This is a genomic window from Saccharopolyspora soli, from assembly GCF_022678645.1.
Lineage (GTDB): Bacteria > Actinomycetota > Actinomycetes > Mycobacteriales > Pseudonocardiaceae > Saccharopolyspora > Saccharopolyspora soli.
Genome location: NZ_JALBWV010000002.1, coordinates 1 through 57,671 on the forward strand (window position 1 = coordinate 1; position 57,671 = coordinate 57,671).

The 57,671-nt window shown below is 68.6% G+C and carries 38 protein-coding genes and 1 riboswitch (1 of these 39 running past the window's edge); of the genes, 17 read left to right on the forward strand and 21 right to left on the reverse strand.

Annotation, left to right across the window (positions count from 1 at the left end):
• Positions 1 to 361: 361 nt before the first annotated feature.
• Positions 362 to 2,062, forward strand: coding sequence for a dihydroxy-acid dehydratase (gene ilvD, locus MOQ72_RS01590; RefSeq protein ID WP_308197819.1), 1,701 nt, complete (start codon positions 362 to 364; stop codon positions 2,060 to 2,062).
• Positions 2,063 to 2,163: 101 nt separating this feature from the next.
• Here the strand turns inward: ilvD and MOQ72_RS01595 are convergent, their stop codons facing one another.
• Together MOQ72_RS01595 and MOQ72_RS01600 are read right to left on the reverse strand one after the other, a co-directional pair.
• On the reverse strand, positions 2,164 to 3,237 hold the full coding sequence (locus MOQ72_RS01595; protein WP_242179966.1) for a ribonucleotide-diphosphate reductase subunit beta: 1,074 nt from the start codon (positions 3,235 to 3,237) through the stop codon (positions 2,164 to 2,166).
• Positions 3,238 to 3,371: 134 nt separating this feature from the next.
• Positions 3,372 to 5,762, reverse strand: coding sequence for a ribonucleoside-diphosphate reductase subunit alpha (locus tag MOQ72_RS01600; RefSeq protein ID WP_242179967.1), 2,391 nt, complete (start codon positions 5,760 to 5,762; stop codon positions 3,372 to 3,374).
• A 111-nt stretch (positions 5,763 to 5,873) separates the two neighbouring features.
• A riboswitch (cobalamin riboswitch) is annotated at positions 5,874 to 6,104 on the reverse strand.
• A gap of 118 nt (positions 6,105 to 6,222) precedes the next feature.
• Between MOQ72_RS01600 and MOQ72_RS01605 the strand changes: the two genes are divergently transcribed.
• Entirely contained in the window at positions 6,223 to 8,586 is a 2,364-nt protein-coding gene (locus MOQ72_RS01605) for a glycoside hydrolase family 3 protein (RefSeq protein WP_242179968.1), read from the forward strand.
• 18 nt (positions 8,587 to 8,604) lie between these two features.
• Here MOQ72_RS01605 and MOQ72_RS01610 read toward each other — a convergent pair whose 3' ends face one another.
• Complete coding sequence (locus MOQ72_RS01610; protein ID WP_242179969.1) at positions 8,605 to 9,546, reverse strand: ABC transporter substrate-binding protein; 942 nt, start codon at positions 9,544 to 9,546, stop codon at positions 8,605 to 8,607.
• A gap of 130 nt (positions 9,547 to 9,676) precedes the next feature.
• Here MOQ72_RS01610 and MOQ72_RS01615 point away from each other — a divergent pair, with 130 nt between their 5' ends.
• The gene (locus tag MOQ72_RS01615) at positions 9,677 to 10,324 is read left to right on the forward strand and encodes an alpha-ketoglutarate-dependent dioxygenase AlkB family protein (RefSeq protein ID WP_242179970.1); all 648 of its coding nucleotides are present in this window, start codon (positions 9,677 to 9,679) and stop codon (positions 10,322 to 10,324) included.
• Between the two features lie 69 nt (positions 10,325 to 10,393).
• On the opposite strand, the gene MOQ72_RS01620 is transcribed toward MOQ72_RS01615, so the two are convergent.
• The 5 genes from MOQ72_RS01620 to MOQ72_RS01640 form a co-directional block, all read right to left on the reverse strand.
• Entirely contained in the window at positions 10,394 to 10,984 is a 591-nt protein-coding gene (locus tag MOQ72_RS01620) for a DUF5134 domain-containing protein (protein ID WP_242179971.1), read from the reverse strand.
• Between the two features lie 183 nt (positions 10,985 to 11,167).
• Positions 11,168 to 12,670: a tripartite tricarboxylate transporter permease gene (locus MOQ72_RS01625; protein WP_242179972.1), complete on the reverse strand. Its 1,503-nt coding sequence runs from the start codon at positions 12,668 to 12,670 to the stop codon at positions 11,168 to 11,170.
• Between the two features lies 1 nt (position 12,671).
• Positions 12,672 to 13,175 (reverse strand): tripartite tricarboxylate transporter TctB family protein, encoded by a 504-nt coding sequence (locus MOQ72_RS01630; RefSeq protein WP_242179973.1) that lies wholly within the window; start codon positions 13,173 to 13,175, stop codon positions 12,672 to 12,674.
• A 148-nt stretch (positions 13,176 to 13,323) separates the two neighbouring features.
• Positions 13,324 to 14,304 carry a Bug family tripartite tricarboxylate transporter substrate binding protein gene (locus tag MOQ72_RS01635; protein ID WP_242179974.1) on the reverse strand — a complete coding sequence of 327 codons (981 nt, stop codon included), beginning with the start codon at positions 14,302 to 14,304 and terminating at the stop codon, positions 13,324 to 13,326.
• Positions 14,301 to 15,140, reverse strand: a complete 840-nt coding sequence (locus MOQ72_RS01640) for an alpha/beta hydrolase (RefSeq protein ID WP_242179975.1) — start codon at positions 15,138 to 15,140, stop codon at positions 14,301 to 14,303. Before MOQ72_RS01640 ends, MOQ72_RS01635 begins: the two co-directional genes overlap by 4 nt.
• A gap of 121 nt (positions 15,141 to 15,261) precedes the next feature.
• On the opposite strand from MOQ72_RS01640, the gene MOQ72_RS01645 reads away from it, so the two are divergent.
• Positions 15,262 to 16,335, forward strand: a complete 1,074-nt coding sequence (locus tag MOQ72_RS01645; RefSeq protein ID WP_242179977.1) for an ArsR/SmtB family transcription factor — start codon at positions 15,262 to 15,264, stop codon at positions 16,333 to 16,335.
• 17 nt (positions 16,336 to 16,352) lie between these two features.
• On the opposite strand, the gene MOQ72_RS01650 is transcribed toward MOQ72_RS01645, so the two are convergent.
• The 3 genes from MOQ72_RS01650 to MOQ72_RS01660 are packed head-to-tail and all read right to left on the reverse strand — an operon-like array spanning position 16,353 to position 18,188.
• Complete coding sequence (locus MOQ72_RS01650; protein ID WP_242179978.1) at positions 16,353 to 16,769, reverse strand: arsenate reductase ArsC; 417 nt, start codon at positions 16,767 to 16,769, stop codon at positions 16,353 to 16,355.
• A complete protein-coding gene (arsB, locus tag MOQ72_RS01655) occupies positions 16,753 to 17,841 on the reverse strand; it encodes an ACR3 family arsenite efflux transporter (RefSeq protein WP_242179980.1) in 1,089 nt (362 codons plus the stop codon). Before arsB ends, MOQ72_RS01650 begins: the two co-directional genes overlap by 17 nt.
• Complete coding sequence (locus MOQ72_RS01660; protein ID WP_242179981.1) at positions 17,838 to 18,188, reverse strand: ArsR/SmtB family transcription factor; 351 nt, start codon at positions 18,186 to 18,188, stop codon at positions 17,838 to 17,840. The genes arsB and MOQ72_RS01660 overlap by 4 nt, the downstream gene beginning before the upstream one ends.
• 84 nt (positions 18,189 to 18,272) lie before the next feature.
• Between MOQ72_RS01660 and MOQ72_RS01665 the strand changes: the two genes are divergently transcribed.
• Together MOQ72_RS01665 and MOQ72_RS44265 are read left to right on the forward strand one after the other, a co-directional pair.
• Positions 18,273 to 18,716, forward strand: coding sequence for an ArsI/CadI family heavy metal resistance metalloenzyme (locus MOQ72_RS01665; protein WP_242179982.1), 444 nt, complete (start codon positions 18,273 to 18,275; stop codon positions 18,714 to 18,716).
• Between the two features lie 314 nt (positions 18,717 to 19,030).
• On the forward strand, positions 19,031 to 22,126 hold the full coding sequence (locus tag MOQ72_RS44265; protein WP_308197822.1) for an MMPL/RND family transporter: 3,096 nt from the start codon (positions 19,031 to 19,033) through the stop codon (positions 22,124 to 22,126).
• Here MOQ72_RS44265 and MOQ72_RS01680 read toward each other — a convergent pair.
• The 3 genes from MOQ72_RS01680 to MOQ72_RS01690 form a co-directional block, all read right to left on the reverse strand.
• Positions 22,107 to 22,697, reverse strand: a complete 591-nt coding sequence (locus MOQ72_RS01680; protein WP_242179983.1) for a TetR/AcrR family transcriptional regulator — start codon at positions 22,695 to 22,697, stop codon at positions 22,107 to 22,109. The genes MOQ72_RS44265 and MOQ72_RS01680 overlap by 20 nt on opposite strands.
• Before the next feature lie 239 nt (positions 22,698 to 22,936).
• Entirely contained in the window at positions 22,937 to 23,572 is a 636-nt protein-coding gene (locus tag MOQ72_RS01685) for a response regulator transcription factor (RefSeq protein ID WP_242179985.1), read from the reverse strand.
• A 260-nt stretch (positions 23,573 to 23,832) separates the two neighbouring features.
• The gene (locus MOQ72_RS01690) at positions 23,833 to 24,114 is read right to left on the reverse strand and encodes a hypothetical protein (RefSeq protein WP_242179986.1); all 282 of its coding nucleotides are present in this window, start codon (positions 24,112 to 24,114) and stop codon (positions 23,833 to 23,835) included.
• 96 nt (positions 24,115 to 24,210) lie between these two features.
• Here MOQ72_RS01690 and MOQ72_RS01695 point away from each other — a divergent pair, with 96 nt between their 5' ends.
• The 10 genes from MOQ72_RS01695 (at position 24,211) to MOQ72_RS01740 (ending at position 43,836) form a co-directional block, all read left to right on the forward strand.
• A complete protein-coding gene (locus MOQ72_RS01695; RefSeq protein ID WP_242179988.1) occupies positions 24,211 to 25,512 on the forward strand; it encodes an FAD-dependent oxidoreductase in 1,302 nt (433 codons plus the stop codon).
• Positions 25,513 to 25,537: 25 nt separating this feature from the next.
• A complete protein-coding gene (locus MOQ72_RS01700; protein WP_242179989.1) occupies positions 25,538 to 25,828 on the forward strand; it encodes an acyl carrier protein in 291 nt (96 codons plus the stop codon).
• Entirely contained in the window at positions 25,815 to 26,702 is an 888-nt protein-coding gene (locus tag MOQ72_RS01705; protein WP_242179990.1) for a thioesterase domain-containing protein, read from the forward strand. The genes MOQ72_RS01700 and MOQ72_RS01705 overlap by 14 nt, the downstream gene beginning before the upstream one ends.
• 79 nt (positions 26,703 to 26,781) lie before the next feature.
• The gene (locus MOQ72_RS01710; RefSeq protein ID WP_242179991.1) at positions 26,782 to 30,453 is read left to right on the forward strand and encodes a type I polyketide synthase; all 3,672 of its coding nucleotides are present in this window, start codon (positions 26,782 to 26,784) and stop codon (positions 30,451 to 30,453) included.
• A gap of 80 nt (positions 30,454 to 30,533) precedes the next feature.
• Positions 30,534 to 31,910 carry a KR domain-containing protein gene (locus MOQ72_RS01715; RefSeq protein WP_242179993.1) on the forward strand — a complete coding sequence of 459 codons (1,377 nt, stop codon included), beginning with the start codon at positions 30,534 to 30,536 and terminating at the stop codon, positions 31,908 to 31,910.
• Positions 31,911 to 31,944: 34 nt separating this feature from the next.
• A complete protein-coding gene (locus tag MOQ72_RS01720) occupies positions 31,945 to 38,853 on the forward strand; it encodes a beta-ketoacyl synthase N-terminal-like domain-containing protein (RefSeq protein ID WP_242179994.1) in 6,909 nt (2,302 codons plus the stop codon).
• Entirely contained in the window at positions 38,853 to 40,427 is a 1,575-nt protein-coding gene (locus tag MOQ72_RS01725; RefSeq protein ID WP_242179997.1) for a PfaD family polyunsaturated fatty acid/polyketide biosynthesis protein, read from the forward strand. Before MOQ72_RS01720 ends, MOQ72_RS01725 begins: the two co-directional genes overlap by 1 nt.
• Positions 40,424 to 42,163: an acyl-CoA dehydrogenase family protein gene (locus tag MOQ72_RS01730; RefSeq protein ID WP_242179998.1), complete on the forward strand. Its 1,740-nt coding sequence runs from the start codon at positions 40,424 to 40,426 to the stop codon at positions 42,161 to 42,163. The genes MOQ72_RS01725 and MOQ72_RS01730 overlap by 4 nt, the downstream gene beginning before the upstream one ends.
• A 13-nt stretch (positions 42,164 to 42,176) precedes the next feature.
• A complete protein-coding gene (locus MOQ72_RS01735; protein ID WP_242179999.1) occupies positions 42,177 to 42,995 on the forward strand; it encodes an acyl-CoA thioesterase in 819 nt (272 codons plus the stop codon).
• Positions 42,970 to 43,836 (forward strand): class I SAM-dependent methyltransferase, encoded by an 867-nt coding sequence (locus tag MOQ72_RS01740; RefSeq protein ID WP_242180001.1) that lies wholly within the window; start codon positions 42,970 to 42,972, stop codon positions 43,834 to 43,836. Before MOQ72_RS01735 ends, MOQ72_RS01740 begins: the two co-directional genes overlap by 26 nt.
• Positions 43,837 to 43,930: 94 nt before the next feature.
• Here MOQ72_RS01740 and MOQ72_RS01745 read toward each other — a convergent pair whose 3' ends face one another.
• Together MOQ72_RS01745 and MOQ72_RS01750 are read right to left on the reverse strand one after the other, a co-directional pair.
• Positions 43,931 to 44,221, reverse strand: coding sequence for a DUF397 domain-containing protein (locus tag MOQ72_RS01745; protein WP_242180368.1), 291 nt, complete (start codon positions 44,219 to 44,221; stop codon positions 43,931 to 43,933).
• Positions 44,221 to 44,685, reverse strand: a complete 465-nt coding sequence (locus tag MOQ72_RS01750) for a DUF5753 domain-containing protein (protein WP_242180002.1) — start codon at positions 44,683 to 44,685, stop codon at positions 44,221 to 44,223. The genes MOQ72_RS01745 and MOQ72_RS01750 overlap by 1 nt, the downstream gene beginning before the upstream one ends.
• A gap of 85 nt (positions 44,686 to 44,770) precedes the next feature.
• Between MOQ72_RS01750 and MOQ72_RS44270 the strand changes: the two genes are divergently transcribed.
• Positions 44,771 to 44,899 carry a hypothetical protein gene (locus MOQ72_RS44270; protein ID WP_277953407.1) on the forward strand — a complete coding sequence of 43 codons (129 nt, stop codon included), beginning with the start codon at positions 44,771 to 44,773 and terminating at the stop codon, positions 44,897 to 44,899.
• Between the two features lie 157 nt (positions 44,900 to 45,056).
• Here MOQ72_RS44270 and MOQ72_RS01755 read toward each other — a convergent pair whose 3' ends face one another.
• From MOQ72_RS01755 to MOQ72_RS01775, 5 genes are all read right to left on the reverse strand, one after another.
• Positions 45,057 to 50,342 (reverse strand): ATP-binding protein, encoded by a 5,286-nt coding sequence (locus MOQ72_RS01755; protein ID WP_242180004.1) that lies wholly within the window; start codon positions 50,340 to 50,342, stop codon positions 45,057 to 45,059.
• Positions 50,343 to 50,410: 68 nt separating this feature from the next.
• Entirely contained in the window at positions 50,411 to 51,643 is a 1,233-nt protein-coding gene (locus MOQ72_RS01760) for a cytochrome P450 (protein WP_242180005.1), read from the reverse strand.
• Between the two features lie 2 nt (positions 51,644 to 51,645).
• A complete protein-coding gene (locus MOQ72_RS01765; protein ID WP_242180008.1) occupies positions 51,646 to 53,901 on the reverse strand; it encodes an SDR family NAD(P)-dependent oxidoreductase in 2,256 nt (751 codons plus the stop codon).
• On the reverse strand, positions 53,898 to 55,244 hold the full coding sequence (locus MOQ72_RS01770; protein WP_242180009.1) for a cytochrome P450: 1,347 nt from the start codon (positions 55,242 to 55,244) through the stop codon (positions 53,898 to 53,900). The genes MOQ72_RS01765 and MOQ72_RS01770 overlap by 4 nt, the downstream gene beginning before the upstream one ends.
• Positions 55,237 to 57,671 carry the end of an SDR family oxidoreductase gene (locus MOQ72_RS01775; RefSeq protein WP_242180011.1) on the reverse strand. It continues 3,277 nt past the right edge of the window, so 2,435 of the gene's 5,712 nt are visible here — the last part of the coding sequence; its start codon lies beyond the right edge, outside the window — the gene reads right to left on this strand; its stop codon occupies positions 55,237 to 55,239. Before MOQ72_RS01775 ends, MOQ72_RS01770 begins: the two co-directional genes overlap by 8 nt.

Consider the following 57,671-nt stretch of genomic DNA (forward strand, 5'->3'; position numbering starts at 1 on the left):
AACCCGGTAGCTAAGCTCCCCAGCGCTGATGGTACTGCACCCGCCAGGGTGTGGGAGAGTAAGACACCACCGACACACAACATGAAACCCCCCTTGTTGTTCCCGGTTAAGCCGGGATACGACAAGGGGGGTTTTCTTGCATGCCCACCCGCAACGCAAACACACGAACAGCCAGACCGAGGTGCATTTAGGGGTGGGCACGCCACACCCCGCGCGAGCAGGAAGATAGAAGAGATCTTTCTGGTTTTTCCTGATTTTCGGATTCCCTTTTCCTTTGTGGTTGGTAGGGAAAGGAGCCTATTGTTTTGCGTGGGGTGTGTTCGGCGGGCGTTGGTGTTGCGGTGGTGGTTACAGTCGTCGTGTGGATGCTTCGACGCTCACCGATGGCCAACGCAGGTTGAAACCTCGTAGCAGCGAGGTCACCGAAGGTATGGAACGGGCCGCAGCGCGGGGGATGCTGCGCGCCGTCGGCATGCAGGACGCCGACTTCGCGAAGCCGCAGATCGGAGTGGCTTCGTCCTGGAATGAGATCACCCCGTGCAACCTCTCGCTGCAACGATTGGCGCAGGCCGCCAAGGACGGTGTGCACGCGGCTGGTGGGTATCCGATGGAGTTCGGCACCATCTCGGTTTCCGATGGCATCTCGATGGGGCACGTCGGCATGCACTACTCGCTGGTGTCCCGGGAGATCATCGCGGATTCGGTCGAAACCGTGATGGAGGCCGAGCGGTTGGACGGCTCGGTGCTGCTGGCGGGCTGCGACAAGAGCCTGCCGGGCATGCTGATGGCTGCGGCCCGGCTCGACCTGGCCTCGGTGTTCGTCTACGCCGGTTCGATCCTGCCGGGCCGCGTCGACGATCGCGAGGTCACCATCATCGACGCCTTCGAGGCGGTCGGTGCTTGTGCGCGCGGGCTGATCAGCCGCGACGAGGTGGACCGCATCGAACGCGCGATCTGTCCTGGCGAGGGTGCCTGCGGCGGGATGTACACGGCGAACACCATGGCCTGCGCCGCGGAGGCGTTGGGGATGTCGGTTCCGGGGTCGGCGAGCCCACCTTCGGTGGACCGGCGGCGGGACGCGAACGCGCGTGAAGCGGGCCGCGCGGTGGTCGGCATGCTGGAGCGCGGGCTCACCGCCCGGCAGATCCTGACCAAAGAGGCGTTCGAGAACGCGATCGCAGTGGTGATGGCGTTCGGTGGGTCGACCAACGCGGTGTTGCACCTGCTGGCGATCGCGCGGGAGGCCGAGGTCGAACTGGACTTGACCGACTTCGACCGGATCGGTGACCGGGTGCCGCACCTCGCTGACGTCAAGCCGTTCGGTAGGTACGTGATGCCTGCGGTGGACCGGATCGGTGGCGTGCCGGTGGTGATGAAGGCCCTGCTGGACGCGGGCCTGCTGCACGGCGACTGCATGACCGTGACCGGCCGCACCGTGGCGGAGAACCTGGCCACGCTCGACCCGCCCGAACTGGACGGCGAAGTGCTGCACCAATTGTCGAACCCGATCCATCCCACCGGCGGGTTGACCATCCTGCGGGGCTCGCTGGCGCCGGATGGTGCGGTGGTCAAGAGCGCCGGTTTCGACTCGACCAGTTTTGACGGCACAGCAAGGGTTTTCGATGGTGAGCAGGGGGCCATGGACGCCGTCGAGGACGGCACGTTGCGGCCCGGCGACGTGGTCATCATCCGGTACGAGGGGCCGCGAGGCGGTCCGGGCATGCGGGAGATGCTCGCGGTGACCGGTGCGATCAAGGGTGCTGGCCTCGGCAAGGACGTGCTGCTGGTCACCGATGGCCGGTTTTCCGGTGGCACCACGGGTTTGTGCATCGGCCACGTGGCGCCGGAAGCGACCGAGGGCGGGCCGATCGCGCTGGTCCAGGACGGCGATCGGATTCGCCTCGACCTCACCAACCGCACCTTGGACCTGCTCGTTGACGGTGCTGAGCTGCAACGACGGCGCCGAACCTGGTCCGCGCCCGCGCCGCGCTTCCACCACGGTGTCCTCGGCAAGTACGCGAAGCTGGTCGGCTCGGCGGCCGAAGGCGCGGTCTGCTCCTGAAGTTCCAGGCGAGCGGAACTCTCGACCGCAACGGCAGGGCAGGAGTTCGCAATTTCGTGAGAAATTGCGAACCCACCCGTGGTGGGGTCAGCGGGCACTGCTCAGTCCCACTGCAGCGATGCGCCGGACTGGTACTCGATGACTCGCGTTTCGAAGAAGTTCTTCTCCTTCTTCAGGTCCATGGCCTCCGACATCCACGGGAACGGGTTGTCCGCTTCCGGGAACACCGGTGTCAGCCCGAGTTGGGCGCAACGCCGGTTGGTGATGAAGTGCATGTACTGCGCGCAGAGCTGCGCGTTGATGCCGAGCAGTCCGTGCGGCATGGTGTCGCGGCCGTAGGCGATCTCCAGGTCGCATGCCTCGGCCAGCATTCGCCGGATCTCGGTCTGGAACTCCGAGGTCCACAGGTGCGGGTTCTCCAGCTTGATCTGGTTGATGCAGTCGATGCCGAAGTTGAGGTGGATCGACTCGTCGCGCAGGATGTACTGGTACTGCTCGGCGATCCCGACCATCTTGTTCCGCCTGCCCAGCGCCAGGATTTGTGCGAACCCGGTGTAGAACCACATGCCTTCGAAGATCACGTAGAAGGCGACGAGGTCGCGCAGGAACGCCTGGTCGGCCACCGTGCTGCCGGTGGCGAAGTCGGGGTCTTCCAGGCTGCGCGTGTACCGCAGCGCCCAGGCGTCCTTGTCGGCGATCGAGGGGATCTCCCGGTACATGTTGAACAGTTCGCCCTCGTCGAGGCCGAGGCTTTCGCAGATGTACTGGAAGGTGTGGGTGTGCACGGCCTCTTCGAACGCCTGCCGCAGCAGGTACTGGCGGCACTCGGGATTGGTGATGTGCCGGTAGACGGCGAGCACGATGTTGTTGGCCACCAAGGATTCCGCGGTGGCGAAGAACCCGAGGTTGCGCTTGAGCAGCAGACGCTCTTCGGCGCTGAGGCCGTCGGCGGACTTCCACAGCGCGATGTCGGCCTGCATGGAGATTTCCGTCGGCATCCAATGGTTGTTGCAGCCCGCGAGGTACTTCTCCCAGGCCCAGCCGTACTTGAGCGGGAGCAACTGGTTGACATCGGCCCGAGCGTTGATCATCGCTTTGTCGCCGACGTCGACGCGTCCAGCGGCGCGGTCGATCTCGCCGAGCCCGGCGGCGGACTGGGACTGCACTGAGGTCATGCTTTGTGCTCCATGAAGGTGGTAAGCGCAGGCTCGTCGAGGACTGCGCGGAAACGAGACGAGGTGGGCGCCGCACGACACGCTGAAGAAGCCCAATTTCAGGGAAATTTGGAAACTTCACCCGCCTCGGTGCGTTATTGGCAGGCTTCGCAGTCGGGGTCTTCTACCGAGCAGGCCGCGTCGGTTGCCGCAACTGCTGGGACGGCGTTGAGCTTGCCGTCGGTGCCGTGCAGGGTGCTCTTCTCCACGTGGGTTGCGCTGGTGGAGCGCAGGTAGTACGTGGTCTTCAGGCCCTTTCGCCAGGCGAGGCGGTAGAGCTCGTCGAGCTTGCGGCCGCTGGGGCGCGTGACGTAGAGGTTCAGCGACTGCGCTTGGTCGATCCACTTCTGCCGCCGCGCCGCCGCCTCGACCAGCCAGTGCGGTTCGATCTCGAACGCCGTGGCGTAGAGCTCCTTGAGGTGCTGGGGGATCCGGTCGATCGGTAGGAGGCTGCCGTCCTGGAACTTCAGGTCCGCGACCATCGCCGCGTCCCACAGTCCGGCCTCCTTCAGCTCGGCTACCAGGTGCGGGTTGACCACGGTGAAGTCGCCGGACATGTTCGCCTTGACGTACAGGTTGCGGTAGACCGGCTCGATGGACTGGTTGACCCCGCAGATGTTGGAAATCGTGGCGGTCGGCGCGATGGCCATCACGTTGGAGTTGCGCATCCCGTCGCGCCGCACCCGGTCGCGCAGCGCCTCCCAGTCCATAGTGGACGAATTGTTCACATCGAGGTCGCCATCGCGGGCGTCGGCGAGCTGTCGTAGCGAGTCGATGGGCAGGATTCCCCGGCTCCACAGCGATCCGTCGAACGACTCGTACCGGCCGCGCTCGGCGGCGAGTTCGCTGGACGCGGCGATGGCGTGGTAGCTGATCTGCTCCATGCTGCGGTCGGCGAACTCGACCGCGGCCGTGGACGCCATCGGGATGCGCTGGACGAACAGCGCGTCGGCGAAGCCCATCAGGCCCAGCCCGATCGGCCGGTGCCGCAGGTTGGACCGGCGCGCCTCGGGAATCGTGTAGAAGTTGATGTCGATGGCGTTGTCCAGCATCCGCACCGCGGTGCGGATGGTGCGTTCCAGCCGCTCGGTGTCGATGCCGTCGGGTGTGACGTGCCGGGCCAGGTTGATCGATCCGAGGTTGCAGACGGCGACTTCGTCGCCGCTGGTGTTCAGGGTGATCTCGGTGCACAGGTTGGAGGAGTGCACCACACCGGTGTGCTGCTGCGGAGAACGCAGGTTGCACGGGTCCTTGAAGGCGATCCAGGGGTGCCCGGTTTCGAAGAGCATGGTCAGCATCCGCCGCCACAGCTCCACCGCGCGGACCCGGCGGAACACCCGGATCTCGCCGCGGTCGGCGGCCCGCTCGTAGGCCCGGTAGCGGTCGGCGAACGCCTGGCCGTAGCGGTCGTGCAGGTCGGGGACCTCGTCCGGGGAGAACAGCGTCCACTGCTCGTCCGCCTCGACGCGGCGCAGGAATTCGTCGGGCACCCAGTTCGCGGTGTTCATGTCGTGGGTGCGGCGGCGGTCGTCGCCGGTGTTCTTGCGCAGGTCGAGGAATTCCTCGACGTCGATGTGCCAGGTCTCCAGGTACGCGCACACCGCGCCCTTGCGGCGACCGCCCTGGTTGACCGCGACGGCGGTGTCGTTGGCGATCTTCAGGAACGGCACCACACCTTGGGACTTGCCGTTGGTGCCGTTGATGTGCGCGCCGATGCCGCGCACCGGAGTCCAGTCGTTGCCCAGCCCGCCCGCGTACTTCGACAGCAGCGCATTGTTGCTGATCGCGTGGAAGATGCCGGACAGGTCGTCGTGCACAGTGGTCAGGAAGCAGGACGACAGCTGCGGCCGGGTGGTGCCCGCGTTGAACAGCGTCGGCGTCGAGCACATGAAGTCGAACGACGACAGCAGGTGGTAGAACTCGATGGCGCGCTTCTCCCGGTCGTCCTCGCGCAGTGCGAGACCCATCGCGACCCGCATGAAGAACGCTTGCGGCAGCTCGAACCGGGTGCCTTCGTGGTGCAGGAAGTAGCGGTCGTAGAGGGTCTGCAGGCCGAGGAATCCGAAGGTCAGGTCGCGTTCCGGGAGCAGCGCGCGCCCCAGCCGGGCCAGGTCGAAGCTGCCCAGCTCCGGGTCCAGCCGCGCGAGTTCGATGCCGCGCCGCACGTAGTCGACGAAGTACTCCGGGTAGCGCGCCCGCATCTCGTCCTGGTCGGCTTCCTGCGATCCGCCCAGGAAGCTCAGCGCCTCGCGGCGCATCCGGTCCAGCAGGAGTCGGGCGGTGACCTGCGAATAGTTGGGTTCCGTCTCGATCAGCGTGCGCGCCGCCATGATCTGGGCGAGCGAGAGCTCGTCGTCGCTGATCCCGGCGTAACCGGTGCGCCGCACTTCGTCGAGCACGGCTTCGGCCGATGTGCCGGGCAATCCGGCGCAGGCATGGTGGACCACAGTGGACACGCGGGTCCAGTTGTCGAGTGTCGCCGTCATGGGCTCTCTCCCTCGCGAGCTCGGCGGACCACGATGGCGCGCGAGGAGATCGCAGCGGCGAAAACCGCTGGTCGTCCGCGCGGACCCGCCCTCGAAGTCCCGGACAGCACGCTTTCGCGTGCACCGGTGGCAGGTCTTCGGACTCACGGGCGGCCTACTGGTCGTGGCTTCCCAGGCATTCGCCCAGTGCTTTACCCGCTGCCCCGATTTCCGTTGGAAGCTCGGGGCAGTCGGGTCACGACGGTCGTTCCCGTTCACCGCTGCGGGGCAGTCCCGGATTCGCACCGGGTTCCCTCTTGCCTCACCGGATGCCTCCGGCGAACCACCAGCGAGCGACACACTACATGTTGGGTTCGAGGGCGGCGCGGATGGGCAGATACCGGCGTGTTGCGGTCTCGCTCGACACTGTCGGTCCGGTGACCGAGACTGGTCGGCCGGAGCGCGGCGAAAGGGGCGAGGCGTGGACGAGGCGAAGTTGCGGTCGTTGGTCGCGAAGCTGACCGTGGCGGATAAGGCGCGGTTGCTCACCGGCGCCGACTTCTGGAGCCTGCCCCCGATGTCCCAGATCGGTCTGCGGTCGCTGGTGTTCTCCGACGGGCCGAACGGGGTGCGCGGCACGGTTTGGGACGAGCGCGACACGTCGTTGCTGCTGCCGGTCGCCTCCGCGCTGGCGGCGACGTGGGATCGGGCAGCGGCCCGCACGGTGGGGGAACTGTTCGGTGACGAGGCGCGCCGCAGGGGCGTGCACGTGGTGCTGGCACCGACGGTCAACGTGCACCGGAGTCCTTTCGGTGGCAGGCATTTCGAGAACTTCTCGGAGGATCCGCTGCTGATCGCCGAGGTCGGCGCCGAGGTCGTCGCGGGCATCCAGTCGCGCGGGGTGGCGGCGACGCCGAAGCACTACGTGGCCAACGACAGCGAGACCGAGCGGCTCAGCTACGACGCGGTCATCGACGAGCAGACGTTGCGCGAGGTCTACCTCAAACCGTTCGAGCGGATCATCGCGAAGAGCTCGCCGTGGGCGCTGATGGCTGCCTACAACTCGGTCAACGGACACACCATGACCGAGAATTCCTTGCTGGTGAACGACATTCTCAAGGGCGAGTGGGGGTGGGACGGCGTGCTCGTGTCGGACTGGCTCGCCACCCGCTCGCTGCGGGCGGCCGCGCTCGGCGGTCTCGACCTCGCCATGCCCGGCCCGAAAAGCCCGTGGAGCGGCGGGAAACTCGCCGAGGCGGTGGAGCAGGGCGAGGTCCCCGAGGAGGTGCTCGACGACAAGGTGCTGCGCGTGTTGCGGTTGGCCGCCCGCGTCGGTGCGTTCGAGGATCCGGTTGTCGAGGGCGGTCCGCCGGAGCAGGCACGGCCGGTCATTCGGAGTCTTGCCGCGCAGGGATTCGTCTTGCTGCGCAACGAGGTCGTGGACAGCGCGCCGATGCTGCCCATCGATCCGAAGGTCGCCAAGCTGGCGGTGATCGGGGACAGCGCCATGGTTCCCGCCGTGCAGGGCGGCGGGTCTTCGCACGTCAGCCCGCCGCACGTGATCACGCCGCTGGAGGGCCTGCGGGCCGCACTGCCCGAAGCGGATGTGGTGTACCAGCGCGGGGTGCGGCATCGGCGGCTGCTGGACGTGGTCCCGCGAGCCGAAATCTTCGACCCGGCTGGCGAAGGGGACGGGATCCGGGTCGAGTACCTGGACGGCGCGGGCCAGGTGCTCAGCAGCGAGTTGCGCGGCACCGAGCGGCTGGTGTGGCTCGGCGGGCTGCCGAGCGGGACGAAATCGCTGCGGCTGCGGGGAAATCTCGTCGCCGAGGTCGGGGAGCACGTGTTCGGGGTCAACGGCACCGGGCACTTCCGCGTCGAGGTGTCCGGGCGGGAGGTGCTCGCCGCGGACGTGACCAGCGTTGACGGCATCGACGACCCGTTGGGCGACATGGTCGAACCGCCCGAGCAGCGGTTCGACGTCGTGCTGGTGGAATCGGACCTGGACGGCACGGGCCGAGCGGCGCTGACCGTGGAGTTCACCCCGCAGAGCCTCGACATGCTGGTCGCCGTCGGAATCGGGCATCGCACGCAGGAATGGGATGACGCGAGCCAACTCGCTGCCGCGTTGGCGGTCGCCCGCGAATCCGATGTCGCGGTTGTCGTGGTCGGCACGAACGACGAGGTCGAGTCCGAGGGCCGCGACCGCACTTCGTTGGACCTGCCGGGCGCGCAGAACGAGCTGGTCCGCAGGGTCGCGGCGGTGAATCCGCGCACCGTTGTCGTGGTCAACGCCGCGTCGCCGGTGGTCATGCCCTGGGTGGGCGAGGTGCCTGCGGTGCTGTGGACCTGGTTCGGCAGCCAGGAGTACGGCGACGCGCTCGCCGATGTGCTGCTCGGTCTCGTCGAGCCGGGCGGCCGACTGCCGACCACCTTCCCGGCCGAACTCGCCGATGTGCCGGTGCCGCTGCCCGCCGTGCAGCCGGTGGACGGCGAGTTGCACTACTCCGAGGGAAGTCTGATCGGGTACCGCGCCTATGCGGACCGCGGCGTGCGTCCGGCATTCCACTTCGGACACGGGCTCGGGTACACCACGTGGGATTACGTCGAGGCCGTCGCCGACGGCGACGTGGTGCGGGTGAAGTTGTGCAACACCGGTGACCGGCCGGGCCGCGAGGTCGTCCAGGTGTACGCCGTCGAGCCGTTCCGGTTGGCGGGGTTCGCCGTTGTGGCGGCCGAGGCGGGCGCCGAGGTGTCGGTGGTGGTCGACGTCGAACCGGGCGGTGAGTTCGTGGTCGGGCGCAGCGCCGGGGATCTGCGGATCAGCGCGACGGGGACCTCGTGAGTCGACCGACCCACGGAATCACTGCCGAGTGAGGTACTTCTGCAGGTCGTCCAAGACCAGGTTGGCTGCCATCGGGCCGATGCCGAGGAACCAGGTGTCGTCGGCCACCTCGATGGCCTTGCCGTTGCGCACCGCGCCCAGCGTCGTCCACTGCACCGAATTGACCACGTCGGTCAGCTGCTGCTTGGCGGTGTCGCCGTAGGCGGCGTAGAACAGCATGTCCCCGTCGGCCTGGGAGATCTGCTCGCGGCTGATCTTGGTGTGGGTCTGGTCGACCAGCTGGTTCTCGGGGCGGCCCAGGCCCGCGTCGGCCAGGATCGTGCCGATGAACGAACCCTTGTCGTAGAGCCGGATGTCGCCGGGGATGAAGCGCAGCATGCTGATCTTGCGGGCGGCCGGGTCGCCCACCTGCTTGCCGATGTCGGCGGCGCGCTGCTGGTAGGTGTCCAGGATCTGCTGCGCCTCCGCCTTCTTGCCCAGCGCCTCGGCGTCGAGCAGGAAGTTCTGCTTCCAGGTCTTGCCGACGGTGTCGGCGAACACCGTCGGGGCGATCTTGCTCAGCGCCTCGTAGTTCTGGTCGTCGCGCATCTTGTTGGACAGGATCAGGTCTGGCTGTAGCGCGGCGATCTTCTCAAGGTTGGGCGAGCCGATGGTGCCGACGATCTCGATGTTGCCCGCCTTCTCGGCCAGGTACGGTTGCAGCGACTTGTTGGCATCGGGCAGCACGGTTCCGACCGGCTTGATCCCCAGCGTCAGCACCGAGTCGAGTTCCCCGGTGTCGAGCACGACCACCCGCTGCGGGTTGCTGGTGACCTTGGTCTGGCCCTTGGCGTGCGTGATGATCCGCTCGCCGCCCTGCGGTGCGCCGGGTTGCTCGGGGGCCGATGTGCCGCACGCCGCGACGGTGCCGAGCGCGAGCATGGCGGTGATCGTCGCGAGCAGTCGACGGGGACGGAACATGGTGCTCCCTGCCTGTCCGAGTGGTTCCAAAAGTTCGGCAAGCCTAACCTGGGCGGAGTGGGGAGACCAGCATTGAGAGCGTTGTCACTGCGCGGTGATCGACGCTGATGATCTTGGTGTTCAGGTGGACATGGAGTCGTTGATCCCGCGGAGCCGGTCGGAGATCGCGCCTGGCGCGGTTCACGTGCCGGACTGGCTGGACTTCGACCGGCAGCGCGAACTGGTGACCGCCTGCCGGGAGTGGGCGCGTTCCCCGGCGGGGATGCGATCGGCGCGCCTGCCCAGCGGCGGCGTGATGTCGGTGCGCACGGTTTGCCTGGGTTGGCACTGGTACCCGTACCGGTATTCGCGCACGGTCGACGATGGCGACGGTGCGCCGGTCACGCCGTTCCCGGACTGGCTGGGCGATCTCGGCCGCCGGGCGCTGGCGGATGCCTACCGCGAGGATGCCTCGGCCTATCGGCCCGATGTCGCGCTGGTCAACTTCTACGACGCCATCGCGCGGATGGGCATGCACCAGGATCGCGACGAGCACAGCCGGGAGCCGGTGGTTTCGCTGAGCCTGGGCGACACCTGCGTGTTCCGGTTCGGCAACACCGAGAACCGCAACCGGCCGTGGACGGACGTGGAATTGCGCTCGGGGGACCTGTTCGTCTTCGGCGGCCCGTCCCGGTTGGCCTACCACGGGGTGCCGCGAACCCTGCCGGGCACCGGCCCGGACATCGGCATGGCTGGCGGGCGCCTGAACATCACGCTGCGCGTGTCCGGAATGGCGTGAGTGCCTGGTGCCAATTTCTCGCGAAATCGGCGTACCCCATCGCGGAAGGCGAGGGGGTGCACGGAGCCGTCAGAGCATGGTCAGGAACATGTAGGCCATGCTCAGCGACAGGACCAGTTCGGTGATCGCGGTGAGCCGAGGCGCTGGCCGGTGGCAGGTCGGCGGCGCGCGCAGCAGGTCGGTTCCGGCGAAGCCAGCGCTGAGCGCGCAGTAGACCATCAGAACCCATGCCACCAGCGGAAACGCGAAGCCCGCGGGTTGCGCTTCGACGACCGCTACAGCGCCGTGCAGGTGGCCGGACGAGTGCGCGGTGGACAACGACAGCCCGCGTGGGGCGGGCTCTTGCGGGCGGGCGGCGGCGAACATGTACGCCATCGCCAGGCCGCTGACCACGTGGTGCAGGTAGGTCCCGGCGGGTCTCCGGCGCAGCGCCAGGACAGCCATCCACGCCGCGTTCGCGATGAACAGCGCAGCCCACACTGCCGCTGGAAGGCGCACCAGGCCGGACAGGAACATCGCCACCATGCCGATGCCCATCAGGGCGTGCGCGACGTCCACGCTGCCTTCGGTGTGCGGGGCGTCCCCGCGTCGGAGCGCGAGGCGGACCAGGCATGCGAGGGTCACCGCGATGACCGCTGCGGTCAGTACCAGGTCGAGCATGCCCACCATCCGCGACCGTCGGTATCCGATCGGTGACCCACGGTTGTTGATTGTTCGCGAGTCGACCGCCGATGGTCTAGGTCCGGACGATGGGAGTGGCGAATCGCCAACGACTACCGTCAGCGCTGCCAGACGCCGCACCGGGGCGGACACCGCGGTTGTGCCATTGGATGTTGGAGTTGGTTACTGTCCAATGGGGACGGTCGTTCTCCTGCGGCGGCGGAGGATGGCGGGAACCACGAGCAGTGCCGCGGCCAGCACCAGGATCGTTGCCGAGATCGGGCGGGTCAGCAGCACCGTCCAGTCGCCTTCGGCGAACGACATCGCCCGGCGGAACTGGGTCTCCAGCAGCGGCCCGAGCACCGCGCCGAGGACCATCGGTGCGACCGGATAACCGCTGCGGCGCAACATGAAACCGAGCCCGCCGAAGGCGAACGCGAAGGCCACGTCGACGACGTTCTGCGAGATCGCGTACACACCGAGGGTGGCGAACACCAGGATTCCGGCGGTCAGCAGCGACTGCGGCACGGCCAGCAGCTTCACCCACACCTTGACCAGCGGCAGGTTCAGCGCCAGCAGCATCACGTTCCCGATGTATAGGCTGGCGATCAACGTCCAGACCAGCGCCGGTTCCTCGTCGAACAGCAGCGGTCCGGGCTGCAGGTTGTAGATCTGGAACGCGATCAGCAGCACGCCAGCGGTCGCCGAGGTCGGGATGCCCAGGGTCAGCAGCGGGGCGAGGGTGCCGGAGAACGCGGCGTTGTTCGCCGCCTCCGGTCCGGCCACGCCTTCGATCGCGCCGTGGCCGAATTCCTCGCGGCGCTTGGCCAACCGGCGTTCCAGGTTGTAGCTGAGGAACGTCGGGATCTCCGCGCCCCCGGCGGGCAGCGAACCGATCGGCAGGCCGATGGCGGTGCCGCGCAACCACGGCTTCCACGAGCGCCGCCATTCGTCCCTGGTCATCCACACCTTGCCCGCCTGCGGGACGACCTGCCTCGGGTGGTGGCGCATCCGGCTCACCGAGTACAGCGCCTCGGCAACCGCGAACAGACCGACCGCCAGCGCCACCAACTCCATTCCGTCGTAGAGCTCGGCCACGCCGAAGGTGTAGCGCGGCTGCCCGGTGAGGTTGTCGATGCCGATCAGGCCGATCGACAGTCCGAGGAACAGCGTGGCCAGGCCCTTCACCACCGAGTCGCCGACCAGCGAGGTGACCGTGACGAAGGCCAGCACCATGATCGCGAAGTATTCGGCGGGTTGGATCAGCTTGCCCAACTCGGCCATCCACGGTGCGAGGAAGGTGATGCCGACCGTCGAGATGGTGCCCGCCACGAACGAACCGATTGCCGCGGTCGCCAACGCCGCCCCGCCGCGACCCTTCAGCGCCATCGGATGGCCTTCGAGGGTGGTGGGCACGGACGCCGTCTCGCCTGGGATGTTGAGCAGGATCGCGGTGGTCGACCCGCCGTACATGCCGCCGTAGTAGATCCCGGCGAACAGCACGAACGCGCCGATCGGGTCGAAGACGTAGGTGACCGGCAGCAGCAACGCGACCGTGGTGGCCGGGCCGAGACCGGGCAGCACCCCGACCATCGTGCCGATGGTGACCCCGACCAGCGCGAGCAGCAGGTTCTGCCAGATCAGGGCAGTGCCGAAACCGGTCAGCAGGTTGTGCAGAACGTCCATGTCAGAACGCCAATCTGACGATGCCCGGTGGCAGGCTGACGCCCAGCAGCCGGTCGAACAGGAAGTACGCGGCCAGCGAGAGCACCAGCCCGATCAGCAGGTCTCGTACCGGTTTCCGGCTCCCGAGAACTCGCGCGACCAGGGCGAAGAACACCGTGCTGGACTGCCAGAACCCGACTGGGACCAGCAGCAGCACGTAGCCGCACAACGTCGCGCCGAGCTTGGCGACCGCGGGCCAATCCGTCGCTACCGCTTCCTCGCTCGGTTCTTCGGCGTCAGCGGCTCGGAAGGAACGCACCAGCGCGATCGCGCCGAACAGCGTGGTGCCAGCGCCGACGATGAGCGGGAACACCTGCGGTCCCACGGCTTGGTAAGTACCGCCGGAGTTGATGGTGAAGGAGCCGATCAGCACCACGAGGCCGACGACCAGCACGAGGAGCGCGCTCAGCCGTGCCGCCCACGGGCGGATCTCGGTGTCGTCCCCCGATTCCTCCGCAACGCTCATGACTGGTCCGCCTCCAGTACCGCCTCTCCGCGATTTTCAGTGGTGGTCGCGCCCCACCCAACCTCCCGTTTCGCGGTTTCTTGTGGCTGGCTTGCGTCACGGTCCCCTGAGGTGCGGTTGAGGAGGGCTCGGGTTGGCAGAAGGTGTCTCATGACGTCAGCCCCAATTCCTTCAGCACGGCGGTCACCTGCTGCTTGTGCTGCTCGATCCGGGCCGCGAACTCTTCGCCCGGCAGCCATGCGTCCGTCCAGTCGTTGCGCACCAACGCCGCCTGCCAGCAAGGGGTTTCGCGCATCCGCCGGATCAGGTCGATCACCTCGCGCTGTTGCTGCTCGTCCAGACCGGGCGGGGCCAGCACGCCGCCGATCGAGCTGATGTCGATGTGGCCCAGGCCGAGTTCCCGCAGCGGCGGGGCGTCGATGCCGGGCGCACGGGTGTCGCCGGTGACGGCCAGGGCGCGCAGTTCGCCTGCCTCGATCTGGCCGCGCATCTCGGTGACCGTCGCCACCCCGACCTTCGCGGTGCCGCTGATCAGCAGGCCGAGCATTTCCCCGCCGCCTCCGGTGGCGACGTAGTTGATCTGGTCGGGGGCGATCCCGTTGTCCTTGGCCAGCAGACCGGCCAGCAGGTGGTCGGGGCCGCCGAGCGACCCGCCGACCCAGGAGGTGCCGCGCGGGTCGGCGCGGAAACCGGCGATGAGATCGGCCATCGTCCGGTAGGGCGAGGCGGCGGGCACCACGATGGCGCTCTGGCTGGTCGTCAACCCGGCGATCGGGGTCAGCGTGGTGAGGTCCACCGGCGAGTCGTTGCGCACGATGCCGCCGAGCATCGTCACGGTGTCCATCACCATGAGCTCGTGCGGATCACCGGTGTTGACCACGAACTGCGCCAGCCCGATCGTGCCGCCCGCGCCGGGCACGTTCTCCACGGTGGCCGCCCGATCGGTGATGCCGCAGTCGTGCAGCGCGGAGTCGATCTCGCGGGCCCGCGTGTCCCAGCCGCCGCCGGTGCTGCCCGGCGCCAAGATCGAGATGTTCTTGCTCGGATAGGGTCCGCTGCCGTCCACCGGTCCGATGGCGCAGGACGTGGTGAGCAGCGCAACCGCGAGCAGCAGGCGGCGCACCTTCATCTGCCACCACCTCTCAGCAGCTCGGTGAAGAAGTCCTGGACCGGGTCGAGCACCTGCATCGGCTCGTGCGCGACGCCCGGCACGGTGTCGAAACGCACTGCTATGCCGTGCTTTTCGAAGTTCTCCCGAAGCGTGGTCAGCCGTTCGATGCGGGTGCGACCGGCGTCCTGCGCGCCGTCCATCCAGTTGGAGTCGCCGGGGTTGTTGATCTCCCAGGTTTCGGTGTCCTCGCCGCCGACCACCATCTGCACCGGCACGTCCGCGAGTTCGCCGAGTTTCGGCGTCGCGCCGACGATCTCCTCGACGCCACGCAGCCCGAGCCACCACGGGCGGTTCTCGTCGATCAGGGTGACCCGACCCGGTGCGCCGATGGATACCCCGGCCAACCGGTCGGGGTGCAGGTAGAAGAAGCGGTGCGCGAACTGGCCGCCGCCGGAGAAGCCGTGCAGCAGGAATCGCCCGGTTCGCACGTTGAACCGCTCGCCCACCTCCTCGACGATTGCCAGCAGCACCAGGTCGAACCGGATGTCGCCGTACCGGATGAACTTGAAGTTGTGCAGGTCGTCGGGATCGCCGATGCCAGCCGGGAACACCGGGGCGAGCACCACGCAGCCGTGCTCCTCGGCGAATTCGGAGAAGTGGTCCCGGTACTGCGGGCCGCGCCGACCGGTGCCGTGCTGCAGCACCACCAGCGGCAACGGCTCGCCGTCCGGGTCGTGCTGCTGGGGCACGTGCAGGCAGTACGAGAAGCGCTGGTCGTAGCGGGAGGCGAAGAGCGTTGTCGCACCGGCCGAGTAGAACCCCTGCGGATCTTTGGGACGCTGGCTGTCCGACATCGACGCTCCTTCCGACGGTCGCTTGGCAGGGAATCGTGGTTGGCCCACGACGGGACGAACAACAACATTGACGCCAACCCGGTAATGTCTCCGCCCATCGCGCCAGGCATACTTGCTGGTCATGGCGGTGACGCTGCTGTTGTGCGGATCCGGTGCGAGCCGAATCGGCATCCGCTCGTCCGCGTTGGCCGAACTGTGCGCGTGCCTGCATTCGGTGGACGAACTCGAACACCACCCGGCGAGCTGGCCCTGGTCGGAGTTCTTCGAAACCGTGCTGGACGGGCGCCTGGCGGCCGAAGGCGGCGCGTTCGCCCCGCTGTGGGGACCGTTCCGGGCGCGTTACCTGCTCCCGCTCACCGACCACTCGCAACGGGAACTCGACGACGAGCTGCGCGACATCGAACGGCTGCCGCTGCCCGAGTTCCTGGCCATGAGCGCGCAGGCGCTGGTCGGCAAGAACACCCAGGATCCGTTGCACCGCTTGGTGGACGACGCCGCGCTGCGGAAGCGGTTCATGGCCCGGTTCCGGCTCATCTCGGCGCGGCACCACCAACTCGCCAGCCGCCTGTTCGCCGACGCCGAGCAGCTGCGCGCCGACCTGCTGGGCTTCCTGCGCGCGGTCGCCGACACCGCCTTCGCGCCGGAGTGGGGCAAGCTGCGCCCGGTGATCAACGCCGAGGTGCGGCACAAGGTGCACACCCGCAACCAGCTCGGTGACCGGGTCCTCGCCGATTTCCCCATCGCGACGCTGCTTGAGGACCCGCCGCGAGTCGTCTTCGACAAGCTCTACCCGGCGAGCGCATCGGTGCACGAATCACCGTGCTTGCTGGTGCCTTCCGTGCACGGCAACCCGCACACGGTCATCAAGCACTACACGGGTTTTCCGATCGTCGTGCAGTACCCGATCACTCGCGGCGCCGAGATCTCCTTGGAGGTCATGCGCAAGCGGCTCGCCGTGCTCACCGATCCGGTGCGGATCAAGCTCTGCCAGGACATCCTCCGCAATGCGGCCAGCACGACCGATCTGGCGCTGCGGCTGGACATGACCGCCCCGCAGGTCTCCCGGCACCTGCGCAAACTGCGGGAGGCCGGGCTGGTGCACGGCCACCGCGACGGTGCGGTGGTCCGCTACCAGCTGGACGTCGAAGCGGTCCGCCGCCTGGGCTTGGACTTCATCCAGGCCCTGCAACGCTGAGTCCACATCGGACTCGGTCAGGCGTCGGGGACGAGCTCGGCCAGCAGGTTCCGGACCCGGCGGTCGATTTCGTCCCGGATCGCGCGGATTTCGTGCAGCGGTTTGCCCGCCGGGTCGTCGAGTTCCCAGTCCAGGTAGCGCTTGCCGGGGAACACGGGGCAGGCATCGCCGCAGCCCATGGTGATGACCACATCGGCCGCCCGCACGGCGTCGGTGCTGAGGGGTTTGGGGAATTCATTGGACAGGTCCAGGTCCAGTTCGGCCATGGCGACCAAGACGGCCGGGTTGACGGTGTCAGCGGGAGCGGACCCAGCGGACCGGACCACGACTCGGCCGCGGGCGTAGTGGTGCAGCAAAGCGGCGGCCATCTGCGAGCGGCCCGCGTTGTGCACGCAGACGAAGAGGACCTCGGGGCGGTTAGCTGGTTCGGACATGCTCGACCTCGTGCGGGTTGGAGTTGAACCAGCGCCGGGCGGCCAGCGAGACGTAGACCAGGGCGACCAGCACGGGTACCTCGATGAGCGGTCCGACGACACCGGCCAGCGCTTGGCCGCTGGTGACGCCGAAGGTGCCGATGGCCACGGCGATGGCGAGTTCGAAGTTGTTGCCCGCCGCGGTGAACGACAACGTCGCCGATCGCGCGTAGTTCAGCCCGATGGCCTTGCCCAGCGCGAAGGCCCCGGCCCACATGATCGCGAAGTACGCCAGCAGCGGCAGCGCGATCCGCGCGACATCCAGGGGACGGCTGGTGATCTGCCCGCCCTGCAGGGCGAAGAGGACCACGATGGTGAACAGCAACCCGTACAGCGCTACCGGCCCGATCCGGGGTAGGAACCGCGATTCGTACCACTCGCGCCCCCTGGCGCGCTCGCCGAACTTGCGGGTGAGGTACCCGGCGACCAGCGGAACGCCCAAGAAGATCAACACGGATTTGCCGATCTGCCACGCCGACACGTCCAGCCCCGCCTGGGGCAGGCCGAGCCAGCCCGGCAGCACCGAGAGGTAGAACCAGCCCAGGCCAGCGAAGGCCAGCACCTGGAACACCGAGTTCAACGCCACGAGAACGGCGGCGGCCTCCCGGTCGCCGCAGGCGAGGTCGTTCCAGATGATGACCATCGCGATGCAGCGCGCGAGACCGACGATGATCAGACCGGTGCGGTACTCGGGCAGGTCGGGCAGCAAGACCCAGGCCAGCGCGAACATCAGCGCGGGGCCGAGCACCCAGTTCAGCAGCAGTGACGAGAGCATCAGGCGGCGGTCGCCGGTGACGGCGTCCAGCCGGTCGTAGCGGACCTTGGCCAGCACCGGATACATCATCACCAGCAGGCCTACCGCGATCGGCAGCGAGATCCCGTCGATGGCCACCGCGTCCAGGGCCGGACCTAGCCCGGGAACCCACCGGCCCGCCAGCAGGCCGGTCAGCATCGCCGCGCCGATCCACACCGGTAGCAGTCGATCCAATGTGGATAGATTCGCGGCGACCGCGCGCTGGTCTCGTGCCGTCATGCCGGTACGGCCGCGGGCGACAGGGCGTCCGACACCAGGCGCAGGGTCTCGGGGCGCACGCGGTAGTAGATCCACGTGCCCCTGCGCTCACCTTCGATGACCCCGGCCTCGCGCAGGACCTTCAGGTGGTGCGAGATCGTCGGCCCGGAAAGCTCGAACGCGCCGGTCAGATCGCACACGCACGCCTCGCCACCGGCATGCGAGGCGATCAGCGAGAGCAGGCGCAGTCGCACGGGTTCGCCGATCGCCTTGAACACGCGTGCCAGCGAGGTCGCCTGGTCGGCGCTCAGCGGCTCCCGCATGACCGGCGAGCAGCACAGATCTTCGTCGGCCTCTTGTTTCGACATGTTTCTATCTTGACAGCTCTCGATACAAGGGGCAAGCTGCTGAGTGCGAGTTTGATTAGATAATAATCGAAACAAGGAGTCGAGATGTCTCGCATGCAACTGGCTCTCCGGGTCGGCGACTTGGATGGCTCCATCGCGTTCTACTCGAAGCTCTTCGGCACCGAACCGGCCAAGCTGCGACCCGGCTACGCCAACTTCGCCATCGCCGAACCACCGCTGAAGCTCGTTCTGCTGGAAGGTGAGCCCGGCCAGGACGCGGTGCTCGATCACCTGGGCGTCGAGGTCGAAAGCACCGAAGAGGTTGACGGCGCCACCGAGCGGCTGAGCTCGCTCGGGCTGTTCACCGAGGTGGAAGAGGACGCCACCTGCTGCTACGCCCGGCAGGACAAGGTCTGGGTGCACGGACCGGGCCGGGAACCCTGGGAGGTCTACGTGGTCAAAGCCGACTCGGCCACCTTTGGCGACGAAGCCGCCGAGACCACGGCACCACAGTGCTGCGCAAGCGAGAACGCCCCGGCCAACGCCTAGGCCCCTGGTTGGCGAGTCCCCGAACGTCAGATGCACCCGGATCGTCTTCGTGGTGAACATGATCGGGCTGTCCACAAGGGATTGTCGGCCGGATGCGGCAGTGGAATTCGGCACCGTGGGGTAGATGCCCGCGGCTGGTCGACGCGACTGCTTGGTCGGTTGGTTGATCCGCCGGTTTTGTGACGAGGTGGGTTGCGGTCTGGTTGTCGAACGCCTTGACAGGTTGATCGGCGCAGGGTTGCATAACCTCGTTACGATGGCATGGTCGTTGACGGTCCATGTCGGCCGCCGAGCCTGTTGCTGGGGATCGCAGGGTGAGCGTGTTGGGTTCGAACCACGACGGCCGGGGGGTGCTGGCCCGCCTGAGCTCCGCCGTGGTGCGACGTCGGGGCGTCGTCGTGGTGGTCTGGGTCGGGATCGCCGTGGCGCTCAACGTGTTCGTCCCGCAGTTGGAGCGCGTGATCGCGCAGAGCCATGTCTCGTTCGTCCCCGACTCGGCGCCTTCCGTGCGGACACTGCCCACAATGGATGAACGTTTCGGTGGAACCGGCGCGAACACCATGGTTTTTGTTGTTCTCGCGGACGAACGCGGGCTTTCCGCCGACGATCGGCAGTACTACCGCGAGCTGGTCGGCCAGCTGCGGGCCGACCACGGGCGGATCGCCTCGGTGCAGGACACCGTCGCGCGACCGGAATTGGCCGAGGCGCTGGAAAGCCGCGACGGCAAAGCGATTTACATCCCGGTCGGACTGCGCGGCGCGAACGGCTCCCCGGAGACGACGGCGCAGATCGAGTTCATCCGCGAGATCAGCCAGCACGGGCGGCCGGGGGAGCTGGCCGTGCACGTCACCGGGCCGATCGCCACCGTCGCGGACATGCAGACCGAGATCGAGCGGAGCATGGTCGTGATCACCGCCGTCACGGTGGTGCTGATCCTGATCATCCTGCTGGCCATCTACCGGTCGCTGATCACTTCGCTGATCGCGCTCAGCGCCATCGGTCTGTCGTTGGCCACCGCACGGGCGGTCACGGCGTTGAGCGGACTCGTGGTCTTCGACATCTCCACGTTCACCGCATCTCTGCTCACGGGCGTCGTGCTCGGTGCGGGCACGGACTACGGCGTGTTCCTGATCAGCCGGTTCCACGAGGCGGTGCGGGCCGGTGCCGACCCGGTGGAAGCCGTCGCGTCGGCGACACGTCGAGTGGCTGGCGTGATCACGGCATCGGCGGCCACAGTGATGGCCGCGTGCGCTGGCATGGCCTTCGCCCACGTCAGCATCTTCAACACCACCGGTCCAGCCATCGCGGTGAGCTTGGCGGTGACATTGCTGGCTGGGTTGACACTGATCCCGGCGATGTTGGCGATCGCGGCCAACCGCGGGTACGCGATGCCGCGCCCGGCCAGCGGGAACCGTTGGTGGCGTGCGACGAGCATCCGAACCGTGCGCCGACCTGGTCGGGTTCTGCTGGTCGGCTTGGCCGTGCTCGGCCTGCTCGCCGCGTTCTACCCCGGCATGCAGCTGAGCTACGACGAGCGGCGGGTGCAACCGGCGAGCACGGACAGCAACCTCGGCTACGAAGCGCTGGGCAGGCACTTCCCGGCCACCGAAGTGCTGCCGGAGTACCTGCTGATCAACGCCGATCACGACATGCGCAACCCGCGGGACCTGGCCGTGCTGGAGATGGCCGCGGCCAACGTGGCCAAACTGGACGGGGTCCAGATGGTGCGCGGCGTGACCCGGCCGACCGGTGCGCCGATCACCGAGGCGTCGCTGGGGCAGCAGGCCGGTCAGGTCGGTGACCGGCTCGGCGAAGCCGCCGATCAGCTCGCCGCGGGCAACGCGCAGACCGGACGGCTGGCGGAGGGCAGCGAGCAGATCGCCATCGGAACCGGGCGGTTGGCCGACGGGGCCGGTCAACTCGCGATGGGCAGCGAACAACTCGCCAACGGCGCCCGCAGCGCGGCCGACGGAGCGCAGCAGTTGCTGGACGGGTTGAACGCGACCGGCGGCGGGCTCGGGTCGGTCTCCGACGGCGCGGACCGCGCGCACGACGGCTCCAGCCAGCTCGCCGAGGGCGCGAAGCAACTGGCCGTCGGACTGGATTTGGCAAGCCAGCAAACAGAAGTGGCCGTCAACGGACTGGGGCTGGCCTACCACGCGTTGCAGGCCGATCCGCTGTGCAGCGTCGACCCGGTGTGCGCGCAAGCCCGCAGCGGCATCGGGGAGATCTACGTCGCCGAGCGGGACCAACTGCTCCCCGGGTTGCGGCAGGCGGCCGAGGCGGCGCGACAACTGGCCGCGGGCGGCGGGGATCTGTCAGCCGGGATCGCCGGGCTGCAGACCGGGATCAATGCGGTGCGCGACGGGATCGGGCAGCTCGCCGAGGGCGAGCGGACGTTGCGGGACCGGCTCGGCGAGCTGTCCAGTGGCGCGGACCAGGTCGAAGGCGGCGCTGGCCAGCTCTCCGGAAACGCGAACGCCGCCGCCGACGGTGCTGACCAGTTGCGCGACGGGACCTCGACGATGACGCAGTCCGTCCAAGAACTGGAACGCGGACTGGGCCAGGCCGCGGAATTCCTGCGGACCGCCGGGCAGCAGGCCGCCGATCCGGGCGTCGGCGGGTTCTACCTGCCACCGAACGCCTGGCACGAACCGCGGATGGCGCTGGCCAGCGGGATGTTCCTGTCCGCGGACGGGCGAACGGCCCGGTTGGTGGTGCTGCACGATTCCGACCCGCTGGGCCAGGCTGCAATGGATCGCACCGGCGAAATGGTCCGCACCGCGCAGCAGGCGTTGCACGGCACAACGCTGGAGCGCAGCAGTGTCGAGAACACTGGTGCGGCTTCGGTGAACCAGGACCTCGCGGAGTTGTCCAATGCGGACTTCGCGTTGTTCGCGCTGATCGCTCTGCTCGCCGTGCTCGTGATCCTGGTGCTGTTGCTGCGCAGCGCGGTGGCCCCGCTGTACCTGCTGGCGTCGGTGATCTTGTCCTTCTCCGCGGCGATGGGGATGTCGGTGCTGTTCTGGCAGCACCTGCTCGGCATCGACCTGGACTGGACCGTGCAGCCGATCACCTTCGTGCTCCTGGTCGCGGTGGGCGCCGACTACAACATGCTGCTGATGTCGCGGATTCGGGAGGAGGCCAGCGACGGCGGCCGCTTCGGGATCGCCCGAGCCATGACCGCCACCGGCAGCGTGATCACCACCGCCGGGATCATCTTCGCCGTCAGCATGTTCGCGCTGATCTCCGGCAGCGTGATCACCCTCGCCCAGATCGGGTTCACCATCGGAGTCGGACTGCTGCTGGACACCTTCGTGGTGCGGACGCTCGTGGTGCCAGCCGTCGCCACCATGCTCGGCCGCTGGAACTGGTGGCCCGCCCGGTCGTTCAGCGGCTCCAACCGATGACGACGCTGCGCAGCGCATCTTCGTAGCTGGCGGCGATGTCGAGGCCGGGCGGAATGCTCCCGGACAGTTCCAGCGACACCAGGCCGTGCGCCATCGCCCAGCAGGACAGCGCGATGTGTTCGGCGGACGCGGATTTGAACTGGCCGCTGGCCTGCGCCCGGCGGATCGCCCCGACCAGCGGTTCGAAGGTCTCCGCCGCCTCGTCCTTCTGCGCGGCCGAGAGGTCGAAGTCGACGACCCGGTCGCTGAACATGACCGCGTACAGGTGCGGGCTGGTGAGGGCGTGTTCGCGGTAGGCCAGTCCGAGCCGGACCACGTCTTCGGCCGGATCGTCGGTGGTGCCGACCAGGGCCAGCCGGGCGGCGAACTGCTTGGCGGCGTCCCGGTACACGCTGTCGAGCAGGCCCGCCTTGTTGCCGAACAGCGAATATATGGCCGTGGTGGAGGTTCCCGCCTCCCGCGCCAGCCGTCGCAGGCTCAGCTCCTTCACGCCGCCTTCGAACACCACGGTCGCGGCCAGTTCGATGAGCGTGCGGCGCAGGGCTTCGTCGTGCGTTCTGGGGCGGACCACTTCGCGAGTGTATCGCAGCCGGTTGCCGTGGCAGGTCGGATTCCACTTTGGACGGGTTCGGCCGCGGAATCGCGGCGAGTGCTTGACAGCGCTCCGGTAACGGTGTTTTATAACAACGTTCCGGCGATGCCGGGGCAACCCCGGAACCCCGTGAATCGGGAGGAGAGCCTATCGAGAAGTCCTTGTGGGCCAACCTCTTCTTCGAGACCGCAGGGCCCGCTTGCGGTGTTGGGCCCGCGTCACTCGCCGGTGCTGGCGATCTCGTGCGTGTGGATCAGGTTGTCCGTCAGCGCTTTGCGGATCGCCTCCGTGCGGGAGCGGACTTGCAGCTTGGCGTAGATGTTGGCCAGGTGCCGTTTGACGGTTCCCTCGGTGAGGCCGAGCCGGGAGCTGATCTGCCGGTTGCTGAGCCCTTTCGCCACCTGAAGCAGCACTTCCTGCTGGCGCGGTGAGAGAACCGAGTCGTGGTCGGCGATGCCGAGCTGGTTGATCATTGTCTGCGGCATGAAGGTCACCATGCTGTCGCCCATCGTGGTGACCGAGCAGATCGACGAGATCAGGTCCGTGCCGGTCGCGCTGGTGTCCAGCAGCGCGTACACCCCGCTGACGAGCAGGGCGTGCTGGCCTCGGAGGTCATCGGCCGAGGAAACCAGCATGACGACACGAACCCGGTTGGTGTCGGCGGTCATGTTCGTCAGGTGCTGGATGTCGCCGGGATCGACGACGCCGTAGCAGGAGACGACGACGTCGGGGCGGAGTTGCTTGGTCAGCTCGATGGCCGACTCCCCGCACTCCGCGCGACCCACCACGGTGATGTCCCGGTGGCTGCCGAGCATCAGGGTCAGCGCGTCGCGGATTATGCCCAGGCTGCTCACCACGACAACGCGAATGGGAGAAGCTGGGGCCGAAGGCAGCGGCGGCCCGATAACGTTCGGATTGCGATCCAACGGATAAACCGGTGCGAGAGCTGACTTTCGAGACGCGCCGACCGCGTCTCGGCGTAAGCATGCGCCATCTTCATCCGAGCACTCGGCGTTCTTGTTCAACAAAATCAAACTCCCTGCAGTGTCCCCGGTGTCCCCGCAGTGCGCTCTGATCGAGTACCACCATAGTCCCTTCCGGCGGTGGTAGGTGGTCAATTCTGGAGCTCGCGCGCGGTTTCGCGTGCATTTGTCGCGGCGGCGGCCGAGATTCGCATCGCGTTATCCACCACTTCCGCAATAAGTCTGATCGTGGCAGCGCCCGCGATGCGCGCATTGGCAGATCGCCGTTGGGCCGAACGGCCCCAGGTGCCGCGCGGGATAGGGTGGACGGCGGACGCGCGCCGGTGGTTGCGGTCGCCGGAGGTGCGAAAACGACCGGCATGTACCGGATTGCCGGAATTCGGCGCGGCGCTACACCTTTCGATGTGTGCCACCGTGCATCGATCGTGAAATTGTTGCCCGCAGGCAGCTGGATAGACTGGCGAACCGGGGGATGCTCGCAGGTGATCGCCGACGATTCGGAGCGTGATGTGAAGCATCGAGTTGCTGTTGTGGGAGCTGGTGCCGCTGGTCTGTCGGCTGCCTACAACGTTCGCGGTAATGCGCACGTAACACTATTCGAGTCCGACGCCGAAGCGGGCGGGCACGCGTTAACGGTCACCGTTGACGACAACGGTGTGGAACGCGGCCTGGATATGGCGTTCATTGTTTTCAGCGAATTCGCATACCCCCGTTTCGCCAAGTTTCTCGCGGAGTTGGGCATCCCGACGACGAGCCATCCGGGGCGATTCAGCTTCACTGATCACGACAACGGTTTCGTCTACGTTTCGGATGATCTGGGATTGTCCGAGGAAGAGGTCCGCGCCCGCTACCCGGACGATTTCGTCCTGCTCTGGCAGGAGGCGGAGCGGTTCCGGCACACCGCGCCGCGGGAGTTCATGCGGCTGCGCAAGGACATCTCACTGGGCGACTACCTGGAGACGAGCGGGTACTCCGAGGCGTTCCGCTACGGGTTCGTCGTGCTGCTGTCCTCAATGGTCTGGTCGGTCTCGCCCGACGACATCTGGGGAATGCCCGCGAACACCGTGCTCACCTTCTTCTTCGGCCACGGGTTCGAATGGCCGGGCCGCAGCGTGGAGGGCGGCAGCGCCAACTACGTCCGCCGGGCGTTGGACGTGATGACCTCGGACGGTGTGGACTACCGGCCGAGCACACCGGTTCTCGGCGTCGAGCAGCGGGACGACGACGTGGTCCTGCGCACCGCCGCCGGAGGCGAGGAGTTCGACTACGTCGTGCTCGCCACCCACGCCGACGATTCCCTCGCGCTGCTGCGGAATCCCACGCAGGAGCAGCAGCGCGCGCTCGGGTCGATCAGCTATTCGCCGACGCATGCCGTGCTGCACACCGATCCGGTGGTCATGCCCGACGATCGCGACAAGTGGCGCAGTTGGAACTGCGCTCGGCGAGCGCGCGACGTGAGCAGTGGCGCGCTGGACACCTGGTCCACCTACTACCTGAACCTGGTGCAGAACTTCAGCAGCGACAACGATTACTTCGTCAGCGTCGACTGCCCGCTGGAGCTGGCGCGCGACTCGGTGATCACCGAGGTCGATTTCCAGCATCCGATCTTCACCATGGAAGCGAAGCGGAGCCTGGCCGAAATCCCGAAGCTCCAGGAGAACTCGCGGATCAAGTTCGCTGGCTCCTATCTCCCCGCCCGCAGCGTCGGACCGGACGCGGTCGGCGGCCACGAATCGGCGTTCGATTCCGGTTTCGAGGCAGCGATGTCGATTCACCGCAACATTTCCGCCGAAATCACGCAGCCGCGGTAACCGCGTCCTGACGGAGGAGTTGAAGTTGTCCGAGACGAGGAACGGGTCCGGCACGGCCGACTTGACCGTGGAGTCGGTGCAGGAGTGGATCGTCGCCCAGGTCGCGGCGCGCTTGGAGACCACCCCGGAACAGGTCGACGTGCACAAGTACTTCGACGAGTTCGGATTGGACTCGGCGGATGCCCTGGTGCTCGCCGGGGAACTGGAGAAGTGGCTGGGCTTCGAGCTGGAGACGACCGCGATGTGGTACCACCCCACGATCGCCGAACTGGCCGCGCACATCGTCGAAAGAGGTTCGCTCGATGGCGCACCGTAATGCGGGCATCGAGCTGATCAGCACGCCGACGGGTGCCCGCGCCGACGCGGGGTCGCGGATCGTGGTGGTGTACCCGGGCCTCGCCCCGGCCGCCGCGCACGAAGAACTCATCGCGGCCATGCCTTCGACGGTTTCGACGTACGTGGTCGACCTGGACGCGGTCGAGGAGTACGCCAGACCGGCGTTCACCGGAGAACCGCCGAAGGTGGGCGCTGCGGACGTCGCGGCGCACGTCGCCACCGAGCTCCGCCAGCGTGGACTGGTCGGCGGCGACTGGTTGCTGGTCGGCTGGTCGTTGGGCGGGATCATCGCCTACGCGCTGACATCCGAGCTGGCCGGCGACGAACTGCCCGCGCACCTGGTCGTCCTGGACACCCCGGCCCCGGTGGGGCGGAACTCGTGGTCGGACGACGGGGTTCCGCTGGATCTGGAACTGCTGTGGTTCGTGACCTACCTGGCGGCGCGGCACGAGACCACCGCGTCGACAGCGCGGGAAACCTTCACCGGACTCGACGCAGACGCGGGTCTGAAGCTGGTCCTGGACATCGAGACGGATCGCGGGCCGCTACTGCCCGGCGCGTCGCTGGCCGGTGCCCGGAAGCTGTTCGAGGGCTACCTGAACGTCGTCCGCCGCAACAACCGCATCGTGTCCGCCTACCAGGCGGCGCCACCGAGGGTGCCGTTCACGCTGATCCGGCCGGAGCACAGCCTGTTCGGCGCGGAGCCGGCGATGGGGTGGGACGAGATCGATCCCGCGGTCGAGGTGCGCACCTGCCGGGGCGACCACTACTCGATGCTGCGTGATCCGTTCGCATTGGCGCAGGTGGACGCCATCGCCCGGGATTGCTTGCGGCTGACCGAATCCGAGGTCTGAGCCACCGGGCTTGCCAGACCAGGTGGGCGCCGGGCAGGCATGCCCACACAGAACCCAGATTCCGACTGGGAGGCCGAGAATGACAACGATCGACCGAGCAGCAGTGAACTCCCGGCCGACCGATATCGCGATCGTCGGACTCGGTTCGCTGTTCCCGGAAGCGGCGGACCTCCGTCGGTTCTGGGCCAACGTCGTGGCGGCCAGGGACTGCATCCGCGAGGTGCCGGAGAGCCACTGGCGGATCGAGGACCACTACGACCCGGATCCCGCCGCGTCGGACAAGACCTACTGCCGCCGCGGCGGCTTCGTGCCCACTGTGGACTTCGACCCGTTCGAGTTCGGGTTGCCGCCGAACATCCTGGAGGTCACCGACATCCTGCAACTGCTGAGCCTCGTGGTGGCGAAGCAGACGTTGCAGGACGCCCAGGTGCACGGGTCGACCTGGTACGACCCGTCGCGCACCGGGGTGATCCTCGGGATCACCGGCGCGAACTCGCTCACTCAGCCGCTCGCCCTGCGGTTGCAGACTCCGCGGCTGAAGGAAGTCGTGCGGTCCTGCGGGCTCAGCGAGCGGGATGCGGACGAGATCGCGAAGAAGTTCGTGATGGCACTCGCGCCCTGGCAGGAGAACTCGTTCCCGGGCATGCTCGGCAACGTCGTGGCCGGGCGCATCGCCAACCGGTTCGACTTCGGCGGCACCAACTGCACGGTGGACGCCGCCTGCGCCAGTTCGCTGGCAGCGCTGCACATGGCGATCGGTGAACTCGCCACCGGGCGCGCGGACCTGATGATCACGGGTGGCTGCGACGCCGAGAACACCATCCTGATGTACATGTGCTTCTCGAAAACCCCGGCGTTCTCCCGAGAAGGCGTGGTCCGCCCGTTCGACGAGACCGCGGACGGCACGCTCATCGGCGAGGGCATCGGACTGCTGGCGCTCAAGCGGTTGGCGGACGCCGAACGCGACGGCGATCGGATCTACGCGGTGTTGCGCGGTGTCGGCAGTTCCAGCGACGGACGTTTCAAGAGCATCTACGCGCCGCGCGGCGAAGGCCAGGCCAGGGCGTTGCGGCGGGCCTACCAGGACGCCGGTTTCGGACCGGAGCAGATCGGGCTGCTCGAATGCCACGCCACCGGCACCTCGGTCGGCGACCTCACCGAGCTCAAGGCGCTCTCGGAGGTGTTCGGCGAAGCCACCGACGAACGGCAGTTCGCGGCGGTCGGATCGGTGAAGTCCCAGATCGGCCACACCAAGGGCGCCGCGGGCGCGGCGAGCCTGATCAAGGTGGCGTTGGCGCTGCACCAAAAGGTGCTGCCGCCGACGATCAACGTGGACACACCGCGCGCCGCCGCTGAGTTCGAATCGTCGCCGTTCTACATCAACACGCAAACCCGGCCCTGGGTGGTGGATCCGGCTCGGCCGATCCGGCGCGCGGCCGTCTCGGCGTTCGGCTTCGGTGGCACCAACTTCCACTGCGTGCTGGAGGAACACACCGGCGACGAGCACCGGATGCTGCATCCGGTGGCGCAGGTGCACGTCTGGCACGCCGAGAACCCAGCGGAGTTGCTTGCGCTGCTCGACAGCGGTGCCGAGGCCAATCCGCTGCGCGAGTCGATACCTGCCGAGCACTGCCGACTGGCGGTCGTCGCCGCGACTCCCGAGGAGAGCTCGGAACTGCGCGACGCTGCGGCTGAGCGGTTGCGCGCGGATGCGGAAGCCGAGAGTTTCGAACTCCCCGGTGGGGCGTACTACCGGCGGTTCGCGCGGCTGCGGGACGGTGCGGGCAGCAAGGTCGCCGCGATGTTCGCTGGTCAGGGCAGCCAGTACGTCGGCATGGGAGCTGCCGCCGCCGTGTCGACGCCGCCGGTGCGGGCCGCATTCGACAGCGCCGCCGAGGCTTACACCGGCTCGATTCCCCTTGGCAGGGTGGTCTTTCCGCCGCCGCCCTTCGACGGCGCGGACCGCTCCGCGCACGAGGAGGCGCTGCGTCGCACGGAAAGCGCCCAACTCGCCATCGGTGCGCTCGCGGCGGGCCAGTACCGGTACCTCGCGGAGTCCGGCTTCGCGCCGGACGGCGCGATCGGCCACAGCTTCGGCGAGCTCACCGCGCTCTGGGCCGCCGGAAGCCTCTCCGACTTCGACTTCTACTCGTTGGCGGGTGCGCGGGGCCGGGCGATGGCCGCCCAGCCGGAGCAGGACGCCGACCCCGGCACCATGGCGGCCATCAGCGCGACGCTGGCCGAGGTCGAGCAGCTCCTGGGGGCGCGCGAGGACGTGGTGGTGTGCAACAACAACGCGCCGGACCAGGTAGTCGTCGGTGGTGCGACCGAATCGGTGCGGGAATTCGCCGCGGAGTGCCGATCCGCGGGCGTTTCGGCGTCGCTGCTTCCCGTCGCGGCCGCGTTCCACACGAAACACGTGGCGCACGCCCTGGACGCGTTCGGTGACGCTGCGGCGCACGTGAACGTTCGAGCTCCGAAGATCCCGGTGTACGCGAACACCGCTGGCGCGGGTTACCACGACGACAGCACGGAGAACCGGGCCGTGCTGGTGAACCAACTCGCCGAACCCGTTCAGTTCGGACCGTCGGTCGAGCAGATGTACGCCGACGGGTTCCGGGTCTTCGTCGAATTCGGCCCGAAGTCCGCGCTGTCCGGGCTTCTCCGGCGGACGTTGGCGGACCGGCCGGACGTGATCGTGCTCGCGGCGGACCCCGGGCCAGGCCGGGACGGGGACCACGCGCTGAAGCAACTGGCCGCCAGGCTGACCGTGCTGGGAGCGCCGCTGACCGGATTGAACCGCTTCGCTGCGGAACCCGCGCCGGAGGAGTCGGAGAAGAAGATGAGCATCCCGTTGAACGGAGTCAACTACGTGCCGGAAGAGCGCCGTCGCAACTACCAGGAGGCGCTGGAGAACGGCTACCGCGTCGAGCCCGCGGTGCAGCCGAGCCCGCCGTCGAGCCCGCAGCCGCTGACCACCGGCAACGGCGATCAGGGGCACGCGCAGCAGGCCGTGCGGTCGGCGGACAACGGTGCGACGGCGAGGTTTGCCGCTGGCCCGATGGCCGCCAACCACCTCGACAGCCACCGCGTCTACCTGGACAGCCAGCTGGCCATCGCGCACCAGCTCAGCGGCCTGCTGGCCCGTGAGGCGGAGGGCTCGGTGCGGGACGAGGTGCTCGAAGCGATCAGGGCCGTCACCCAGCACGGCGTGTCCATCGGGCAGAGCCACCAGCGGGCCAGCGAGGTGCTGGGTGAGCTGGCGCGCTTGGAGGCCGGTCTGCCGTCCGCAGCGCCCACCTCGTGGATTCCCGCCGAGCCCGCGCATTACGTGCCACCAACACCACCCGCGCCGCAGTGGAACGGGCACCTCGCCGGACCGGCGACACCGAGCACGGCCGACGGGGACGGGGCGATGGCACCGCTCGGCGGATCGCCAGAACCCGTCGCCGCACCGCCCGCCCCCGCCGCAGCGGACCCGGTCGCGCCGGACCGGGAGGAGGTGCGCGAGGCCGTGCTCGCGGTGGTCGCGGAGAAGACCGGTTACCCCGGCGACATGCTCGACCTGGCCATGGACGTGGAGTCCGACCTGGGCATCGACTCGATCAAGCGGGTCGAGATCATGGGCGTGCTGGGGGAGAAGTTCCCGAACGTGCGGGAGCCCAGCCCGGAGATGCTGGGAGAGCTGCGGACCCTAGAAGACATCGTCGGCTTCCTCGCCGGGGAGGTGGCGGCGGCCCCAAAAGCCTGATCCGGCCGCTGCCAGCGAGGCTGTCCCGGCTGTCCGCGCCCGAGCCCGCCGAGTCGCCGTACCGGCCCAACCCGACGGCCGTGATCGCCGGAAGCAGCAGTGCTTTCGCGGACGCGCTCGCCGCCCGACTGCGCGATGCCGGGTGGGTCGTGCTGGACGAATCCGCGCCGCGTGATGCCGAAAGCCTCGACCTCGTCCTGTGGCTTGCCGACGATGCCCCGGCGGACTGGGACTCGGCGGCGGGCTCGCTGCGTGATGCGTTGTTGCTGGCCGGTGGCGTGCAGCGGGGCCTCGAGCGCACGGCCGCGAGCACGCGGGCGGCTTTCGTCGCGGTGACCCGCATGGACGGGCTCCTCGGGTTCTCCGGTGTGGCGCTGGAAACCGCGGTGACGGGCGGACTGCCGGGTTTGGTCAAGACGTTGGCAGCCGAGGCACCGGCTGTTTTCTGCCGCGCGGTCGACCTGCACCCGGACCTCACCGTGCAGCAGTGCGCCGAGGCGTTGTTGGCCGAAGTGCACGACTCGGCGGGCGGGTCGCAGCAGGTCGGCTACGACGCCGAGGGCATCCGCCGGACCGTGGTACCGGGCTCGGAACCGGGTGTCGATCCCGAATTGCCCGCGTGCGCACCGAATGCGGTGCCAGGGCCGGACGACCTCCTGGTTGTTTCGGGTGGTGGACGCGGTGTGACAGCGGAATGCGCGGTCGGTTTGGCGCGTCGGTTCCGCACCGGTCTGCTGCTGCTCGGCCGCACTCCGCTGGAAGACGAGCCGACGTGGGCCAACGACGTCGTGGAGCCGCAGCTGAAGGCGGCGATCGCGGCGCAGCTGAAGGAGAACGGCGGCAAGCCGACCCCGCGCGATGTCGAGCCGGTGTACCGGAACCTCGTGGCGCAACGGGAGATCCGACGCACGTTGGGCGCGATCCGCGAAGCTGGTGCGTTCGTCGAATACCTCGCGGTGGACGTTGCCGACCGCGACGCGGTCCGCACCGCGCTCGGCGAATACCGCGACCGGATCACCGGCGTTGTGCATGGTGCGGGCGCGCTTTCCGACCGGTTGCTCGTGGACAAGACCGCTGCGGACGTCGACGCGGTCTTCGCGCCGAAGCTGTTCGGCCTCCGGTCGCTGCTCGAAGCGGTGGACCACGACCGGATCCGCTACGTGCTGCTGTACTCCTCGGTCGCCGGTTTCTTCGGCAACCGCGGGCAGGCCGACTACGCGATGGCGAACGAGTCGCTGAACCGGCTGGCCTGCACGTTGTCGCGGCACCTGCCGGGAGCCAAGGTGGCCTCGTTGAACTGGGGTCCGTGGGCGGGCGGCATGGTGACCCCGGAACTGGCGCGGATGTTCCGGGAACGGGGCGTGGAACCGATTCCCGTCGATGCCGGTGTCCAGTTCGTCGTCGAGCACTTCGCGTCCGACCAGCCAACGGCCGTGGTCTCGGTCGTCGCCACCTGACTCGCCACCCGTCCCCGAACGCGGAGATATGCCCATGACCAACACTCCGATCGCGATCGTCGGCATGTCCTGCCTCGTACCCGGCGCGGGCAGCCCCGACGAGCTGTGGACGTGCGTCCGGGACGAGGCGGATCACCGTGTCGACGGCGGGGGAGAGCACTTCGGCGACGGTGCGGCGGTTCCTGGTGGCTGGGGCGACCCGCAGCACCACATATCGTCCACAGTGGGCGGATTCGTCCGCGAGCCGGACATCGACCTGAGCGGGCTGCGCATCCCGGCCGACGAGCTCGCCGGGATGGATCGCGTGGTGCGCTGGCCGCTGCACACCGCCCGGCTGGCGCTGGCCGATGCCGGACTGGACGATGCGGCGCTGCCCGCTCGCACCGGGTTCGTGCTCGGCAACTATTCCTTCCCCACCGAGCTGTCCAGCCAGTTCGCCGTGCCGCTGGTGCGGAAGGCGGTGCACGACGGGCTCCGCGCGGCCGGGCTGGACGTCCGGCCCGCGACCGCCGAACCAGCAGTCGCCGCGCGGAACATCTGGCCGTCCGGCCTGCCCACCAACGTGATCGGCGAGGCACTGGGACTCCGGGGCCCGCGGCTGGCGCTGGACGCGGCCTGCGCGTCCGCGCTGTACGGGCTGGCGCTGGCGAGGGACCAGCTCGCTACCGGGAACGCCGATGTGATGCTCGCCGGTGCGGTGTGCGCACCTGACGCGGTGCTGCTCCACCTGGCCTTCTCGGATCTGCGGGCGCTGTCTACCGATGGGGCGGTCAGCCAGCCGTTCGACGAGCGCTCCGCCGGAATCATCGTCGGCCAGGGCGCTGGGATGTTCGTGCTCAAACGGCTTTCCGATGCGCTGCGCGACGGCGACCGGGTGCACGCCGTGATCGACGCCATCGGACTCAGCAACGACGGCGCGGGCAAGCACCTGCTCGTCCCGAACGAGGCAGGCCAGCTGGCGGCGTACCGGCAGGCGTACTCCGACCTCGATCCATCCACTGTGGACTACATCGAGTGCCACGCCACCGGAACTCCGATCGGGGACGCCACGGAGCTCATCGGACTGGCCGAGTTCTTCGCCGAGCACGGTGGCCCGCCGCTGCTCGGTTCGATGAAGGGCAACGTCGGGCACCTGCTGAGCGCGGCCGGGCTGGCGAGCATGGTGAAGGCCATCCTCGCGATGCGGCACGGCATCATCCCGGCAACGCCGGGTGTGGCGCAGCCGTTGGCGCCGGAGGGCGGCGAGGCGGCCGCCGAGCGCGTCGTGCGCGCGGAGTGCCCCTGGCCGAGCAGCGGTCGGCCTCGGCGGGTGGGGGTGTCGAGTTTCGGTTTCGGCGGAGCCAATGCGCACGTGGTGCTTTCCCAGGCCCAAGAAGCAAAACCGACGCCGTCCGAGGTTCGCATTCCGCGAATGGCGGTGACCGGTGTCGGCGTGAAGGTGGGCGACGTGGACGATGTCGCCGCTTTCGAGCGAGTCGTCCGCACCGCCGAACCGATCCTGCGAACGCTGCCGGAAGGGCGCTGGTACAGCGACCTGTGGGACGGCCAGCCCGCCCCGGCCGGTGGCTACCTGGAGCGGATCGAGGTCGATCCGCGCGCCTACCGGCTGCTGCCCGCCGAACTGGCTGGTTCGAATCCGCAGCACCTGGCCCTGTTCCAGGCGATGGAGGCGGCCCTGCTCGACGCTGGCTACCCGGCGGTTCCGCCCGGCCCTCGGACGGCCGAGCCGCCCGCGCGGGTCGCGGTGGTGATCGCGATGGAGATGGAACCGAGGGCGCACCAGCACCGGGCCCGCTTCGACATCGGTGCGCACGTGCGCACCGAATGCGCCCGCGCCGGGGTGCAGCTCGGTATCGACGAACTCGACCAGTTGGTGGCGGCGGTCCGCGACGCCGTGCACGATCCGCTCGGCGCGAACGAGGTGTTGAGCTACATCGGCAACATCATGGCCAGCCGGATCTCGGCGTCCCGGAACTTCAGCGGTCCGTCCTTCACGATCTCCTCCGACAGCACGGCAGGTGCCGCCGCGCTCGAAGTGGCCGGTTTGCTGCTGCTGGACCCCAGCATCGAGACGGTCGTGGTCGGTGGCGTCGACCTGGCCTGCGGGATGGAGAACACGCTGGTGCGGTCGCGGCTGGCGGCCGAACAGGGGGTCGAACTCGCACCGCTGGGCGACGGCGCGGCTGCGGTCGTGCTCACCCGAGCCGACCAGCGCCCGGCAAGCTACGCGACGATCGAATCCGTCGCGCTGCGGCACGGAACCGACGCCGTGGCCGACGCGGCGCGCGTCAGCCTGGCCAGCGCGGGCATCAGCGGGACCGACGTCGACTACCTGGAACTGTCCGGTGGCACCGAAGCGACACGGCGGACCGAGCTGGCGCAACTGGCCACTGCATACCGCGTCGGGGAGGATCCGCATTCCTGCGCGGTGGGCAGTGTGGCGTCGCTGGTGGGCGACACGCAGCGGTGCTCGGCGCTGTTGTCCCTGGTGCAAGTCGCGCTGTGCCAGTACCGCGCTGATCTGCCGCCGACGCCCTTCGACGGCACCGAACTGTCCGAATTGGACGGTTCGCCGTTCTGCTGCCTGGAAGCACCGCAACCCTGGCTGCGACGACACCAGGATCGGCCCAGGTACGCGGCGATCAGCTCCACCGACAGCACGACCGCTGCGCATCTGGTGGTCGCCAGCGCGGACACTGCCGGGGTGCGGCACCAGGTGACGTGGGCCGAAGGCATCGGCGCGGTGCTGCTGCCGTTGACCGCCGATGATGGTCCGGGGCTCGCCGACCAGGCGCGGCGGTGCCTCGACGAACTGGACTCGGGTCGCCAGCTCCGCGATCTGGCGCGTGAGCGCTGGACGAACCAGGAGCCGACGCGGCTAACCGCAGTCCTGGTGGCCATGGACAGCGCGGGCATGCGGGTGGAGCTCGAAGCGGCGCAACGAGGTCTGCCGGAGACGGTCGCCGCGGGAGGCGAGTGGGCGACGCCGTCCGGCAGTTTCTGCACGGCCCGTCCGATCGGTCCGGGCCGGGTCGCGTTCGTCTACCCCGGTGCGTTCACCGCGTATCCCGGCGTGGCGCGGGACCTCTTCCGACTGTTCCCGCAGACGCTGACGCTGTTCGAGCAGAACGCCGAAGAACCAGCTGATCGGTTCCGGCACCGGGCGCTGTACCCCAGGGCGGTCGGTGGCCTGGACCGACGGGCACTGCTGCGGCATGAGGCGGACCTGCTCGACGACACGCCGTCGATGCTCATCACCGGTAGCAACCTGGCTGTGGTGCACACCCAGGTGCTGCGGGACGTGCTCGGCATCGCGCCGGACGGAGCTTTCGGGTACAGCCTGGGCGAGGGCAGCATGCTCGCCTCCACAGGGGTGTGGCAGAACTCCCCGGCCAACGACGCGGCGATCATGAACACCCCGCTGTTCCGGACGGAGTTGTGCGGACCGAAGCGCGTGGTGCGCGAAACCTGGGAAGTGGCCGAGGACGTTCCGGACCAGGCGTTGTGGTCCACGCACGTCCTGCTCACCAGCGCGGATCGCGTGCGGGAGGCGATGCGGGACCTGGAGCGGGTGTTCATCACGCACGTCAACGCGCCGGGCGAAGTGGTCATCGCGGGCGCGCCGGAGGTCTGCCGCGAACTGATCGCGCGGCTCGGTTGCCAGGCTGCCAAGGCACCGGCCAACCACGTGCTGCACTGCTCGTTGGTGGACCCGACCATGCCGGAGCTGACCGCGCTGGCCGACTACCCGTTGGGACCCCCGCCGCCTGATGTCGAACTGCTCACCGCCTACGACTACGGGCAGGTGGACACCGACGACGTTTATGGTCTGGCCGGGCGAGTTTCCGCGACGCTGAGCCGGACGCTCGACTTCGAGCGGCTCACCCGCGTCGCCTACGACCGCGGCTTCCGGTTCTTCGTCGAGGTGGGGCCGAACGCCACCTGCACGCGGTGGATCGGCCAGACCCTCGGCGCGCAGCCGCACCTGGCGGTGTCCATCGACCGCCGGGGCATGTCGACCGGAAATGCACTGCCGATGGCGCTGGCCAGGCTGATCAGCCACGGCATGCGCATCGACGTGACCCGACTGCTCGGTGCGCCGGAGACACCGCAGCGCCGATTGGTGCAAACCGTGAACTGGGCGGATCCAGGCGCCGAGCGGGTGCGCCGGGGTGCCGTCGCCGCGCTGGCGCAGGCGCCGCAGTCGCCTCCGCCGTCGCCGGAGCGGATCGAGTTCGACGGCGACCCGTTCGTACCGTTCGTGCCGCGTCTCGCCGAAAGCTCCGATGCTGGAGTCGTGAGTGGTTCTGGTCGTCATAGCAGCCAAAACCACTCACGACCGGTTGAGCCCGCAGAGCCGCCGCCGAGCAAGGAACTCGCGATACCCGCACCCGCGCCCCGAGCGGCGCTTGACGGGACCCGGCCGCTTGCCGTGCTGTCCAGCACCATCGCGCAGGCCCACCAGGCGGTGCTGCGCACCCAGGCCACCTTGCAGCAGATCGCCTTGGAACGGTTGGAGCCAGCGCTCGTCGAAGACTCGCAGCACGTCCTGTGGACCGACCGAGATCTCGTCGAGTTCGCCGAGGGTGATGTGGCCAAGGTGTTCGGCTCGTGGGCCGCCGAGATCGACGCTCTGCCACGCCGGGTCCGGCTGCCCGCGCCGCCGTTCCTGTTCACCACCCGAGTAGTCGTGTTGGAGGATTCGGGGACGCCGAAGATCAGCACCGAGTACGACGTCCCGGTCGGCGCGTGGTTCACCGTCGACGGCCAGGTGCCCGGTGTGGTGACCGTCGAAGCGGGCCAGTGCGTGCTGCTCCTGGCGTCCTACCTGGGCGTCGACCTGCGGCACGGCGGTGCCCGGAAGTACCGCTTGCTCGACAGCGCGATGGTGTTCCACGGGCCGCTGCCGCGCGAAGGCCAGACGTTGCGCTACGACATCTCCATCGACCGGATGGTTTGGAACGATGAGCGGCTGATCTTCTTCTTCAGCTACCGCTGCTACGCCGACGGCGAACTGATCCTGGAGTTGAGCGACGGCTGCGGCGGTTTCTTCACCGACGACGAACTGGCCAACTCGCCAGGTGTGATGCTGCCCGACCCGACCAGGACGCGTCGCGGCGAACCCGTGAAGCGGCGGTTCAAGCCGCTGGCCCGCACCGACCGAACCGAACTGTCCAAAGAGGACCTGAAGATGCTGGCGGCGGGCGAGCTCGGCGGCGTGTTCGGACCCGAGTGGGATCAGCGGGCCGACTGGTGCAATCCGTCGATCCGGTTGCCCGGCGAGGCGATGAGCATGATCGACGAGGTCGTGCGCATCGACCGGCTCGGTGGGCCGTGCGAGCTCGGCGAGCTCGAAGCAGTGCAGCACATCGACGCCGACGACTGGTTCTTCAGGTGCCACTTCGTCGGTGACCCGGTGCTGCCGGGCTCGCTGATCGGCGAGGGCGGCACCCAACTGCTCCAGGTCTTCGCCATGTACCTGGGCCTGCACCTGGTGTTCCCGGACGCCGAGTTCCAACCCGTCCCCGAACTGCGCACCGAGTTCAAGGTGCGCAGCCAGGTCGTCCCCGGAACACCGAACATCCGCTACCACGCCGAGATCACCGAGATCACCCTGCTGCCGCGCCCCACCGTGATCGCCGACATCACGGTGTACCAGGGCGACAAACCGATCATGGTGATGAACGACTTCGGCATCCAGGTGCGGGAGAAGCCGGGCACCCCGTACCGGCCGGAGCGCGGCGGGATTCCGCCGTTCCTCGGGCGGCGCAACCACAACGGCGAGCCGGTAATCATGAACGAGTTCCACGCCGCGCACGCCGCCAAGGGCGACCTGGCCACCGCGATGGGACCGGAGTTCGAGATCTACCGAGGCCGCCGCGCCCCCTACATCCCCAACGGGGATTTCCTGTTCACGGACCGGATGCTGCGGCTGGAGGGCACCCGAGGCGTGCTGGAACCCGGTGCGAAGCTGGTGACCGAGTACGACGCGGCCGCCGAGGACTGGTACTTCGCCGAGAACTCCAGCCAGCGCATGCCGAACTGCGTGTTCATGGAAACCTCCCTGCAGTCGGCCATCCTGCTGGGCTACTACCTGGGGCCGACGCTGCGCGATCCGGGCACCGACTACGGCATCCGCAACCTCGACGGCAAGGCCACCCTGGTCGCCGACCTCGACCTGCGGGACCGGACGATCCGCCAGGAATCCGTGCTGCTGTCCAGCCACGCCATGCCGGGCGCGATCATCCAGAGCTTCCGCTACACCCTCGAAGCCGACGGCCAGACCTGCTACGTCGGCGAGTCCACCTACGGCTACTTCAGCGAACAGGCACTGGCCAACCAGGTGGGACTGGACGCCGGGAAGCAGGTGCCGACCTGGCTGGCGGCCCACGAGGTCGAGCCGAGCCGGATCCGCAGCCTGTCGGTGCGCTCGGACGACCGGTGGTTCCAACCGCAGCCGGGCACCGGCCTGCGACTGGCCGACGGACACCTGCGGCTGGTGGATTCGGTCGACCTCGTAGCCGACGGCGGCGAGCACGGCCTCGGCTACCTGCACGGACGGCGGCACATCGACCCGGCCGACTGGTACTTCGACTGCCACTTCCACCTGGACCCGGTGATGCCGGGCTCGCTGGGCGTGGAGTCGGTCATCCAGGCGTTGCAGGTGATGGTGATCGACTTGGGGCTGGCCGACGACCTGGGACCGGCGACCTTCGCGATGGCCACCGACGTCGAGCTGACCTGGAAGTACCGCGGGCAGGTCTCGCGAACCGATCCGGAGATGACCTTCGAGGCGCACGTCGCGGAGATCCGGCGCGAGGACGACCGGGTGGTGGTGGTCGCCGATGCCAGTGTCTGGAAGTCCGGGCTGCGGATCTACCAGCTCGGCGGGGTAGCGGTGGAAGTCCGGCGGTCGTCTCCGTCCGATGTGGAGGAAGGCTGATGTCGATCACTGCGAACGGTTCGGCCACTGTGGTGCAGACCGAACCGGACGGCATTCGCAGCGTGCTCAACCGGCTGGAGTCGCCGTGCTACGCGGTGCAGACCGAGCAGGGGATCGGCGTCACCAACGAGCAGCCGCCGCCCGGCGCCCGGCTGCTCTCCGCAGTCGGACCACTGCCGCCGCAGCGGCTGGGATCGGCCCGGTTCCGCGCGCAGCACGGCGTGAGCTTCGCCTACATGAGCGGCGCGATGGCCAACGGTGTCGCCTCCGAGGAAGTCGTCATCGCCATGGCGCGGGCCGGGTTCCTCGGGTCGTTCGGCTCGGCCGGACTGCTGCCCGACCGGATCGACACCGCGCTGCGCCGGTTCGCACGCGAGATCCCCGGAAAGCCCTTCGCCACCAACCTGATCCACAGCCCGAGCGAAGACGCCCTGGAACGCGGCACCGTCGAGCTGTACCTCCAGCACGGGGTCCGCTGCGTGGAGGCGTCGGCGTTCATGGACCTCACCCCGCACATCGTGCGGTACCGGGTGGCCGGGCTGGTCCGGGGTGAGCGCGGCGAACCGGCCGCCAGCAACCGGGTGATCGCGAAGGTCTCCCGGCCGGAAGTCGCCGCCCGGTTCATGCGCCCGGCGCCGGAGAAGCTGGTCGCCGGGTTGCTTCGGGATGGGTTGATCACCGCCGAACAGGCCGAGTGGTCGCGCACCGTGCCGATGGCCGACGACATCACGGTGGAAGCCGACTCCGGCGGCCACACCGACCGGCGACCGCTGGCCGCACTGTCCCCGGTGATCGCCCAGCTGCGCGACGAGGTGTGCCGGGAATACCGCCGACCAGTGGAGATCCGGGTCGGGGCGGCAGGCGGGATCGGCACGCCCGAAGCCGTCGCGGCGGCGCTGTGCCTGGGTGCCGACTACGTGGTGAGCGGTTCGGTCAACCAGTCGTGCGTGGAGTCGGGGGTCTCACCGGCCGCTCGCGACCTGCTGGCCGCCGCGACGATCAGCGACTGCGAGATGGCCCCGGCCGCGGACATGTTCGAGCTCGGCGTGGACGTGCAGACCCTCAAGAAGGGCACCATGTTCCCGATGCGGGCGCGGCGGCTCTACGAGCTGTACCGGACGTTCGGCGGACTCGACGAGATCCCCGAGGAGGAGCGCAACCGGCTGGAGCAGCGGGTGTTCCAGCGCTCCTTCGAGGAGATCTGGTCCGATGTGGTCGGTTTCTTCGACAGCCGCGACCCGGCGCAGGTGCAGCGCGCCGCCGACGACCCGAAGCGGCGGATGGCGCTGGTCTTCCGCTGGTACCTCGGGATGTCGTCGGCCTGGGCGACCAGCGGGCAGCCGGACCGGACCATCGACTACCAGATCTGGTGCGGCCCCGCGATGGGCGCGTTCAACGACTGGGTGCGCGGCAGCTACCTGGAACCCGCGCCGAACCGGCACGTGGCCGACGTCGCGCAGCAGTTGATGCGGGGCGCGGCGTTCACCGATCGGGTGCGCCAACTCCGTGCCTCCGGCATCCGACTGCCGTCGAGCTGCGTCCGCTACCGGCCGCTTCCCGGAGGCGCGCGATGACGGCGCTCGATGAAGCGGCGCAGACGTACCCGGCGGCGGTGGAACTGGAGCGGCTGCTGGGCGACCCGCGCAATCCGACCAACCCGTTCGGGTTCGACTCGGTCGTGGCGCGGGACAGCGAAGCGAAGTTCCCCGAGGCGTTCGCCAGCGAGTTCGCCCAGCACCTCGGCCTGTCTTTCGTCCCTTCAGACGACGGCGGGCAGTTGTCCACAATGGATGAAACGCTGACCCTGGCCCGGCTGGTCTCCCGACGCGACGGCGCTGCGATGCCAGCCACCATGTTCAGCGTCACCGGTGCGGGTTGCGTCTTGCTCGCGGGCAACGCGCAGCAGCGCAAGGAGGTCGTGCGGCTGTTGGCTGCTGGCGGAGTCATCGGATTCGCGATGGCGGAGTCCGCGCACGGCAGCGACCTGCTGGCCAACGAGTGCCGGTTGGATACCGGCGATGCCGGTGGTTTCCGGCTCAACGGCCGGAAATGGCTGGCCGGCATCGGTGACCGGTGCGATGCGCTGGTCGTCGTCGCGCGTACCGGCGAGCGCGGCCCGGCAGCGTTCACCGCAGTGCTGTTGACGGGCGAACAGCTCGCGGCCGTTCGCCGCGATCAACCGAAGCGCACCAGCGGCATGCGCGGCATCGACTCGGTCGGCGTCAGCTTCGACGACGTCGAGGTCCCCGCCGGGTGCGTGATCGGCGGCATCGGTCGCGGGGTGGAAATCGCGTTGAAGGTGATGCAATTCGTGCGGGTGCTGAGCACGGCGGCGAACCTCGGATGCGCTGACACGGGCCTGCGGCTGGCGATGGATTTCGCTGGCGAGCACAGGTTCGGCGGCCGGCTCCTCGCGGAGCACGCTCAGCCGCGACGGGCTCTCGCGACCGCCGCCGCGCTGTTGCTCGCCTGCGATGCCGTCGCCCTGTCGGCGTCGCGAGCAATGCACGTCCTGCCCGCGACGCAGTGCCTTTGGTCGGGGATCGCGAAGCGGGTGGCCACCGACCTGTCGGCCGAGGTCTTCGCGCTCTGCTCGGACGTCCTGGGGGCTAGGAGCCTGCTGCACGACGGTCCGTTCGCAGCCTTCGACATCGCGCGTCGGGACAACGTGGTGGTCCGCCACATCGACACGGCACCGGACGCGAACCTGTGGTCGATCGCGACGCTGGTCGCCCAGTTCCCCGCGTCCGCGCCGGAGGCGGCGATACCGGACGAGGTCGCCGCGACGTTCCGGCTGGGCGATCCGCTTGGGCCGGTGCGGCTCGACAGGCTGGATCTCGCGTTGCGCGGCATGGATCCGGTCACGGCCGGGTTCCCCGGCATGGCCGCTGCCGCCGTCGCGGAACTGGCGGGACACCCTGCTGCCGCGCGGGTAAAGCAGGTCAACGCGCGGTTGAGCAGCGTGATCCGGGCGATGCACCGGGTGCGAGCGCGCGGCGCGCCGGGAGATCCGCAGCGGTTGGACCTGGCCGCCCGGTTCTGCTGGCTGCACGCTGCGGCGAGTTGCGTGTTCTTTTGGTGGTTCAACCGGCAGCGCTGTTTGTATAGTCGGCCCGCGGGTTCGCCTGGCTGGCTGTCAGCAGCGCTTTCCGTCCTGCTGGACCGGGCCAGCGATCGAACTCCGCGGCTCGACGCGCACGACACGACCGAGATGTACGCCCTGGTCGAAAACCTGCACACCGCGAACAAGCTCTTCAGCGCGGTTCCGCTCGTCCTCGGTTGGGAAGTGAGAAGCAACTGTGAACGCTGAATCGCATCCACTGGTGAAATCGAGCGGGGCGGTGCGGGAGGGGCCCGGGCGCTGGGAAGTCGAGGTGCCGCGGTCGTGGTGGGCGTGGCTGGGCCCGCAGGGCGGCCTGCTCAACGCGTTGGCCGCGCGGGCAGCGGCTGACCTGGTTGACGGCGCACCGCGTGCGACGCACGCCCAGTTCCTGCGCAGCCCGTCGGAGGCACCGATCTCGTTCGTCGCGACTTTGGAAAGGGCCGGTCGCACCAGCCAGTTCGTCACGGTGCGCGGCATCCAGGATGGCATGCCGGTGCTGCTGGCCTCCTTCGTGTTCGCGCGGAGCATCGACGGGGCCCCGGTCGAGCAGCGCGTCGAAGCGCCCGCGGTACCCAGGCCCGAGGACAGCCTGGAGATCGAGTTCCCGCCCGAGCTGGTTCCGTTCGGGCAGCAGTTCGTCATCCGGTACGGCAGCGGCGGGATTCCGATGTCCGGATCGGCGGAATCGGAGATGGCGTACTGGTTCCGGCTGCAACCGGCGGTGCCCGTCGATGCCCTGGTCGCCATCGTGCTGACCGACGTGATGCCGCCGGGCATCTACCCGCTGCTGACCGAAGCGGCGCCGATCGTCTCCGCGGAACTGTCCGTGCACCTGCACGTCGACCTGGCCACCCGGCCCGTCGACGACGACGTGCTGGTGGTCCAGCGCAACGTCACCAACGGGCAGGGCTGGTGCGTGGACGAAGCGGACCTGTGGGACCGCAACGGGGTCCTGCTCGCGCAATCCCGGCAGCTGCGCCGAGTGCTGACCAACGACAACGGAGGAGAACAGGGTGAGCGAGCCGAGGACGAGAGTTGATCTGGAGGGCGTTCCGGAGACGCTGCTCTGGCCGCTGTACTGCCGCGCGGCGGAGTCCCGACGCCCGGATGCGCTGATCGAGGATCCGAAGTCGGTTTCCATCGCCGAGGCCATCGACTACCCCTTCGAGGAGAACTTCGGCCGCCCGCACATCGCCCTGGCGCTGCGGGCGGTGTGCTTCGACGCGCAGATCAAGAAGTTCCTCGCGACCAATCCGGACGGCACCGTGGTGGCCCTCGGGGACGGGTTGGAAACGCAGTTCTGGCGGGTCGACAACGGCCGGGTCCGCTGGTTGTCGGTGGACCTGGAGGAAACCATGCAGGTGCGCCGGAAGTACCTGCCGGACACCGACCGGCTCCACAACCTCTCCTGTTCGGCGCTCGACGAGGCGTGGATGGACGAGGTCGACCCAGCGGGCGGCCTGTTCATCAGCATCCAGGGCCTGCTGATGTACCTGGGGGAAGACGAAGCGTGGGCCCTGCTCCGCAAGTGCGCGGAGCGCTTCCCGGGAGCGTCGCTGATGTTCGACGCGATGCCGGGCTGGCTGACCCGCCAAACCTCGGGCCGAAGCTGGCTGGACGTCCTGATGATGCGCGGCCGCAAAGGCAAGCGGGACGACAAGTACCGCCTACCACCACTGCGCTGGGGAGCCAGCGTGGACGAACTGCGGAAGCGCCTGTTCGCCATGCACCCGGCGGTCGAAGAAGTCCAGGACGTGGGCTACCCACCCGGACGAGGGCTCACCTTCCGCTACCTGAACCCGTACATGGGAGGCGCGTTCCCAATCCGAAACCTCCGCCCAAACAACACCCTCGTCCACTTCGCCCCGAACCCCACCTGACCTCGCACCGCACCCGACTGGGGTCGTGAGTGCTAAAGGGGGTTTAAGCCCGCTTTCGCACTCACGACCTCTGACCAGGCGGAACGCACTGGCCTCAGCAGCGCGGATCCCGCAGACCCGAGATGAACGCAACCCACTGCCTGCGCCGGAACACCAAGGTCCCGCCATCCCGATCCTTGGTATCCCGAACCCCGACAAACTCGGGCCCCGAACCCACCTCGACGCAGTCCCCTTGAGCACCGCTGTGGGAAGACTTCCGCCAGCCAACGTCGATACAGTTTCCCTGCGGGCCGCTGTGGGAAGACTTCGACCAACCCACCTCGACGCAGTCGCCTTCGGCACCGCTCCAGCTGGACTTCCGCCAGCCACGTAACTCGGCCGTCATCACGCCTCGCTCTCGTATTGCTGCACGTACTCGTTCAGTATCTCGCGCGAGACAGCAGGATCAGAGGCCCGCATTTCGAGCAACTTCACCGCGTCCAGGAACAAGCTCACGTCTTCAGGGGCGTCGATGAATGCCCCAGACCTGCGTGCCTCCAGATAAACCACCGGACGCGACTTGACGAACTCGTACAGCACGAACGCTCCGCTCAATCCCGCGTGAGCGCCGAGTGATCGGGGGAGGACTCGCACTGTCACGTTCTCGGTGTTGCCAACGGAGACGACCTGTTGAAGTTGGTCTGCCATGACGCGTGGGCCGCCAACGGGCCTCGCGAACACCGTCTCGTCGATGAACGTGCACAACTCGACGGGATTCCGCTTGCTCAGAATCCCTTGCCGCATTTGACGAATCGATACTCGGTCCTCAAGTTCGGCATCCCCGACTCCGGATGACTCCATGATCTGCATGCGCTGTTGGCATCTCCTCGCCAACTGGACCTGACACGCGCCACCGCCGCAAAGCCCGACTGCTCCCGCGAAGGAGAAAACCACCATGTTCTGGCTTCAGCTCAGCACTCTGGTGCTCATCAACCTGCTGATTCTCGCTCTCCTGGCCAGTCAGACACCCACCCGCTGGTTCTCCTTGACATCGGCGCAACCGCACCGCAGGACACCGGGGTGAGGGGCACCCTTCACCAAGTTACCGTGTCAAGGGTGCTCCTCACCCAGCCACCGGACGGCACCACCTGCGCACCTGAGTGCGTAACCGGGCTCCAACCCGTCTCCAACCCCGGCTACGCACTCACGACCCCAAGGCGCATGCTCGTGGCCGGAAATGTTCAGCCCGCGTCTTGTGCGCCTAGTTCGCGTTCCAGAGTTGCGATTATTCGGGGCCGCAGTTCCGCTGGTTCGATGATGGCGTCCACCGAACCGACCTCTACCGTGCGCCGGATGTTGTGCACCGCGTCGAATTCGCCTGCCACCTCGGCGAGTTTCTCCGCCCGCACCGCCGCCCGCGTCCGCTGCGCGGTCGGATCCGACTGCACGCGGGCATCGCGGTTCGTGCGCGCGTCGACCTCGCCAGCGAAGACGACCGCGGCGGCAGGCGCGCCACCGAGCACCGAGGCGTAGGAGCCCGACACCGCGAGCACCGTCATGCGGGGGTTGAGCGCTTTGGAGAACACCACGAATGCTCCGCCGTGGTACCGGGAGATGACGCAGAACACGATCGGGCCGCGGAAGTTGACCACCGCGCGGGCGATCTCCGCTCCGTATTCGAGTTGCAGGGTCCGCATCGACTCCGGCGAGCCGTCGAAGCCCGACAGGTTCGCGAGCACCACCAGCGGCCGGTTCCCGCTGGCGGCGTTGATCGCGCGGGCCACCTTCTTCGCCGAGCGCGGGAACAGGGTTCCCGCCGTGTAGGCGCTCGGACCGTCGCTGGGCGGGAATCCCAGGCGCGGCACCGAATGCGATTCGATACCGATCAGGCACACCGGGAATCCGCCGATGTGCGCGTCGGTCACCACCGCGGTCTGCGCGTCCGCCATGTCCGCCCAGCGTTCCAGCATCGGCAGGTCCTGGTCGGTGACCGCACGCAGCACGGTTCGGATGTCGAACGCCTTCTTGCGGTCCGGGTTCTTCGCGGCGGAGAAGATGTCGCCCACCGTCTCGAAGTCGCTGTCGGCCATCGCGTGCGGGTACCGGCGAACGTCCCGATCCACGGCGTCGGCAGTGATGGCCCGGCGGGGGCCCGGTTCGCCCGGCGCGATGTAGCTGTGGTCGTAGTGGCTCATCAGCACGTCCAGCGCCCCGGCCAGGTCGGGGGCCCAGTACTGGGCCTGCCCATTGGGTCCCATGACGCGGTCGTGGCCGCCGATGCCGAAGTTGTCCTCCGCCGAGACACTGCCCGAGAAGTCCAGCGCTTTCTTGCCGGTCAGCAGCATCGCCGAATCCGGTGTCATCACCAGGATTCCCTTGGTGTGCATGAGCATGGTGGCTTCGGCGTTCCAGTACGGCTGCGCGCCGACGTTCACGCCCGCCACCACCACGTTGATCTCACCGCCCTGCTGGGTGAAGTCGACGATCGCCTTGAGCGCGCGGGCGACCCAGTCCATGTTCTCCGTCCCGGAGTCCATCGAGATCTTCGCGCCCGCCGACAACGCGAACCACTCCACCGGAACCCGCATCCGCTCCGCGAGGCGCAGCGCGGCACAAACCTGCGCGCACTCCGGTTCGGCCAACGCCCCGAGCGCTTTGGTCGGATCGCCGAGCAGCACGACTCGAGTCACCCCAGCTGGGTGCTGCGGCGTCGGCGTGCTCGTCACGCCCACGACGACCGCAGCGGTGTTGCGGCCCGCAGGCCGGTTGACCGGCACCAACTCGCCGGAGCTGTCCAGTTCGTGTTCGGTGAACGTGCTGTCCCGAGTGAGCAGGGCGATCAGGTCGACGGGGTGCACGGTCCCGCGACGGCGCGCCCGCAGCACCCTGCGGTGCAGGTCGGAAAGCGGTTCGATCGGTTCGGCAGGAGCCGCTTCGACCTGCACTTCCGCCGAGGTCAGCGGGTGGCGGATTCGAAACTCGCCGTGCGCCGCGCGGAACCGGATCTCCACCACGCCAGCGTGCAGCGCCGGGGCGAAGCGGGCCGCGACCCGAGCCAGTTCCTCGGTGGTCAACGCGATCGGTTGGAGCGCTTCGAGGAAGACCCGGCGCACCTGGATCTCGGGGTTCGCCGCGGCGGCGATGGATTCGGTCGCGGCGGCGAGCGCATCCTCCGCGCCTGGCAGGGCGACGATGTGCCCGGCTTCGTCGCGCAGCGGTGCCAAGTCCCGCACCAGCGAGATCGCCACCACGGAGTCCGCCGCACAGTTGAAAAGGTGGACGTCCGAATCGACCGCTGGCAGCCGAGTCAGCTCGAAGTTCCGCAACCGCCACAGGCCCAACTGCTCCCGGAGATCCGGGTGAACGCCGCGATCCGCGCGCACTTCGGCGATGCCACCCCGTTGCGGGCGGAACGTGAAGTGCTGGGTGGCGCAGCCAGCACGATCGAGCACCGAGACGGTCAGCCGCCGCATCTCGGGCTGGGCGGCTCGGGTCAGCACGCGGTGCAGTTCGGCCGCCATCGCATCGGTGTCCGCCGGTGGTTCGGGCCAGCTCAGGTAGACATCGACCACGGTGTCGACCTCATCGCGCGCCACCTTCGCGATCGCCTCCGCCGCGGCCTCGAAGCGGTCGAAGTCGGCCGCGGTCACCAGTGATCGATCCACCGTGACGAAGGTGCAGCCGTCGACCTCGAAACACCGCATGTCCGCCGGAGCCAGCACCGGGCGACGGCGGCGCAACAGCACTTCGAGGATTGGCCCCAGGTCGATCCCTTTGCGGTTGACGCGGTGTCCGAGCAGGTGTTCCAGCGGTTCCGGGGCGGACATCACGGCCCTGATCCGGTCGTCCCGGTCCGGTGCTTCGGGATGTTCGTCGAGGTACCGCAGATGGGCGCGCACCTGCGCGTAGGTCCGGGCGCGCGTGCGGCGCAGGGCAGGCTGCTGGAGCCGCCAGAACAGGACTCGACGCGCCAGGTCCGCCACTGCGTGTCCAGCGACAGTGACCAGCTCCTCCAGCACTTCTCGCACGGCATCGCGTAGGTCGTCGCTCGGCGGCGGGTCCGCCAGCCACTGCCGCAGAACAGCGGTGACCACCGCGACGCCCGATGCGGAGCGCTGTTGCGCGAGGTAGCTGCGGAAGATGGCCGCTTCGAGCTCCTCGCTGTGCGCGAAACCGGAAATCCCGTAGTAGCCGAGAATCGTCGACAGCTGGTGTTGGAAATCCGGTGCCAGACCAGCCGCTTCGACGTCGAGGCAGCGCAGGTAGGCGTGGAACTGCTCGTGCGGATTCGCCACTCCGCTCGTCGCGGGCTTGCGCCGGGCCAGGTCGGAGAGGACCGCGAACATCCGCAGCAGTTCGATCTCAGCTGGGAGCGGCCGGTGCTCCGCCTCGCGACGTGCGGCGAAGTAGTCGGTGCGAACCCGTTGCTCGTCCAGCGGATCGGCATCGAAGCCCAGCAAGGTGTTGCGCAGGTCCTCGACACCACGCGACACCCGATCCGCACCGCACGGTGCATCCACTTCGGACAGTCCGAGGTCATCGGCCGGTCCGCCCGACTGCTCAACGCCGTCGGCCAGCGGCTCCAACCGCAGCAGCGGGGCGTCCGCCTCGACCTGACCGCCGACCGGCACCAGGCACTCCGTCAACCTCGCCGCGAACGGAGCGCGCAGCACGGTCTCCATCTTCATGCTCTCCAGCACCAGAACCGGCTCGCCCTCATCGACCTCGTCACCCTCGGCGGCCACCGCGGCGACGACGAGCGCCGGGGCGGGTGCGCGGAGCACGCCTCGGTCGTCGTGGCTGATGCGGTGCGTGGTGCCCTCGACCTCCACCAGGTGCTGCGATCCGTGCCGATCGGTCAGGACGTCGAATCCCCGACCGTTGAGCGTGATCCGGCCCTTGACGCTGTCGACGCGTACGAAGTGGACGTCTGCGGCGCGCTCGTCCGCATCGACGGCGACTCGGAACCTGCTCGGCCCGATCCGGGCGACCCGCACCTGGTGCATCGCGCGGTGCAGCTTCAACGGGATGGTCAGGTCGTCGTCCGGTGGCAACTGCGGCTGGCCGCGTCGAGCGCTGGCGAACAGCTGCCGCCGCCGCTCGCGCTCCGCGGCCAAGTAGGTGTCAACCGCCGCGGCGACGAGAGCGACACCTCGATGGTCCGGCGACGGCCGGGGATCGCGGCGGTCTATCCAGCCGATGTCGGCCGTGGCGTCGACGATTTCCGGTGTGCCCAGCAGTTCCAGCAGGAACGCCTTGTTGGTGGTGCCGCCCTCGATGAGCACCGTGGTCTCCGCGACAGCGCGACGGGCCCGGCCGAGCGCTTCGTCCCTGGTGCGGCCGAAGGCCACCAGTTTGGCGACCATCGAGTCGTAGTCGGGCGGGATCACGTCGCCGACGGCGAATCCGGCGTCGACCCGCACGCCGGGGCCGGTGGCGGGGTCGAACCGCTTGATCCGGCCCGGCGCGGGCGCGAAGTCGCGGTCCGGGTCCTCGGCGTTGAGCCGGACCTCGATGGCGTGGCCGACCTCGGCGGGCACCGGGCCGGTGAGCCTGCCCCCGGCGGCCACCCGCAACTGCGCCTTCACCAGGTCCATTCCGGTAGTTGCCTCGGTGACCGGGTGTTCCACTTGCAGCCGGGTGTTGACCTCTAGGAACGAGAAGCGCTTTTCCCGCGGGTCGTAGAGGAATTCGACGGTCGCCGCGCCCCGGTAGTCGACAGCCAGCGCCAGGCGCCGCGCCACCGCCTTGAGCTCGTCGACCTGCTCGGCGCTCAGCAGCGGGGAAGTGGATTCCTCGATGATCTTCTGGTTGCGCCGCTGCACCGAGCAGTCCCGCACGCCCAGCGCCCACGCCTCGCCCTGCCCGTCGCCGATCACCTGCACCTCGACGTGCCTGGTCGCCGGGAGCAGCCGCTCCAGGAACACCGCGTCGCTGCCGAACGCCTGGCCAGCCTCCCGCCGGGCCCGGTCGTAGGCGTCGACCAGCTCCGCCGCACCGGTGATGACCCGGATGCCGCGTCCGCCACCCCCGGCAGCGGCCTTGAGCATCAGCGGATATCCGATTTCCCCGGCCGCGCACCGCGCGGCGTCCAGGTCGGCGACCGCGCCCCGGCTCCACGGTGCCACCGGCACACCCGCGATCTCGGCGAGCAGCTTGGCCTCGATCTTGTCGCCGAGCTTGCGCATCACCTCGGCACTCGGGCCGACGAAGGTCACCCCGAGCCGGTCGCAGAGCTCGGCGAACGCCGGATCCTCCGCCACGAATCCCCAGCCGGGCCACGCGGCATCGGCACCGGTGGCGACCAGGGCGTGTGCCAGTCGGTCCAGATCCAGATACGGGCGCGCTGCGGCCGGGCCGATGCAGTGCGCGCTGTCTGCTTCCCGGGCGAACGCCGCGCCGCGCTCCTCGTCCGTGCACAACGCGATGCTGCTGATGTTCTCGCCCTCGGCGTTCAGCTCGCGGATCGCGTGGATCATCCGCATCGCGGGCTCGCCGCGGTTGACGATGGCGACTCTGTGGAACAAGGTGCTCCTCCTAGCCGGACCGGAATGCGCCTGGCACTCAGGCGGCGCGCGTCAGCAACCGAAACCGATCACCGGTAGCGAACCGGGAGCCGGAACGGGCCGCGGAAGGTCGGCATGATCGACCGGTCGACCGCGTCCGGGGCCGCCAGCGACGGCTGCGGGACGCGCTCGACGAACGCCTGCACGGCGAGGTCGTGGACGACCTTGCCCAGTCGCGCGCCGAGGCAGAAGTGGATGCCGCGGCCGAACGCGATGTGCGGGATCTCGCCCCGCTCCGGGTCGATGCGGTCGGGATCGGGGTACTGGTCGGGGTCGCGATGCGCGGCGCCGATCCAGACGAAGAGCTCCGCACCGGGCGCCAGTTCGTGCCCGCCGAGTTCGAAGGGTTCGACGACCCGGCGCTTGGTGAGCTGGACCGATGAGTCGAAGCGCATCAGTTCCGCCGACATGTTCGACACCATCGCCGGATCGGCGCGCACCTGCTCGTACAGGTCGGGCTCGCGCAGCAGGTGCAGCACCGAGTTCCCGATCTGGTGGGCGGTGCTGATCTGCCCGGCGGTCAACAGGAAGGCCAGGTTGCCCAGCAACTCCTCCTCGGAGGCCCAGTGGCCGCCGGTGTAGGAGTCGGCGAGCGCTTGGAGCAGGTCGTCGCGCCGGTCGCCGCGGCGTTGGGAGACCAGGCCGCGGAAGAACTCGACGAACTCGTGCACGCCGCCGAGCAGTTTCGCCTGGTGCTGGCGACTGGCCGGGCCATCGTCGATGAGCAGCCCGAGGCAGAGCATCCAGTGCAGGTAGTCCTGGTTCTCGCCGCCCGGAACGCCGAGCATGCCCCCGATGCTCAGCGCCGGTAGCGGGTACCCGAAGGTGGCCATCAGGTCGAACTCACCGCCGCCGTCGGCGAGCGCGCCGTCCAGCAGCCGGTGCGCGGCCTTGGTGACCTGCTCCTGCATGTCGTCGACCGGTCGCGGCATGAAGGGGGCCTTTAGCTCGCGGCGGATCCGGTTGTGCTTCGGCGGATCGGAGGTGACGATCTGCTGGTGGAGGGCCTGCATCGCAGTGGTCTGCGATGCGTCGGCGTCGGCGGGCAACCGCTCGGCGAGCCACTGCGGTCGCGCGGCTGACAGCTGGGGATCCATCAGCGCGGTCACCGCGGCCTCGTACCCGGTGACCATCCAGCCGCCGTCGTCGCCCATTCGCTCGTCCCAGTAGACCGGGTCGGCCTCCCTGATCCTGCGGTACAGGGGATAGGGATCGGCGATGGATTCTTCGGCGTAGATCTGCTCCATGCTGAGCTGGGCCATGCCTACTCCTCGGGATCGGATTCGTCTGGTCGTTCGGCCATCCGCACGACTAGCGCGATCTGCTGGGTGCTGGTTTCCACCACGCACCAGGTCTGCCCGGACGGTTCGCCGATGGCGAGGTCGGCTCGCTCCGGGGCGCGGCCGATCGAGATCCGCGCGACGCGCAGCTGGTCAGTCGGTGCTCCGGAAAGCGCTATGCGCAGGATGTTTTCCAGCGCGGAAATCGGCAGCAGGGAAGCGGGTGCGGGCTCCGCAGCCCACAGATCGGCTGCCGCGCACGGCGTCAGGGAGGCGCTGCGGGTACCGCCAGGATGTTTCCGCCACCTGGCCAAGGGCACGACCACGCCGCGCCAGCGCACAGTGGACGATTCGACCTCGATCGGTTCACCAGCGGAGTCGGGTATCGGCGCAGCGGTGTCGTCCGGTTCTCGGTAGCGTCCGGTCATCGTGGCGATCTGCGCTCCGGCACCGGCGTGGAAGACGATTTGGACCAATTCGTCGGATTCGACGGAAGTGGTTCTGCTCAACCGGATTTCGCCGTTCGACAGCCGCAAGCCGTCGAGGTCCACCACGACGTCGAGGAGTTCGCGAACCGGGGTCGGGGCGAGCCATTCCGCCGATCGGAGCGCGTTGTCCAGCAGCAGCGAGATCGGTAGCGCCAGGTCGCCGTCCACCAGGACGTCTCCGGCCGCCGGGGTGTCGTCGGCCCGGAAGCGGACCTCGGCGACCAGGCGCTTGCCCGGCTGCCATTCGGTCGGGTCGCCGCGGTGGAAGACCCGCGGGTGCACCTCCGCGAAGCCCGGTAGCGCGCGCTCGGTGGGGAACTGCCCGGCCTGGGCCACGCTGATCCCGGTGGCGACCGGCCCGAGGAAAGCGACCTCGCCGTCGTGCGGCGCGGCGAGTTCGGCGCACCACCGCGCGAGTCCGTCGGCCGGGTCCATCGCGGGCATGTACTTCACCGCAGCGTCCACATTGGATGAAACGCTCAATGACCGCCACAGCGGCCAGCACAGGGTCTGCACGTCGAGCCCGCTGCTGCGGCGGGCCCAAAGTCCCAGGCGGGCCAGGACTTCGTTGCCCGCCGCGTAGTCGAGCTCGCCGACCATCCCGCCCAGCCGACCGGTGAGCGAGCCCGCGTTGCAGAAGAACTTCAGCCGGTGGTCCCGCACCGCGTTGAAGACGCGCAGGAATCCGGTGACCTTGATCGAGATCCCGGCGAGGAAGTCCCGATCCGACTTGGCGGGCAGCCGCGCGGGCCGGTCCACCCCGGCGAAGTACACCACCCCGGTGAGGTCCGGGATCCCGGCTATCAGATCCGCGACCGCGTCCGGGTCGGTGAGGTCGCAGTGCACGAAACTGAGCGGCAGCCCTTCGCTAGCCGACAGATTCGCCCGCAAGGTGCGCATTCGCCGCAGCTTGTCGATCCGGCTGCGGGTGTCGCGAACAGTGCCCTCGGCGGCGGCCCGGCGCATCAGATCTCGCCGGAAGTCGTCGAATTCCGCGTCGTCGAGGCAGGCCCACTCCTCGGTACCGACCGGAGGCCGGCTCCGCCCGGTGACCACGACGCGGCAGCCGCGTCGGGCGAGGGTGGTCGCGAGTTCGAAACCGATGCCGCTCCAACCTCCGCAGACGAGCACGACATCGGCGTCATCGAGCGGCGCCGACGGCGCCACGAGAGGTTGGGCGCGTGGCGTCAGCGCGTGCCGGACCCCGTCGAGGTAGCCGATCTCCGCTGGGCCCTTCGCGTACAGCTCGGTGGCCACGATGTCGGGCAGTTCGGCGAGGTCGGGGCTACCGACGTCGACTACCCGCGCGTTGACGTTCGGGATCTCGCGGTGCAACGTCTTGGCCAGACCAGCCCAAATACCGCCCAGCGGCTGGTGGATCGGCCCGACCCCGTAGCCCGAACGCCCGTCGAGGTAGGTGACCGCCAGGTACGCCAGTCGACGGGCGTCGGTCTCCGCGCTCCAGTCCGCGTAGCAGGTCCGCAGGACCGAAAGAGTGCGTCGCAGCGCGCTGTCTGCGGCTTCTGGAGCATCCGGGTCGAACGGTTCGGTGAAGGTGAGATCCACCACGGCGTCCGGAATCCCGGAATCACCGGGCTGCCACGGGAATGCGCCGCGCTCTGCCAGCATCGAAGTGACCGTCTGGGCCGGATCGCCGAGCACCGCCACCCGGCGCCCGGCCACTTCGGGCGCAGGCCCACCCGGTGCGGGCGTGTTGGCCCACACGAACCGCTGCACCGGCGCCGTGATCATTGCCGGTCGACCCGCTTGATCCGCATCTGCACGCCGGTCTTCGGGCGCAACGACACCAGACCGGTCGGCACCACCTGGTGGCCGGAGGCGAGGTCCAGCTGGTACCGCTGCGTGATCATGGCGACGGTCAGCTGCATTTCCAGCAGGGCCAGGTGGTGGCCGATGCAGTGCCGCGCGCCGCCGCCGAAGGGCAGGTACCGGTAGCGCGTGGTGTGCCGGTTCGCAGGGCAGAACCGCTCCGGGTCGAACGCCTCCGGCGACTCCCACACGTCCGCGTTGTGGTGTGCGGCGTGCGGTGAGATGAGCACCGTGCTGCCCGCAGGGATGTGGTAGCCGCCGATCTCGTCGTCCTCGACCGCATCGCGCGGGTAGACCCAGATCGGCGGGTACAGCCGCAGCGACTCGTCCACCACCTGCCGCAGGTAGGTCAGCTTCGGCAGGTCCTCGACAGTCGGTGTCCGCCCGGCAAGCACTTCGTCGAGTTCGGTCGCCAGCTTCCGCCGCACGTCGACGTGCTGGGCCAACGTGTACAGCGTCCACGCCAGGGCACAGCCGGTGGTTTCGTGCCCGGCCATGAAGTGCGTCTTCAGCTCGGCCCGGATCGCGCGGTCGTCCCAGGGGCGTCCGGTTTCCGGGTGCTTCGCCGCCAGCAGCGCGGTGACCAGGTTGTCGTCATCGCTGGTGCGTTGCCGGGCGATGACGTCGTCCATCACACCGTTGAGAACTGCCTGGTACTTCTTGAGATCGCGTTGGTAGCGCGTGGGAACCCAGCGCGGCAGCAGCTGCTCCACCTTGCCGGTGATGATCATCGCCTTGAGCGCGAAGCGCACGGCGGGGAGCAGTTCCTCGGCGCGGTCCCGGAGGTCGACGCCGAACAGCGTCCGGCTGAGCACGCCCATGGACAACCACATGACGTCGTCGACGACGTCGACCACTTCGCCGCGTCGCGCCGGTTCGGCCCAGCGGTCCAGCAGGTCGTTCGCGCATTCGGTGATGATCGGTGCGGCGGAGTCCAGCCGGGTGCGTTGGAAGTAGGGCTGGGCGACCTGCCTGCGTGCCTTCCACTCGGCCCCGTCGGTGGTCAGCATCCCGTGGCCCATGAAGAGGTTGAAGCCCCGGTAGAAGCGTCCCCGCCGGTAGTTGCCGGGGTTGTCCTGCAGCACGTGCTTGATGAGTTCCGGGTCGGTCACCTGGTGCACCAGGTACGGCCCGAGCTGGACCCGGGCGATGCCGCCGAACCTGCGCTGCAGGTCGCTGATCAGCCCGAGCGAGTTGCTCTTGAACTTGCTAAGCACGCCGATCAGGTGGCCGCCGTCGGGTCCCGGCGCGTTGCGGTCAGCCATTCGATCCTCCCGCAGTGTGGAAGTTCCCGGTGGCGATGTCGATGTGCCCGAGCACCTTCGCCCGGATGTCCTTGATCTGGGCCAGCGTCCGGCCGTCCGGACGAGCGGCGACGAACCGGTTGCCCTGGCGCGTGCCGAAGGTGACCTCCGGTGGTGACGCGTAGAGCTCGACGGGTCCCGATTCGGCCAGTGCGCGGTCGTTGGCCCGCTGGTAGAGGTCGATGCGGCGGATCGCGGTCGGCACCGCGACCGGCATGAGGCGGCCGTCGACCAGGTGCAGCACGCCCATCCGGGCCATGCCGTCGAGCAGCAGGTTCGGCATGGTGAACGCCGACCAGACCAGATCGGCGTCGGCCAGGTCCGGGGTGAACCGGGCGCGTTTGCCCAGCGGGTGCAGCCGGGTGTCGCTGGTGCACGCGAACGGTCCCGTCAACGCCACCGGTGAGCCGGGCAGGTGGTACGGATCGGGGACGGCGCGTTCGGCGGCGTCCGGCCGCCACGGCTGCCAGCGCATCGACGCGAACTGCGGGGCGAGCAGCACCCGGCAGCTGAAGTGCGGCTTGTCGCGGGCGGCCAGGATGCCCTGCGACACGATGTCCGAGGTGATCCGCACCTCGACGGTCACCAGGTCGTCGGTGCTGTCCAGCACCGTGGCGCGGATCCGCTTCGGTTGGGTCGGCATGTCGTCGCGCACCTGGATGAAGCGGTCGAACCGCACGTCCTGGTAGCCGACCACCTCGCGGTCCGGCCGCAGCCGCAGGGCGGCCTCGGCGGCGAGTTCGACGACGAACAGGCCCGGCAGGGTGGGATGGCCGCGCACCAGGTGCCCGCGCAGGTAGCCGTCGGTGACCAGGTCCATCGGGCACTCGCAAAGCAGCGAATCGTCCTCCTCGGACACTGCGCGCCGCAAGTAGAAGTCGTCCGGTGCGGTGCGGGGCACCCGTGCCCCAGTTACTCGGTCACGGGTGCCCCTCACCTCGTCCGAATCGAAGAAGTCGGGGTAGAAGTGGGTGACTGTCGAGCGTTCGGCTTCGCCGAGGTGCACGGTGTGCGGGTCGCGGACCGGTGCGTGCAGTTCGCGGAGGAAATGGTGGACGCCTTCGGACACCGACATGTTCGAGTACGTCGCGGAGCGCTCGTAGTACTTGCTGATCAGGCCACCGGCGCCCATGCCGGTGCCGCCCCACAGCGTCCAGCCGATGGTCAGCTCGTCGGCTCCCGCGACCCGAGCGGAGAATTCCCCGGCAGCGGCGAGGAAATCGTTGGCCGACGCGTAGTCCGTCTCGCCGACCTGGCCGAAGAAGCCGAGCAGCGAACCGAAGTTGCACCACGTCCCGACCTGCCGTCCGGCCAACGCCCGCTTGAGGTTGCGGTGCGCCAGCAGCTTCACATCGCGAACCCGGCGAAACTCCGCGAAGTCCTTGCGCTCCAACCGGGTGGAGCTGCTCCGCCCGGCCGCGTTGATCAGCAGGTCGATCTTCGACTCCGCCGCGATGATGTCGTCCACCAAGCGTTGGACGGCGTGCGGATCGGTGACGTCGCAAGCGCGGTAGTGCACCGCGCCGCTGCTCCGGCTCATCTCGGCGATGTTCTGCCTGGCCTGGCGGGCTTCGACCATCCGGTCGTACTCGCGGTTGAGCTGCGCGACCGGGGTCCCAGGGCGTTGCACCATCTGCTCGCGCAGCCAACCCTTGCGTCGGCTGGCGAATTCGTCGTCGCTGGCGGCGAAAACCTCAGCGGGATAGCTGTCCAGCGGGTTGCTGCCGACCAGGTGGAGCCGCACGCGGAACTGCTCGGCGAGCACTTTGAGCAGCTCGGCCGTTATCCCGCGAGCACCGCCGATCGCCACGACCACCGATTCCGGGCCGAATCGGGCGGGCACCGGCTCGGGCAGTTCCGCCGGACATTCGCTGAGCCGGTAGACCTGTCGTTCGCCCCGGTCGTAGAAGACGACCGGAAGGGCGCGGCGCACCCGGCTTTCCCGCTCCACGACGCGCAGTCCCGCTGCCGCATCCCTTTCGTCAGTGGCCAGCACGAACCGCACCGCGTCGGGAGATTCGAGGTGCGCGGCCTTCATCAGACCGGAGAACAGGCCGTGGTAAGGGTGTGGCACCCCTTCCGGCAAGGCACCCAGCAGCAGCGTGATCACCGAAGCGTCCAGAGCCCGCTGCATGACCAGGAACATCATGTCGTGCAACGCGTCGACCTGGGCGGAGCCTTCGGAAAGACAGGTCTCCGGCGGTACCGAGGAGGTCAGGTCGACGACGCCCCGCACCGCATTGGAACGGTGTCCGGCGAGCGCGGAATCCACCGCGTCCGGCGTGACTTCCGGAAGGTGGTGCCAGCCCGGACGAGGAGCCATTTCGGGCGCGCAGCAGAGCACCCGAGCGCCCTCGGGCAGCGCCCCCAACGCGTCGATCAGCTCCG

Bases quoted from the DNA above. Each gene is read 5' to 3' on its own strand.
- MOQ72_RS01595 (WP_242179966.1), bottom strand. From the start codon at position 3,237: ATGACCTCAGTGCAGTCCCAGTCCGCCGCCGGGCTCGGCGAGATCGAC.
- MOQ72_RS01600 (WP_242179967.1), bottom strand. From the start codon at position 5,762: ATGACGGCGACACTCGACAACTGGACCCGCGTGTCCACTGTGGTCCAC.
- MOQ72_RS01610 (WP_242179969.1), bottom strand. From the start codon at position 9,546: ATGTTCCGTCCCCGTCGACTGCTCGCGACGATCACCGCCATGCTCGCG.
- MOQ72_RS01615 (WP_242179970.1), top strand. From the start codon at position 9,677: ATGGAGTCGTTGATCCCGCGGAGCCGGTCGGAGATCGCGCCTGGCGCG.
- MOQ72_RS01620 (WP_242179971.1), bottom strand. From the start codon at position 10,984: ATGCTCGACCTGGTACTGACCGCAGCGGTCATCGCGGTGACCCTCGCA.
- MOQ72_RS01625 (WP_242179972.1), bottom strand. From the start codon at position 12,670: ATGGACGTTCTGCACAACCTGCTGACCGGTTTCGGCACTGCCCTGATC.
- MOQ72_RS01630 (WP_242179973.1), bottom strand. From the start codon at position 13,175: ATGAGCGTTGCGGAGGAATCGGGGGACGACACCGAGATCCGCCCGTGG.
- MOQ72_RS01635 (WP_242179974.1), bottom strand. From the start codon at position 14,304: ATGAAGGTGCGCCGCCTGCTGCTCGCGGTTGCGCTGCTCACCACGTCC.
- MOQ72_RS01640 (WP_242179975.1), bottom strand. From the start codon at position 15,140: ATGTCGGACAGCCAGCGTCCCAAAGATCCGCAGGGGTTCTACTCGGCC.
- MOQ72_RS01645 (WP_242179977.1), top strand. From the start codon at position 15,262: ATGGCGGTGACGCTGCTGTTGTGCGGATCCGGTGCGAGCCGAATCGGC.
- MOQ72_RS01650 (WP_242179978.1), bottom strand. From the start codon at position 16,769: ATGTCCGAACCAGCTAACCGCCCCGAGGTCCTCTTCGTCTGCGTGCAC.
- arsB (WP_242179980.1), bottom strand. From the start codon at position 17,841: ATGACGGCACGAGACCAGCGCGCGGTCGCCGCGAATCTATCCACATTG.
- MOQ72_RS01660 (WP_242179981.1), bottom strand. From the start codon at position 18,188: ATGTCGAAACAAGAGGCCGACGAAGATCTGTGCTGCTCGCCGGTCATG.
- MOQ72_RS01665 (WP_242179982.1), top strand. From the start codon at position 18,273: ATGTCTCGCATGCAACTGGCTCTCCGGGTCGGCGACTTGGATGGCTCC.
- MOQ72_RS01705 (WP_242179990.1), top strand. From the start codon at position 25,815: ATGGCGCACCGTAATGCGGGCATCGAGCTGATCAGCACGCCGACGGGT.
- MOQ72_RS01710 (WP_242179991.1), top strand. From the start codon at position 26,782: ATGACAACGATCGACCGAGCAGCAGTGAACTCCCGGCCGACCGATATC.
- MOQ72_RS01720 (WP_242179994.1), top strand. From the start codon at position 31,945: ATGACCAACACTCCGATCGCGATCGTCGGCATGTCCTGCCTCGTACCC.
- MOQ72_RS01725 (WP_242179997.1), top strand. From the start codon at position 38,853: ATGTCGATCACTGCGAACGGTTCGGCCACTGTGGTGCAGACCGAACCG.
- MOQ72_RS01730 (WP_242179998.1), top strand. From the start codon at position 40,424: ATGACGGCGCTCGATGAAGCGGCGCAGACGTACCCGGCGGCGGTGGAA.
- MOQ72_RS01745 (WP_242180368.1), bottom strand. From the start codon at position 44,221: ATGACGGCCGAGTTACGTGGCTGGCGGAAGTCCAGCTGGAGCGGTGCC.
- MOQ72_RS01750 (WP_242180002.1), bottom strand. From the start codon at position 44,685: ATGCAGATCATGGAGTCATCCGGAGTCGGGGATGCCGAACTTGAGGAC.
- MOQ72_RS44270 (WP_277953407.1), top strand. From the start codon at position 44,771: ATGTTCTGGCTTCAGCTCAGCACTCTGGTGCTCATCAACCTGCTGATT.
- MOQ72_RS01760 (WP_242180005.1), bottom strand. From the start codon at position 51,643: ATGGCCCAGCTCAGCATGGAGCAGATCTACGCCGAAGAATCCATCGCC.
- MOQ72_RS01765 (WP_242180008.1), bottom strand. From the start codon at position 53,901: ATGATCACGGCGCCGGTGCAGCGGTTCGTGTGGGCCAACACGCCCGCA.
- MOQ72_RS01770 (WP_242180009.1), bottom strand. From the start codon at position 55,244: ATGGCTGACCGCAACGCGCCGGGACCCGACGGCGGCCACCTGATCGGC.